This window comes from Paenibacillus sp. YPG26 (genome assembly GCF_023704175.1).
Taxonomy (GTDB): domain Bacteria; phylum Bacillota; class Bacilli; order Paenibacillales; family Paenibacillaceae; genus Fontibacillus.
On record NZ_CP084530.1, the window covers coordinates 790,172 to 847,842 of the forward strand.

Annotated in this window: 52 protein-coding genes (2 of these 52 running past the window's edge); 41 read left to right on the plus strand and 11 right to left on the minus strand. The window is 47.3% G+C overall.

The genetic code is table 11. From position 1 onward, the window contains the following. From LDO05_RS03535 to LDO05_RS03545, 3 genes are all read left to right on the plus strand, one after another. Positions 1–199, plus strand: partial view of a tRNA dihydrouridine synthase gene (locus tag LDO05_RS03535; protein WP_251377538.1) — the 3' portion only. The gene continues 791 nt to the left of window position 1, outside the view; the window shows 199 of its 990 coding nt (coding positions 792–990); its start codon lies off the left edge, out of view; it ends in the stop codon at positions 197–199. A 136-nt stretch (positions 200–335) separates the two neighbouring features. Further along, a complete protein-coding gene (locus LDO05_RS03540; protein WP_251377539.1) occupies positions 336–905 on the plus strand; it encodes an SF0329 family protein in 570 nt (189 codons plus the stop codon). Positions 906–994: 89 nt separating this feature from the next. Then, positions 995–1,378, plus strand: a complete 384-nt coding sequence (locus LDO05_RS03545; RefSeq protein WP_251378595.1) for a YkvA family protein — start codon at positions 995–997, stop codon at positions 1,376–1,378. A 133-nt stretch (positions 1,379–1,511) separates the two neighbouring features. Here LDO05_RS03545 and LDO05_RS03550 read toward each other — a convergent pair whose 3' ends face one another. Further along, the gene (locus LDO05_RS03550) at positions 1,512–2,072 is read right to left on the minus strand and encodes an O-acetyl-ADP-ribose deacetylase (protein ID WP_251377540.1); all 561 of its coding nucleotides are present in this window, start codon (positions 2,070–2,072) and stop codon (positions 1,512–1,514) included. A gap of 340 nt (positions 2,073–2,412) precedes the next feature. Between LDO05_RS03550 and arr the strand changes: the two genes are divergently transcribed. From arr to LDO05_RS03590, 7 genes are all read left to right on the plus strand, one after another. Next, positions 2,413–2,829: an NAD(+)--rifampin ADP-ribosyltransferase gene (gene arr, locus LDO05_RS03555; RefSeq protein WP_251377541.1), complete on the plus strand. Its 417-nt coding sequence runs from the start codon at positions 2,413–2,415 to the stop codon at positions 2,827–2,829. Between the two features lie 224 nt (positions 2,830–3,053). After that, positions 3,054–4,010 (plus strand): quinone oxidoreductase family protein, encoded by a 957-nt coding sequence (locus LDO05_RS03565; RefSeq protein WP_251377542.1) that lies wholly within the window; start codon positions 3,054–3,056, stop codon positions 4,008–4,010. 6 nt (positions 4,011–4,016) lie between these two features. Continuing rightward, positions 4,017–4,451, plus strand: coding sequence for a MarR family winged helix-turn-helix transcriptional regulator (locus tag LDO05_RS03570; RefSeq protein WP_251377543.1), 435 nt, complete (start codon positions 4,017–4,019; stop codon positions 4,449–4,451). 341 nt (positions 4,452–4,792) lie between these two features. Further along, the gene (locus LDO05_RS03575) at positions 4,793–5,278 is read left to right on the plus strand and encodes a DUF2975 domain-containing protein (RefSeq protein ID WP_251377544.1); all 486 of its coding nucleotides are present in this window, start codon (positions 4,793–4,795) and stop codon (positions 5,276–5,278) included. An 11-nt stretch (positions 5,279–5,289) separates the two neighbouring features. After that, positions 5,290–5,496, plus strand: coding sequence for a helix-turn-helix domain-containing protein (locus LDO05_RS03580; RefSeq protein ID WP_251377545.1), 207 nt, complete (start codon positions 5,290–5,292; stop codon positions 5,494–5,496). Further along, the gene (locus LDO05_RS03585) at positions 5,496–5,714 is read left to right on the plus strand and encodes a hypothetical protein (RefSeq protein ID WP_251377546.1); all 219 of its coding nucleotides are present in this window, start codon (positions 5,496–5,498) and stop codon (positions 5,712–5,714) included. Before LDO05_RS03580 ends, LDO05_RS03585 begins: the two co-directional genes overlap by 1 nt. 191 nt (positions 5,715–5,905) lie before the next feature. Continuing rightward, positions 5,906–6,490 carry a DUF4256 domain-containing protein gene (locus tag LDO05_RS03590; RefSeq protein ID WP_251377547.1) on the plus strand — a complete coding sequence of 195 codons (585 nt, stop codon included), beginning with the start codon at positions 5,906–5,908 and terminating at the stop codon, positions 6,488–6,490. A gap of 381 nt (positions 6,491–6,871) precedes the next feature. Here the strand turns inward: LDO05_RS03590 and LDO05_RS03595 are convergent, their stop codons facing one another. Beyond that, positions 6,872–7,246, minus strand: a complete 375-nt coding sequence (locus LDO05_RS03595; RefSeq protein WP_251377548.1) for a putative zinc-binding protein — start codon at positions 7,244–7,246, stop codon at positions 6,872–6,874. A gap of 283 nt (positions 7,247–7,529) precedes the next feature. Here LDO05_RS03595 and LDO05_RS03600 point away from each other — a divergent pair, with 283 nt between their 5' ends. Then, positions 7,530–7,973, plus strand: coding sequence for a GNAT family N-acetyltransferase (locus LDO05_RS03600; RefSeq protein WP_251377549.1), 444 nt, complete (start codon positions 7,530–7,532; stop codon positions 7,971–7,973). A gap of 25 nt (positions 7,974–7,998) precedes the next feature. Here the strand turns inward: LDO05_RS03600 and LDO05_RS03605 are convergent, their stop codons facing one another. Next, positions 7,999–8,475 carry a GNAT family N-acetyltransferase gene (locus LDO05_RS03605; protein WP_251377550.1) on the minus strand — a complete coding sequence of 159 codons (477 nt, stop codon included), beginning with the start codon at positions 8,473–8,475 and terminating at the stop codon, positions 7,999–8,001. Positions 8,476–8,555: 80 nt separating this feature from the next. Here LDO05_RS03605 and LDO05_RS03610 point away from each other — a divergent pair, with 80 nt between their 5' ends. The 5 genes from LDO05_RS03610 to LDO05_RS03630 all read left to right on the plus strand — a co-directional run bounded on the left by LDO05_RS03610 (position 8,556) and on the right by LDO05_RS03630 (position 11,699). Beyond that, positions 8,556–8,738 carry a hypothetical protein gene (locus tag LDO05_RS03610; RefSeq protein ID WP_251377551.1) on the plus strand — a complete coding sequence of 61 codons (183 nt, stop codon included), beginning with the start codon at positions 8,556–8,558 and terminating at the stop codon, positions 8,736–8,738. Continuing rightward, on the plus strand, positions 8,735–9,442 hold the full coding sequence (locus LDO05_RS03615) for a DNA alkylation repair protein (RefSeq protein ID WP_251377552.1): 708 nt from the start codon (positions 8,735–8,737) through the stop codon (positions 9,440–9,442). The genes LDO05_RS03610 and LDO05_RS03615 overlap by 4 nt, the downstream gene beginning before the upstream one ends. Positions 9,443–9,901: 459 nt before the next feature. Beyond that, a complete protein-coding gene (locus tag LDO05_RS03620) occupies positions 9,902–10,264 on the plus strand; it encodes a hypothetical protein (protein WP_251377553.1) in 363 nt (120 codons plus the stop codon). 164 nt (positions 10,265–10,428) lie between these two features. Continuing rightward, on the plus strand, positions 10,429–10,974 hold the full coding sequence (locus LDO05_RS03625; protein ID WP_251377554.1) for a PadR family transcriptional regulator: 546 nt from the start codon (positions 10,429–10,431) through the stop codon (positions 10,972–10,974). Between the two features lie 5 nt (positions 10,975–10,979). After that, entirely contained in the window at positions 10,980–11,699 is a 720-nt protein-coding gene (locus LDO05_RS03630) for a CPBP family intramembrane glutamic endopeptidase (protein WP_251377555.1), read from the plus strand. 77 nt (positions 11,700–11,776) lie between these two features. Here LDO05_RS03630 and LDO05_RS03635 read toward each other — a convergent pair whose 3' ends face one another. Beyond that, a complete protein-coding gene (locus LDO05_RS03635) occupies positions 11,777–12,670 on the minus strand; it encodes a DUF2268 domain-containing putative Zn-dependent protease (protein WP_251378596.1) in 894 nt (297 codons plus the stop codon). Positions 12,671–12,903: 233 nt separating this feature from the next. On the opposite strand from LDO05_RS03635, the gene LDO05_RS03640 reads away from it, so the two are divergent. Genes LDO05_RS03640 through LDO05_RS03650 form a run of 3 tightly spaced genes read left to right on the plus strand, consistent with a single transcriptional unit; the run spans position 12,904 to position 18,916 of the window. Further along, positions 12,904–14,373, plus strand: a complete 1,470-nt coding sequence (locus LDO05_RS03640) for a type I restriction-modification system subunit M (RefSeq protein ID WP_251377556.1) — start codon at positions 12,904–12,906, stop codon at positions 14,371–14,373. Further along, positions 14,366–15,532 carry a restriction endonuclease subunit S gene (locus tag LDO05_RS03645; RefSeq protein WP_251377557.1) on the plus strand — a complete coding sequence of 389 codons (1,167 nt, stop codon included), beginning with the start codon at positions 14,366–14,368 and terminating at the stop codon, positions 15,530–15,532. The genes LDO05_RS03640 and LDO05_RS03645 overlap by 8 nt, the downstream gene beginning before the upstream one ends. A 36-nt stretch (positions 15,533–15,568) precedes the next feature. Further along, a complete protein-coding gene (locus LDO05_RS03650) occupies positions 15,569–18,916 on the plus strand; it encodes a DEAD/DEAH box helicase family protein (RefSeq protein WP_251377558.1) in 3,348 nt (1,115 codons plus the stop codon). A 141-nt stretch (positions 18,917–19,057) separates the two neighbouring features. Here LDO05_RS03650 and LDO05_RS03655 read toward each other — a convergent pair whose 3' ends face one another. The 3 genes from LDO05_RS03655 to LDO05_RS03665 form a co-directional block, all read right to left on the minus strand. Then, complete coding sequence (locus tag LDO05_RS03655) at positions 19,058–19,519, minus strand: HEPN domain-containing protein (protein ID WP_251377559.1); 462 nt, start codon at positions 19,517–19,519, stop codon at positions 19,058–19,060. 2 nt (positions 19,520–19,521) lie between these two features. Further along, on the minus strand, positions 19,522–19,704 hold the full coding sequence (locus LDO05_RS03660) for a hypothetical protein (protein ID WP_251377560.1): 183 nt from the start codon (positions 19,702–19,704) through the stop codon (positions 19,522–19,524). A 118-nt stretch (positions 19,705–19,822) separates the two neighbouring features. After that, positions 19,823–20,599 (minus strand): DUF262 domain-containing protein, encoded by a 777-nt coding sequence (locus tag LDO05_RS03665; RefSeq protein WP_251377561.1) that lies wholly within the window; start codon positions 20,597–20,599, stop codon positions 19,823–19,825. A 283-nt stretch (positions 20,600–20,882) separates the two neighbouring features. Between LDO05_RS03665 and LDO05_RS03670 the strand changes: the two genes are divergently transcribed. The 4 genes from LDO05_RS03670 to LDO05_RS03685 are packed head-to-tail and all read left to right on the plus strand — an operon-like array spanning position 20,883 to position 26,170. Beyond that, positions 20,883–21,566, plus strand: coding sequence for a nuclease-related domain-containing protein (locus tag LDO05_RS03670; RefSeq protein WP_251377562.1), 684 nt, complete (start codon positions 20,883–20,885; stop codon positions 21,564–21,566). Then, positions 21,538–22,836, plus strand: a complete 1,299-nt coding sequence (locus tag LDO05_RS03675) for a DUF3578 domain-containing protein (protein WP_251377563.1) — start codon at positions 21,538–21,540, stop codon at positions 22,834–22,836. The genes LDO05_RS03670 and LDO05_RS03675 overlap by 29 nt, the downstream gene beginning before the upstream one ends. 6 nt (positions 22,837–22,842) lie before the next feature. Further along, on the plus strand, positions 22,843–23,787 hold the full coding sequence (locus LDO05_RS03680) for an McrB family protein (RefSeq protein WP_251377564.1): 945 nt from the start codon (positions 22,843–22,845) through the stop codon (positions 23,785–23,787). Continuing rightward, a complete protein-coding gene (locus LDO05_RS03685) occupies positions 23,759–26,170 on the plus strand; it encodes a restriction endonuclease-like protein (RefSeq protein WP_251377565.1) in 2,412 nt (803 codons plus the stop codon). The genes LDO05_RS03680 and LDO05_RS03685 overlap by 29 nt, the downstream gene beginning before the upstream one ends. 41 nt (positions 26,171–26,211) lie before the next feature. Here the strand turns inward: LDO05_RS03685 and LDO05_RS03690 are convergent, their stop codons facing one another. After that, positions 26,212–26,709: a VanZ family protein gene (locus tag LDO05_RS03690; RefSeq protein WP_251377566.1), complete on the minus strand. Its 498-nt coding sequence runs from the start codon at positions 26,707–26,709 to the stop codon at positions 26,212–26,214. Between the two features lie 319 nt (positions 26,710–27,028). Here LDO05_RS03690 and LDO05_RS03695 point away from each other — a divergent pair, with 319 nt between their 5' ends. Beyond that, a complete protein-coding gene (locus LDO05_RS03695; RefSeq protein ID WP_251377567.1) occupies positions 27,029–28,411 on the plus strand; it encodes an amino acid permease in 1,383 nt (460 codons plus the stop codon). Between the two features lie 182 nt (positions 28,412–28,593). Here LDO05_RS03695 and LDO05_RS03700 read toward each other — a convergent pair whose 3' ends face one another. Then, positions 28,594–28,704 (minus strand): YjcZ family sporulation protein, encoded by a 111-nt coding sequence (locus LDO05_RS03700; protein ID WP_481857017.1) that lies wholly within the window; start codon positions 28,702–28,704, stop codon positions 28,594–28,596. A 232-nt stretch (positions 28,705–28,936) separates the two neighbouring features. Here LDO05_RS03700 and htpG point away from each other — a divergent pair, with 232 nt between their 5' ends. From htpG to LDO05_RS03735, 7 genes are all read left to right on the plus strand, one after another. Beyond that, positions 28,937–30,817, plus strand: coding sequence for a molecular chaperone HtpG (htpG, locus tag LDO05_RS03705; protein ID WP_251377568.1), 1,881 nt, complete (start codon positions 28,937–28,939; stop codon positions 30,815–30,817). Between the two features lie 279 nt (positions 30,818–31,096). After that, complete coding sequence (locus tag LDO05_RS03710; protein ID WP_251377569.1) at positions 31,097–31,951, plus strand: manganese catalase; 855 nt, start codon at positions 31,097–31,099, stop codon at positions 31,949–31,951. A gap of 324 nt (positions 31,952–32,275) precedes the next feature. Continuing rightward, complete coding sequence (locus tag LDO05_RS03715; RefSeq protein WP_251377570.1) at positions 32,276–32,446, plus strand: DUF3934 family protein; 171 nt, start codon at positions 32,276–32,278, stop codon at positions 32,444–32,446. A gap of 43 nt (positions 32,447–32,489) precedes the next feature. Next, on the plus strand, positions 32,490–32,777 hold the full coding sequence (locus LDO05_RS03720) for a hypothetical protein (protein ID WP_251377571.1): 288 nt from the start codon (positions 32,490–32,492) through the stop codon (positions 32,775–32,777). Between the two features lie 264 nt (positions 32,778–33,041). Next, the gene (locus tag LDO05_RS03725) at positions 33,042–37,490 is read left to right on the plus strand and encodes an S-layer homology domain-containing protein (protein WP_251377572.1); all 4,449 of its coding nucleotides are present in this window, start codon (positions 33,042–33,044) and stop codon (positions 37,488–37,490) included. Positions 37,491–38,056: 566 nt separating this feature from the next. Then, positions 38,057–45,316, plus strand: a complete 7,260-nt coding sequence (locus tag LDO05_RS03730; protein WP_251377573.1) for a pullulanase — start codon at positions 38,057–38,059, stop codon at positions 45,314–45,316. A gap of 243 nt (positions 45,317–45,559) precedes the next feature. After that, on the plus strand, positions 45,560–46,747 hold the full coding sequence (locus tag LDO05_RS03735; RefSeq protein ID WP_251377574.1) for an MFS transporter: 1,188 nt from the start codon (positions 45,560–45,562) through the stop codon (positions 46,745–46,747). A 98-nt stretch (positions 46,748–46,845) separates the two neighbouring features. Here LDO05_RS03735 and LDO05_RS03740 read toward each other — a convergent pair whose 3' ends face one another. Beyond that, positions 46,846–47,760 carry an RNA polymerase sigma-70 factor gene (locus tag LDO05_RS03740; RefSeq protein WP_251377575.1) on the minus strand — a complete coding sequence of 305 codons (915 nt, stop codon included), beginning with the start codon at positions 47,758–47,760 and terminating at the stop codon, positions 46,846–46,848. A 5-nt stretch (positions 47,761–47,765) separates the two neighbouring features. Continuing rightward, positions 47,766–49,073, minus strand: coding sequence for a phytoene desaturase family protein (locus tag LDO05_RS03745; RefSeq protein WP_251377576.1), 1,308 nt, complete (start codon positions 49,071–49,073; stop codon positions 47,766–47,768). A 234-nt stretch (positions 49,074–49,307) separates the two neighbouring features. On the opposite strand from LDO05_RS03745, the gene LDO05_RS03750 reads away from it, so the two are divergent. From LDO05_RS03750 to LDO05_RS03795, 10 genes are all read left to right on the plus strand, one after another. Next, a complete protein-coding gene (locus LDO05_RS03750; RefSeq protein ID WP_251377577.1) occupies positions 49,308–51,539 on the plus strand; it encodes a sensor domain-containing protein in 2,232 nt (743 codons plus the stop codon). 222 nt (positions 51,540–51,761) lie between these two features. After that, the gene (locus LDO05_RS03755) at positions 51,762–52,565 is read left to right on the plus strand and encodes an AAC(3) family N-acetyltransferase (protein ID WP_251377578.1); all 804 of its coding nucleotides are present in this window, start codon (positions 51,762–51,764) and stop codon (positions 52,563–52,565) included. Between the two features lie 115 nt (positions 52,566–52,680). Further along, positions 52,681–53,133 carry a HEAT repeat domain-containing protein gene (locus LDO05_RS03760; protein WP_251377579.1) on the plus strand — a complete coding sequence of 151 codons (453 nt, stop codon included), beginning with the start codon at positions 52,681–52,683 and terminating at the stop codon, positions 53,131–53,133. 22 nt (positions 53,134–53,155) lie between these two features. Further along, positions 53,156–53,419: a NifU N-terminal domain-containing protein gene (locus tag LDO05_RS03765; protein ID WP_251377580.1), complete on the plus strand. Its 264-nt coding sequence runs from the start codon at positions 53,156–53,158 to the stop codon at positions 53,417–53,419. 92 nt (positions 53,420–53,511) lie between these two features. Continuing rightward, positions 53,512–54,300 carry a DUF4261 domain-containing protein gene (locus LDO05_RS03770; RefSeq protein ID WP_251377581.1) on the plus strand — a complete coding sequence of 263 codons (789 nt, stop codon included), beginning with the start codon at positions 53,512–53,514 and terminating at the stop codon, positions 54,298–54,300. 262 nt (positions 54,301–54,562) lie between these two features. Next, positions 54,563–54,856: a hypothetical protein gene (locus LDO05_RS03775; protein WP_251377582.1), complete on the plus strand. Its 294-nt coding sequence runs from the start codon at positions 54,563–54,565 to the stop codon at positions 54,854–54,856. A 153-nt stretch (positions 54,857–55,009) separates the two neighbouring features. Then, complete coding sequence (locus LDO05_RS03780; RefSeq protein WP_251377583.1) at positions 55,010–55,633, plus strand: restriction endonuclease; 624 nt, start codon at positions 55,010–55,012, stop codon at positions 55,631–55,633. 140 nt (positions 55,634–55,773) lie between these two features. Further along, positions 55,774–56,352 (plus strand): GNAT family N-acetyltransferase, encoded by a 579-nt coding sequence (locus LDO05_RS03785; protein ID WP_251377584.1) that lies wholly within the window; start codon positions 55,774–55,776, stop codon positions 56,350–56,352. Between the two features lie 136 nt (positions 56,353–56,488). Next, the gene (locus LDO05_RS03790) at positions 56,489–57,100 is read left to right on the plus strand and encodes a TetR/AcrR family transcriptional regulator (RefSeq protein WP_251377585.1); all 612 of its coding nucleotides are present in this window, start codon (positions 56,489–56,491) and stop codon (positions 57,098–57,100) included. Positions 57,101–57,277: 177 nt separating this feature from the next. Next, positions 57,278–57,671, plus strand: the 5' portion of a protein-coding gene (locus LDO05_RS03795; RefSeq protein WP_251377586.1) for a carboxypeptidase M32. 1,139 nt of this gene lie beyond the right edge of the window; 394 of the gene's 1,533 nt are visible here — the first part of the coding sequence; it begins with the start codon at positions 57,278–57,280; its stop codon lies off the right edge, out of view.

The window sequence follows — 57,671 nt, forward strand, 5'->3', positions numbered from 1 at the left end:
CCATGACCAGTACACCGAGGTGGAACCACGTTCGTTCCGCCCGCTGGCCCGATTCTTTAAGATATATGTCCGCGGCTTCCGGGGCGCAAGTGAACTCAGAAACAGCTTGATGAATGCCAAATCAACAGGTGAAGTGCGTGCGCTGCTTGATGAATTTGCTAACAGGGAGCCTGATGAGGCGGAGGAACACGGTAATTAAGCTGTCAGGATGGCCGAGTCCGTGTGTACAAGAGAATAATATATAACAGACTGAGGATTGGATGTATGGGGATGGGAATGGGAATGATCCCTTAGCCAGCAAGCTTTCCTCTGTTTTTCTATGGGAGGGGATGGACATGTCCTGGAGCAAATTAAAGCAGCAGCTGGAGGGCTTTCTCAGTCCCACGTTGGCTGGAAGGGTGGAATACCGGGCACCGGGGTACCGTTATTTACCTGACAAGTCAGGGATTTGTTATATTTCGGTCGATAAGAAGAACGTGCTCAATATGAGTGATAACAGTACCTCCATCAAGTGGTATCAGAGCGAGCTGGCGATCAAGAATGATCCGGATATCCGCATCCCTGTCACCAATGAAGATATTGAGGCGGTAAGAAGAGATACCAAGGGGCCGGTGCCGGAGGATCGCTTAGTCATCATGGCCAGAAGCCGAAAGGGCTCAGAGCATGCCAAAGCCCTATGGTCAGCTCAGGTTTCCTTGAGCAAATCGAATTTCAACGTTGCGGCGAATAAGTTCTTAACGACTTCTGTAGAGGATAGCCTGGAGAGTCAAGATATCTTGATGAACATACTGGCTTTGATGGACCGCAGAGTTGGGAAAAAGCGGCTGATGAACATGTCCGGGAAGATTGGGTTCAAGCATCCGGCTGTGCAGTATTTCTACGATCTGCGGCGTCAGACGTGGTGAAGTGGATTCACCGTAAATAAGACCCTTCCACTGTAAGAGGAGGGGTTATTATGGCGTCATCCTATGACGCTTGAGAGGAGGGCGCGGCCATTTTACAAAAGCTAAAACAAACCGCAAAGCGGCTTAAGTCTAATCTGATTGTACTGTATCTATCTTACAAGGACCCCAGAGTGAAATGGTATGCCAAGCTGTTCACCCTGTGTGTTGTAGCTTATGCGTTCAGTCCGATCGACCTGATTCCCGATTTCATTCCTGTTCTGGGCTATCTTGACGATATTATTCTTGTTCCACTGGGCATCCTGCTTGCCCTCAAAATGATACCCCGAGAGGTCATTGAAGAGAATACGGCGAAAGCCCGGGAGGTTCAGAGCAGGCCCAAGAACTGGTATACAGCTGCCTTGTTCATTATCGTATGGGTCCTGCTTGCAGGTTGGATGGCACTTTATGTCTATAAGGAGTTCATTCAACGTTGACGAACAGTCGTGATAATGAGAGACTATCCCTCAGTTCAGACGGTTACTGGCAATAATTAAGCGGCCTTAGATCCCCATAAAGGACTAAGGCCGCTTGAATTTATATCTGGATTAATGCTGTTAAATCGACGGGCTACTCGCTCGGAGCAAGCTTGTTACGGTATATCTCCAAATTCTCATCATCGTAGCAGACAAAGTATATCTGTTCCAATGTTCGCGCCCGGGCACTCACCGAATTCAAATAATCTATGACCGCTTCCAGTGCGATTTCCGCCGCGAGTGGTTTGGGATAACGGTAGATTCCCGTGCTAATGTTAGGAAAAGCAATGCTCTTGGCCTTATACTCGGACGCTAGATTAAGGGAGCTTCGATAGCAGCTTGCAAGTAACCGGGCTTCGCCTTGGTTACCCCCATTCCACACAGGGCCTACTGTATGTATGACATGACGCGCTGGCAGGTTACCGGCCGTTGTAATAACCGCCTCCCCAACTGCGCAGCCTCCCTGCCGTTCTCTAATCCGCAGGCATTCTTCGAGTATGCTTCGGCCCCCGGCCTGGTGAATAGCGCCGTCCACACCACCGCCCCCCAGCAAGCTGGAGTTCGCCGCATTGACGATGACATCAGCCGTTATTGTTGTAATGTCACCTTTGATCACAGAAATGTTCGTCTGGTTAATCTGCAGGGAATCGCTCATCGTACGCCTCCTTTATCCATATCAGAATCCGTTACGAGGTTAGCTCCTCATCTGCGGGAACAACCCCAAAGCGTTCGAAGGTCTTCATCGAAGATTCTAATACACGCCTTTTTAGATCATTACCCTGGATTGCTCTAAGCTGTATCCTCAGAAAACGGATTTTGGACAGTAAATGCTGGATGGGATGCTTACAATTACAAGGGAGGGAATGAGCGGAAGTCGCCAAATGGAGGGAATCTCTACTTTAATTATAACTGAATAAGCTAATCATTTACAGACTACCATTTTTGGATTTCATACCCTATATTGTTGTATATCACATTGAAAGAGGTGTAGCGGTATGAATTCCATAAAAGATGTTGTAGATCATGGCCCATTCTTTCATGGCACAAAAGCAGAACTGAAGATTGGAGAGTTGTTAGAACCCCAATACTTATCGAATTACCAAGATAAGAAATCTAATCACATCTACTTTACCGCAACATTGGAGGCTGCTAAGTGGGGCGCTGAATTAGCCAAGTCCGGCTCGAAGGAAAGAATATATATTGTAGAACCACTGGGTGACTTTGAAAATGACCCGAATGTTACCGACAAGAAGTTTCCAGGCAATCCAACACGCTCATACAGGTCTAAATCCCCGCTCAAAATTGTAGCTGAACTAGGTTCATGGGAGAGACACTCCGATGAACAGATCAATCATATGATTACATCGATCAATAAGCTGCATGAAGAAGGGAAATTTGTGATATATGATTGATTTTGCCTGTTATGAGGTTTTGAGCGGGCATATTGATCCAGGCGATAATCTAATAGGTCCGCTTTGAAGACATTAACATGAACGTCGGTTTTTTCAGCAAGACTGCTTGTTTTCTCAACTCCTGCGTCCAAGACAGCTAAGAAATGTGCAATTTGCACATAACATGTGCTATATTAATTTATGTGCATGATGCACATAAATTAATTCGAAAGAAGGCGCAATCCATGAAGGCAGCACTTGTGAAGGAAAAGGGCGTTATTCCGGTCATCGGTCAATTCGAAACTCCAGCCGGGGTAGATGGGAAAGTGGTGGTTCATGTGTCGGCGGCAGCGTTGAGCCGGGTTAGTAAAGGCCGTTCGATGGGGATGCACTACTCGTCAGATGCCGATTTCCCTATTGTAGCGGGGATGGATGGAGTTGGAACCCTGGAGGATGGGTCCCGCGTCTACTTCGCTATGTCGGCTGCACCCTATGGCAGCTTGGCTGAGCAGACTCTTGTTCATGAGAAGCTCATTGTCCGCTTACCCGAGGGGCTTGATGATCTTACGGCGGCCGCCATCGCCAACCCGGGTATGTCTTCATGGGCTGCCTTGGCATTTCGGGCGGGCTTCACAGCCGGTCAGACGGTGTTGATCAACGGTGCAACCGGATCATCGGGCAGTTTGGCGGTTCAGATTGCCAAGAGCCTGGGTGCCAAGAAGATTATTGTCACGGGGCGCAATGAATCGAAGCTGCAAGCACTTGAAGCCGATGAAGCCATCGCATTTGACCTGACCGCGGATAATGGAGTGAAGATATTTGAGCAGGCTCTGCTGCCTATCATGGCTGAAGGGGTGGATGTGGTACTGGATTACCTATGGGGCGACAGCGCGCTCGCGATCATGTCAGCTGTGGCCAGAACCCAACCGGTTCGGGCAGTCCGATTTGTAAGCATTGGCACCTCATCGGGCCAAGAGAACATAGAGCTGCCTTCATCGATTCTACGCTCGTCCTCAATTGAACTCTTGGGGAGCGGTGGTGACAGTGTCTCCAAAGCCGATTTGTTAACCTCGGTAAAAGGTGTTTTTGAAATGGCCGCGGAGGGAAGGCTCACCATAGCTGTCAAAGAGTTCGCTCTGAAAGATATCGAAGAGGCCTGGAATGCCCCGCTTACGCCGCGGCCTGTTGTGAAAGTGAAGTGATGACTAGTGGAGAAAGAGATTTTTAAAGCGCTGATTGATATCATTGGCATGATGAACCGGCCGGATCGGGACAAGAAAATGATCCAGGACGCCGGGGTTAATTTGGAAGAGGCGGCTTTTCGCGTCTTTGTTGGGATCGGGCATATCCAGCCGACCAGTGTGGGTGATCTGGCGGACATGATGGGTAAGAATTACTCGAGCGTCAGCCGGCAGATCGATAAGCTGGAGGCGGCCGGGCTTGTGCATTCCTATCCATCCAGCTCGGATTCCCGCATTCGTGTGTCTGAATTAACGAAGAGCGGGGAGGAGATCAATGCTATGATCAGCGCTACCCGTGAACGGTACCTGCGTGAAGGATTAGCTGATTGGACCCCGGAGGAGAAAAGCGGATTACTCAACAACCTGAGACGCTTATTTGAATCGCTGCAAAAGTTCGATTAGCTGCTCCCTTAAGGGGTGGGCTGTATCGTCGAATATTATAGGAGTCGAAGGGACGGAAGCCTATTTCCGTCCCTTTTTGGCGTAGAGAATTTGTCGGTGTGCCGGAAGCGGGTGGATAGGATGTCTAGTCTAATGATGCGGTGTTTTTGCTCATTAAATATTTACTGCAATCACACAAGTTCTAATGCCTGTTGACGGTTGGATTATCAAGGAATGATACGTGAAACGATTTAAATTAATCAAAACAATCTAAATTAATCATAATACAATCTAAATTTATTGCAAAACAATAAATGTTGTGCTAAATTCAAAATGAAATTAACAAAGAGGGGTGCATGTAAGTGCGTGTGTTAGAGAGAGGAACAACACTTTTTTTGCGGGCGACGGTCTACTTAATTGGATTATTGATTCTTGCCTTGTGTATATTTGGCTTGCCTGTGATTGCGAGAGAAGCCGCAGAGGCTTTTCCCGATCATTGGGTATATCCCGTTGTTATCCTCATGTATGCCTCGGTGATCCCGTTATACCTGGCTTTGTATCAGGCACTGAAGCTATTAGGTTACATTGACAAGAACACTGCATTCTCGGAGCTGTCCGTGGCCGCTTTGAAGACGATTAAATTGTGTGCAATTACCATAAGCCTGCTGCATGCGGCTTGCCTGCCGTTCTTGTTTCTTATCGCGGATTTAGACGATGCCCCGGGTCTTATTCTCTTCGGGATGGTCGTTCCCGCCGCTTCCATGGTGATTGCGGTCTTTGCCGCCGTTCTTCAAAGGCTGCTGCAAAATGCTATCGATATCAAATCAGAGAATGATCTGACGGTCTGAGGTGAACTAACATGGGGATTATAATTAATATTGACGTGATGCTGGCTAAGCGTAAAATGAGTGTGACGGAACTTTCGGAGAAGGTCGGAATCACGATGTCCAATCTGTCCATATTGAAGAATGGTAAGGCGAAGGCAATTCGGATATCGACGTTAGAGGCGATCTGCAAAGCGTTGGACTGCCAACCTGGAGATATTCTCGAATACCGAGCGGACTAGTGAAGGAGATAGATGACTCAGCGGATAAGGTGAAGGAGGTTAACTATGAAGAAATTCAAGCTGCTCCTTACTATCTTAGCGGTAATTACCGCGATACTGGCTGTATATTTCTTAATCTACCCCCCACGGTTATATGGCTCGGAGTGGCTTCCCGGCTTCATGACCATCCTTATTGGCGCAATCATCAGCTTAGCGGGTCCATTTCAGTTGAGACATGAATCCAAGCTGTATCTCATAACTGCTTGGGCAAATTTTCTGATATTCTTAGTGTATATCCTTTCCGTATCTCCACTAGCAACTATAGTATTTGGCCCGTAATAGCCCAACAAGGGATAGCGTATTTACGGTTCCAGGTGTAGCTTCAACTACAGGATGGGAACAACGTGAATAAAAGAATGTGGAGGAGAACATGAACAAGAAAAGTGAGATCAGCAGTACTATAGAGCTGTCATCCGAGCAAAGCGAAAAGCTGCTCAAAATATTGCAGGCCCGATTTGAGAAGAACCTGAATCTTCATCCAGGTATGGAGTGGGCTCAGGTACAAGCGAGGCTTGAAGAAGCGGGCAGGGATAAGCTGTGGTCGCTCAGTGAAATGGAGAGAACCGGAGGCGAACCGGACGTGACCGGTCATGATCCGAAGACGGGCGAATATATATTCACCGACTGCTCAGCAGAAAGTCCTAAAGGCCGCCGCAGTGTATGTTATGACCGTGAAGCCCTGGAGTCCAGGAAGGAACACAAACCCCAGAACAGCGCAGTGGATATGGCTGCCGACATGGGCATTGAGCTTCTCACGGAGGAGCAATACCGGAAGTTGCAGGAACTAGGGAATTTCGACCGAAAGACATCGAGCTGGGTGAAGACACCTGCTCGTATCCGGGAGCTCGGAGGAGCAATCTTCTGCGACCGCCGCTACGACACGGTTTTTGTGTATCACAACGGTGCTGAGTCTTACTATGCCGCAAGGGGATTCCGCGGCTCGCTGAGGGTCTGATTAGACTGTGGCATCAGGATGAGGAGGGCAACAGTGTGAAGTAGGCATCAGTATGCCTATACAACATGCTATAGAACATGCCAACATCAAAGTGAAAATACAAATTGCCAGCACAACATGCAAGTAACAGCATCCCTATACAACATTCCAGTTATCCCTACCTAGTCGGCGAACTCAAGTAAGGTCGTGAAATGACTGGGATGCCGGGCAACCCGGGCAAGCTGCTGAGACCCTTCCATGTGGAAGGGTCTTTTGGTGTATAACGGGCGTGGTTAAGGCTTGCTTCAAGCAGCGATCACGGAACTGTTGTATAAGTTATATTTAAGAATTATCCACAGGCAGTAATATGAGATGATTCTGGAATATTTCATAAGGCTGTCTTTAGTGTAATTCAACGCCCCGGCTAACTCGTTCAAGAACCTTATGATAAGCGCTCATGAATTGCTCTGGGTCGGGATCCTCTCCTAATCGCTTGGGTACGTCAAAGTTCGATAAGTCGAAGTGGTGCTCAGGTTCAATGTCATGTCTGGCCAGACAGCTCTTGCAGCAGGACAAAGGACAGCCGTCAATGGCGATGATGCTGCGTCCCGACTTGGCCGTTCGTACTAGCGGTTTGACATCTCCACCGACCCCTGCGATACATGACATTTCAGCAATATTGTCCCGGTCCAGCTTGATGGCAATCATGTTGGCGGTCTGCGCGGCCGAGGAACATCCGGAACATGAATAGACAAGAGGCAGATCTTTTCTTTTCATTTACACTTCTCCTCACTTTCAGGTATTGATCCGCTGTATAGCAGGGAACAAATTTCTAGGTATCATAACCTGAGTTGGCCGGATGGACTGTGAGGGCGGTCACTTTGGGGGTGAATAAGGGTGTCTCTTTTCCAGCTGTGGTCATGAATCTGATTCGAGCTAGGGGCACAACCTGCGGCAGCTTAATATTGAACTCTCCATCATAAGCCGGGGTATAATTGCAGAAGTTGTATACTTAAAAAGAGCAAGCTTTCAGAGGTTAACCGCTAAAGGAGGATTTTCAGTGAATGAGATCATAATACCTTTTACGAAGGATAGATTGAAGCCGTGCTCCGAGCTGTATATCCGCGTGTTCAACAGCGAACCGTGGAATGAGACCTGGACAGATCACACGGCTGTAGAGAGACTTACCGATTTACTGGATACGCCTAAATCACTTGGTTTTCTATTGTATGATCAGGATAACCTGATAGGATTTGTGGCGGGAAATAGTAAGAAATCGTATGCAGGACTAACCTTTTACCTTGCTGAACTCTGTATAAGTAATCAAATCCATGGCAAGGGATATGGTTCAAAGCTGATCCGCCATTTAGAGACTGAATTGCAGAAGAGAGGCATTCAAAGCATATACCTGTTAACTTCAAACGGAGGGCTTGCCGAAAAGTTCTATCTAAAAAACGGCTACACCATCAATGAGCACAGGATCATTATGAACAAGAAGTTATAAGTCTTCCCCACGTATGGCCCGCTGCTCAGAGTTCCTTCATATACCACGCGTCGCAAGCGTTATGCTCGGACTCCTCTAGTCCTTGTTCAAGCTGGCGGAAGCCGAACTTTAAATAGAGGGAATTCGCGGCTTGCAGCTTCTTGAAGGTCTCCAGGTAGCAGAATTTATAATGCTTGGCGGCATAGTCCAAGGCTACCCTCATCAGCTCTTTAGACAGACCTTGACCTTGAACAGCGGGTGACAGGTACAGCTTCTGCAGCTCGCAAATATCCGGGTTCTGCCCAAAACGGCCAACACCCACGCCGCCCACAACCTCAGCTTGATCTGTGACGACTACCCAATACTTGGAGTTAATCTGCTGCTTGTAGAACTCTGCCAGGCTGCCCAGCTGAGGGTCGAAATAAGCGGTTCCGGGTATGTTCAATTCAAAAGATTCCAGCGAGCGTCTGATGATCTGCTCGATGGCTTGGTTGTCCTGCTCTGTAATTTCACGTATTTGCATGCGTTCATCCCCGTATCTAGATGTAATTTGAGGTTGTAGAAGTTGATTTTAAGCGATAATTGTAAGGCGGTGTACTTCAAATGTCAATTACATTCCTGGTCTATGGCAGCCCTCCAGGCTGGGCGGGGACAAGTACTGGAAGGGCAAGGGCCATGGTCACGGAGACAACGTACGGTATGCATGAGGGGCTTGGATATTTCACCTGTGTTCATCTATACTCAAAGCATCAGTTATACTCCCAGAAAGAAGTGATTAAGCAATGAATCTAGAAGCGGTCATGCAGGAGCTCGAAGCTCTGGGCAAGGAACGAACCAAGAAGATCTACATCTCTAATGGCGCGCGGGAACCATTGTTCGGTGTGGCTACAGGGCATATGAAGCCGATGTCCAAAATTATCAAGAAAAATCAGCCTTTGGCTGAGCAGCTGTACGCTACAGGGAATTATGACGCGATGTATTTTGCCGGCGTTATTGCCGACCCCGATGTGATGACAGAAGCGGATTTTGATCGCTGGATAGACGGCGCTTATTTCTATATGCTGTCCGATTACGTCGTTGCAGTCACTTTGTCCGAGACGGATATCGCTGAGAAAGTGGCCGATAAATGGATCGCAAGCGGCGAGGAGCTTAGAATGTCAGCGGGCTGGAGCTGCTACTGCTGGCTGCTTGGAAATCGGCCGGATGCCGAATTTGATGAGAGCAAGATCGCGGGTATGCTAAAGCTGGTGGAAGCGGAGATTCATAATGCTCCCGAGCGGACAAAGTACGCGATGAATAATTTCATTTACACGGTGGCCACGTCCTACTCGCCTCTTCATGGTCTTGCAGTTCAGACCGCTGAGGCAGTCGGGCCGGTAGAAGTGAACAATGACAAGGGGAAAAGCAAGCTCTTGAACGCATCCGTCAATATTCAGAAGGCGGTTGACAAAGGGCAGCTTGGTTTCAAACGCAGGCATGTAAGGTGTTAGAAGCAGCTCGCGGCAGGGTAGTTCGGCATCTCATGGTAAGATATTGAGGAAGGTTAGATTCTAAGCGTTACTGTCAATTCTAATTGTAGAAGTTGAGCGTAAGAAATACAGACTTCTACCCTCAACAGTTCAATTAAGAAGTCTAAAATGATTCTGGAGAAGCGCAGCGGTCGGCTTTGTGAGGAGACTTCTACCCTCGAAGGAACAAATTAAGAAGTCTGAAGCACCAGCCATCGTAAGGAACAATGCATACGGCCGACTAGCATGTCAATCATTAGTTCAACCTATATAAGAAGTAACACATGCCAGGCCCTCCTTAACTAAGGAAGGGCTTTTTGTATTTTCCTTTTTTTGTATTCGCCATTTCTGCGAAATCAACCAATGAACCGGAGGTTCTGTCCATACCAAATCCTCTAGTCTTTCATTAACTATAGTAGACCAACTAAGGAGTTGATTTCTTTGAGAAAAGCAACCTTAATGAGAATCAAGAAAGCGGAAGCCAAGCTTGGGCGCAAGTTCAAGAAAGAAAGTCATGTGGTCAAGAGTGTCAGAAAAGCCATTCGTATCACACAGCTGGGTGATGGCTTCGCAAGATTCACTTTTGCCCCGGTTACACTCCCTCCAAACAGCTTCCGGAGCACAACGATTAATGGCAATGACTTCAATCTGATCAGCGGTTCCTGGATTTTCTCCAGAAATGATCAAGGCTTTCTTCTTGACAATTTCTCCGCAGCCGAAGACAGATGGTTCTTCACTGCCTGGAATCCAACTGGATTCACAAGAACAGTAACTTATGCGGTAATCGGCAAACGGAAGCCTTAATTCGAACAGCACGCCCGGCAGGGAAAAGGGAGTCAAGGAGCTTTAAGCTCCTTTTCTTCTTTTCCTATAACGATTGAAGTCTGCGCCAGCATGTTGTATGATTTGAATTAATAATATATCTTAAAGATATATATGATAGCGGCTAGGAGGTGTCAACGAAAATTATGAAAAGGATCAACACATCGCATTTTGCCATTCTAGGTCTGCTTCGGATCAAACCGATGAGTGCGTATGAACTGGTGAAGTTCTCGAAGGAGAGCATTGGACTATTTTGGAATGAGTCCTATGGGCACATCCATAAGAGCATCAGGCAGCTGGAGCTGGAGGGAGCAGTGGAGATTGTAGAGGAGGCCACGACCGGCAGGCACAAGAAGGTGTACGGCATAACGCAGCAAGGATGCGGGCAGCTGGATTCCTGGCTGGCGCAGGCACCGGCAGAGCATGTCATGAGAAATGAACTGCTGATGAAGGTCTTCGTCTCGGATGAACGTCAAGCTCCTCAGCTGATCAGCTACATAGAGGAGGAGTTAGAGGGGGGGAGAAGGCTGTTGGAAGTGCTGGCGGGGATCAAGGCAGGAATGGAACAGGTGGAAGAGAAGCGGGCGAAGCTCTGGCTGCTCACACTTGACTATGGAGAAAGATACATACAAATGACGATTGAATGGTGCGAGCATGCGCTGGATATTTTACGCGGGAAAGGCAGGGAATAATGGGGATGGAGACAAGACGACTAAGAGCGTGGCCTATCATATTCATCACGATCCTCGTGATCGCATTGGCGCCGGCCTTGTTATGGATCAGAAGCAATCAGCCGTTAGCTCTGGAGCTATTTGAAAGAGAAATATACAACCGGGAAATCAGCTACCAGCTCACAGTGTTAGTACTGGTCGTTGCCCTGATCGGAATCGTCTATGCGCTGACAGGCAGAGAGGGACTTGCGTATCTAAGCCTCAGGAGGCGGGATGGACAGATCCGTCCTGAACCATGGATCGGCATCAAGCCGAAACCGGCGGAGACGTGGAAGAACCTAGGCCTGAACTTTGCGGTAGTCATTACACTGGTTACGGCTATCGTGATCTATTTCCAGGTGATCCATGGCCGAAGTGTGCAGCTGGAGCTGTTCCCGGGAATGGGACTGGTGATCCTCTTTGCCCTCATTAATGCATTCTCCGAAGAAATCATATTTCGGTTCTCATTTGTTGCTGTTGTTAATAAGTTCGGCTACTCCCCATATCTCGCGCAAGGCTTAGCCGCAGTTACCTTCGGCGGAATTCATTACTTTGGAACTCCGAGCGGAATTCCAGGTGTACTGATGGCCGCATTCATCGGCTGGCTATTGGCCAAATCGATGAACGAGACGAGAGGGTTCTTCTGGGCGCTAGTGATACATTTCCTGCAGGACGTGGTGATCTTCACGGCTTTGTTTATGGGGTAGGTTGATTGAATAGAGTGGTGAGAGCGGTGCCCCGGGATTCTCGGGGCTTTGTTTGTGTTAGGGGGGGATATTCTTATCTAAAACAGTCCGCAGTTACGGATGATCTCATCTGTACCAAGTAATGTGGCTTCACTAATCCCGAGGTTATTTATGCTCATGAAAGATTGTACTGCCTTGTATCCTACCGCATAACCGGCAAACGGAGATAGGCCTAAAGGTTGGTAGCCCTGCTCTACGGCAATGGTATCCCCGAACATATAGCTGCTGACCTCTGCGAAACCTTTGATGTTTAGTGAGTCCTTAATGATCTCCGTAGAGTATTGCAGATCCTCTTCATCAAAAGAAGTGACCCAAGGGCCTAGCAATTCCTCTCCAAACAATTCTTTGGCGTACGATTCAGCCAGTCCCTCAATGATAATATAGTCACCCACCGTAACGTTGCCGTGATCCCAATTGAAATAGGAAAAGCGGATATTATGATGAAATTCGTGAGCAATGACAGCGGGGATCTTAGGGATATTATAGGCATTCGGATGGATGATGACCTGGATGAAGCCTGGGATTCCTCCAAATCCTGTGTACCCTTTCTGTAGCTCCAGCTTTTGTGGATCAGCGATATACATGCCGAAAATTAATTCTTCAGCATTAATGCGCAGCTCGTTATTTTTGATGTGGTCAATACACTTGTTTAAGGTATCTTCCGCCAATCTTAAGGCATTTATTTCTTTTAATTGTTGCAGGGTGCTTAATCCCGTTTCAGTGGCATTCAAGTCCAAGTATCCGAGCATTTTACTGGCCATGAGCACATCGTAACCACCGGGTTGTTTGGTTTGTAGAGGAACATTGATGGTGTTCCACATCCTTTCGAATGGGGTCATCATGGTGTAACGGAAATAGCGGGCCCTTTGTGTGCCGTCTAAAGAGAAAAGTTGTTCGTATTGCTCAATTGTGTCTTGGATGATTAGTTTCAGTATGATCACCTCTTTGAATGGAATTATTGGGGAGTGAATCCTATAACTATATGGTAAGGAATGACGCTGCGTTAAGGTCAAGATCATTAGTAGTCATAATTAAGAAACTATTTCCCTCTTTGTCTTTGAAAATATCTACTTTTGTCAGATACTGTCTCTACAATGTTGTATAATAATAAAGAACTAGAATTAGATCAAATGGACTGTTTTCAGGAAAATGGAGGATGTAATTAATGCTTACAGGAGAAGTCCGCAACAAGGTTGATAAAATATGGTCAGATATTTGGGCGGGTGGGATTACCAACCCATTAACAGTTATAGAGCAGCTTACCTACTTGATGTTCATTCGTTCCCTCGATGAGAAGGAATTGGAGACAGAGAGCTTTGAAGCCATAAGCGGCGATGTGATGCCGAAGATTTTCCCGCAGGATGAAGATGGACAGGATATGCGTTGGAGCAAGTTTAAAACCAAAGATTCCCGCATCATCTATGATATTGTCAGTACGAAGGTGTTCCCTTTTATTAAAACCATGAATGGAGCCAATACGACTGCCTTCTCACGCTATATGCAGGATGCCATGTTCCTGGTTCCGACCCCACAAGTGTTACAAAAAATGATTACTGGTCTGGACGAGTTGTATGAACACGATATCAAAAACTTGGACATGCAGGGCGATCTCTACGAGTATATGCTTGGTAAATTGGCTTCGGCAGGACAGAACGGCCAGTTCCGAACTCCAAAGCATATCCGTGATATGATGGTGCGCCTACTTGCCCCTACGCCTAATGATAAGATTTGTGACCCTGCCTGCGGTACAGCGGGATTCCTTGTATCTTCAGCTGAATTTATCAGAGAAAACTATGAGTCAGACATGACCAGCGAGCAGTGGGAGCATTTTGCAGGGGACATGTTCGCAGGGTTTGATACCGATAGAACCATGCTGCGTCTTTCGGCCATGAACCTGATGCTTCACTCGATTAACCAGCCTCACATCGACTATGTGGATAGTGTCTCTAAGCAGAACAATACGGCTTCTGCCTATGATATTGTGCTTGCGAATCCTCCTTTTACGGGTACTGTGGATGCTGAAAGTATTCACGATAACCTGAAGACTGTCACAGATACCAAGAAGACAGAGCTTCTGTTCGTGGCACTCTTCTTGCGGATTCTTCGTAAAGGCGGACGTTGCGCATGTATCGTTCCGGATGGCGTGTTGTTCGGTTCCACCAAAGCACATAAAGCTTTGCGTAGAGAACTCGTAGAGAACCACCAGCTTCAGGCCGTTATTTCCATGCCAAGCGGGGTGTTCAAGCCTTATGCGGGCGTCAGCACAGCGGTGCTTATTTTTACAAAGACGGATGCCGGAGGTACAAATAAAGTATGGTTCTATGATATGAAAGCTGATGGATATTCCTTGGATGACAAGCGTTCCCCTATTTCGGCTAACGATATTTCAGATATACTTGCCAGATTCCACAACCTTGAAGGGGAGGCTGATCGCCAGCCTACTGAACAGAGCTTCCTGGTAGATAAGTCTGTAATTGAAGCGAAAGATTATGATCTGTCGATTAATCGGTATAAGGAAGTTGTATATGAGAAGGTGGAGTATGATACGCCTACGGTGATTATGGACAGGCTGGATCAATTGAACCTTGATATTGCTGCCAAGATGGGAGAATTGAGGGGGCTTCTTGGTGAGTAAGTGGGAAATGGTTACTTTAAATACAGTTTGTTCACTTATAACTGATGGAACACATCAAACACCACAATATGCCGAGAAAGGATACATGTTTCTATCTTCTAAAAATGTTACAACAGGTAAAATTAATTGGGAGGATATAAAATATATACCGGAAGATCTTCACAATCAACTTTACACTAGAATAGCACCACAAATTGGAGATGTATTATTAGCTAAGAATGGTACTACGGGTATTGCGGCAGTTGTAGATAAAGATTATGTGTTTGATATTTATGTTAGTTTAGCCTTGTTAAGACCCAAAGACTTTATATTATCAGAGTTCTTGTTACATGCTATTAACAATCCATTTACTAAACGTAAATTCAATAGAGAGTTAAAAGGAATTGGCGTACCTAATCTACATTTGAGAAATATTAGGGAAACAACTATTCCTCTCCCCCCTATTGAAACACAAAAGCATATTGCTAAAACGTTAGACACCGCCGCAGAACTGCTAGCCATGCGCAAACAGCAGCTTGCAGAGCTGGACAACCTTATCAAATCCACCTTTTACGATATGTTCGGTGATCCAGTTGTAAATACGCAAGGTTGGGAGAAAATCTTACTAGGTGATTTAATTAAAGAGATTAAATACGGGACAAGCACACCACCAGTTTTTACGGATAGTGGTTACTGTTTTATACGTGCAACCAATATTAAACGGGGTCGAATTACCGAAAACGATATGAAGTATATATCTGAAGGTGAGGCGACAAAAATTAGCAAGTGTAAGCTTAAACTTGGAGACTTAATAATTGTTAGAAGTGGAGTTAATACAGGGGATACTTGTGTAATAACAGAAAAGTATCTTGGACAATATGCTGGGTACGATTTGATAATCACTCCTAATCAAGAATTATTAGACTCATACTATCTTAATGAATTAATCAACACTACCTACATGGAAAGAGTTGTTAAACCCTTAACTCGCAGGGCTGCTCAACCGCATTTAAATGCAGAGCAGACAAAAAACTTACCTATTATTGTTCCGCCAATCGAACTCCAAACCCAATTCGCCACCATTGTCACTCAAATCGAAGAGCAAAAAGCCCTCGTCAAGAAGGCGATCGACGAAACTCAGCACCTGTTCGACAGTTTAATGAGCGAGTATTTTGAATAACAATCGAGCAATTATTTTAACCTTGAGGTGAATCTAATGACTGCAAACTTTGAATTCTTACAGGGACAATCAGAATATGCGTTGTTTGCTAATGCTTGTATTGAAGCTGAGCGGGTGCTTGCTACAGCTCCCGCCATGGCGGCGGTGGGAAGCCGGAAGGCCTTTGAGCTTTCGGTTAAATGGGTTTACGCTGCTGACAACACGATCACCATGCCCTACAAGAATAATTTGCAGTCATTAATTCACGAACCTACCTTTAAATTCGCAATGGAGAACCAGACTTGGGGCAAGCTGCCTTATATTATCAAGCTGGGGAACCTTGCAGTACATACGGACAAAGCAATCAGCCGCAGTGATGCTGTTCTATCAATTGCTGCTCTATTTGAATTCGTGCAGTGGATTGATTATTGCTATGGTACTAACTATGAAGAGCGACATTTTGCTGAAGCCAATATTCCCGCCGAGAAAGTGATTCTCGACGAAGCCAAGATCAAGGAGAAGGATAGCTTAATCGAGCAGAAGGATTCCGAAATTGAGGCTCTGCGTGCCAAAATCGCAGCCATGAGCGATCGGCTTACTGCTGAGAAAACGCAGCATCAGGAAGAGCGCCATTTTACCCCTGAGGATATCTCAGAGTTCCGCACCCGCAAAAAGTATATTGATGTAGACTTGAAGCTGCTTGGCTGGACATTCGGCGATGATGTAAGGGAAGAAGTAGAGCTGTACGGCATGCCTAATCCTGAGGGCAAAGGTTATGCGGATTACGTGCTTTATGGCAAAGACGGACTCCCGCTTGCGATCATTGAAGCCAAACGAACCTCCAAAGATCCGAAGGTCGGAAGCCATCAGGCCAAGCTGTATGCCGATTGCTTAGAGAGAATGACTGGCAGAAGACCGATGATGTTCACCACCAATGGCTTTGAAACCAATCTGTGGGATGATGTAACCTCTCCTCAGCGGGGGGTCAGTGGTATTTTCTCCAAGGCGGATCTGGAGAAACTTATGAACCGCCGGAATGAACGGAAAGCTTTGGACGAGGTAGTCATAGATGACAATATCACAGACCGTTACTACCAGAAGGAAGCCATCCGAGCGGTATGCGACAATATTACAACCGGTCATAGACGATCACTGCTCGTTATGGCAACAGGTACGGGGAAGACAAGAACAGCATCGAGTTTAACCGATGTACTATCCCGTGGAGGTTATGTAACGAACACCTTATTTCTGGCTGATAGAACGGCACTAGTCAAACAGGCCAAAGACGATTTCAAGAATTATTTGCCGGATATGTCTCTATGTAACTTGCTAAGCAATAAGGATGATAAGACGGGCCGAATTGTCTTCTCGACCTATCCGACGATGCTTAATGCCATTGATCAGGCGAAGAGCGATGATGGCAAGCGCCTATTTACTCCTGCTCACTTTGATCTGATTGTAGTGGATGAAGCGCATCGAAGTATTTTCAAGAAATATCGTACGATATTTGAGTATTTTGACGGCATCATTGTGGGTTTGACAGCGACTCCCAAGACGGAGGTTGACCGCAATACATATGATTTCTTCGAGATGGAGAGTGGTGTGCCCACCTATGCCTATCCCTATGAAACGGCCGTGGAGATTGACAAGGTGCTGGTACCTTATCATAACATCGAGATCACAACGAAGTTCCTGGAGCAGGGGATTACCTATGATGATCTGTCCTCAGAGGATAAAGCGCGTTATGAGGAAGATTTTACAGATGAAGACGGGGCAATGCCAGATTTCATTCCATCTCCAGCGGTGAATGAATTTATCTTCAACCAAGCAACCGTGGATGGGGTGCTGGAAGATTTAATGACCAAGGGGATTAAGGTCGCAGGTGGAGATCGGCTCGGAAAGACAATTATTTTTGCTCAAAATAAAAAACACGCTCAGTACATCGTTGAGCGGTTCAATAAGCTGTATCCCCAGTACAAGGGCAGCTTTGCGAAACGAATCATTTCAGAAGACAGTTATGCTCAGAGTATCATTGACGACTTCAAAGTTGCTGGCAAAGTGCCGCATATTGCAGTCTCGGTGGATATGCTGGATACGGGTATTGATGTGCCGGATATCGTGAATTTGGTGTTCTTCAAGCGTATTCGCTCGAAGACGAAGTTCTGGCAGATGATAGGCCGGGGAACCAGGCTGTCCAAGAACTTGTTCGGAGAGGGAGAGGATAAGACGGGCTTTGTGATTTTCGATTACCTTGGAAACTTCGAGTTCTTCCGCCAGCACAAGGAAGGCTTGCCCGGCAACGAAGCTCAAAGTCTATCTGAAGCGATCTTCGCCAAGCGAGTCCGATTGATTCATCACATGCAGCAGTCCGCTTTTATTGATGAACCCTATCAAATGATTCGTACAGAGATGAATGAAACCGTCGTACAGCAGATCAAAGCACTTAATACAGAGCTGGTCTCTGTGAAGATGCAGCTGAAATACATTGAGAAGTATATCCATACAAGTGCGTTTATTTGTTTGTCAGATGAAGATAAGCACAACCTGATCAAATACCTCGCACCCATTGTCTATATGGATGATACAGACGAGCATGCCAAGCGATTTGATAACTTCATGTATGGGCTGATGATCGCCCAGATTGAGGGATCAGCTCAATTCAATAAAGGCAGAAAACAACTGATAGATGTTACTACTAAGCTATTACAGCGTGCTACCATGCCTCAAATTAAAGAAAAAGTGGCCTTTATCAGCACGATCGGAACGGACGAGTTCTGGAAGAACTCGGATGTATTGAATTTTGAGAAGGTACGTACGGAACTTCGTGGTCTAGTGAAGTTAATTGTAGATGTGGGTGAACGGAGCCCGATCTATACGAACCTGGCCGATGAAGTGCTCACGGTTAATGAAGGGAAGGCCATGTACCAGGCCTATGAGTTTGAGGATTACAAGCTGAAGGTCAATCGCTATATTGAGAAGAACCGCGACTCTCTTGTTATTCACAAGCTTCGCAATAACATTCCTCTTACTGCTCTTGATTATGAGAGCTTGGAGGCAATCTTCACAGGGGAGCTTGGCACAGCAGAAGATTATCAGCGAGAATTCCAGGATACGCCGTTCGGTTTGCTTGTACGCAAAATTGCCAAGCTGGAATACGAAGCCGCGATGGTTGCATTCTCTGAATTTATCAACGATCAGTCGCTCAGCCAGTCCCAAATCGTCTTTGTGAAGAAGGTTATTGATTATATCGTGCAGAACGGCTATATCGATAATGTATCTGAATTGATCAAGCCGCCATTTGACAAGCCTCAGAGCTTTGTTAAGTTGTTCGATGGGACGAAACAAAGAAGGCTTGTGGAGATGGTTACGCAGATTAAGGAGAATGCGGTTAGGGTGTTAGGGTAGGGTTTTTATATTCTTGGCAATCAAGCCGAACATAGTGAATAAGGATAGCCTGGCAGCCATAAATTAGGTAGCCAGGCTATTCGTATGTCTTTATAACGGCTGTTAGATTGTTAAAGACACCTCGTTTTATAAATTTGTTAATTAGATAACAATGCAATTGAAGCATATTTTTTCTACAGCGCTAACTACTTTTTCATAGTGTATTTTTAAAGCAGTTAAAGTTAATCCGACATCTTTCCCATGAGCAATAATATGCCTGTTGGCGACAATTGTGTTAATTGCATCTCTTTCTTCTTCTGAAGTACAGGTTATAAATGTCTTTTTCCATTCTTCATTGAAAGAACTTAACAAGTTACTAATTTTGTTTGTGTTTAAATTAGTAACCCGTTGTATATTGGTATTAATATACTGTGAAATATTGGGATGTGATTTATCTTGAACATACTCAGTAATACTTATCCGAAGAGAATTTTCAATGAAACCTGAAATCAATACACAAAGGTATTTAGCCCAATGTGCATGTATTTCCTCATCTTCTATGTCCCTAATTAATAAAAATAGATTATCAATCTTTTGTTTTTGGATACTCATAGCGGTATTCATCTTTAAACCTCTTTAAAGTATTCATATGACATTCTAAGCCTTTTTTCTACTGTTGCCTCATCTGAAGTTCCTGCTTTACAAGTGCTAACAAATTCTTCATCTTTCAATAAACTTTCATAAGCAAGGACATATCCAACGGTATTTTCTATTTTTCCTAACTCTAACCGTTTTGCAGTAGCAACCATTACTGCATCAAAAAGAGCGGCTACAATAACTTGATTTAATCGAAAGGCACTTTTCCCTAGAGTAGTTGCTATAAATTTAATAGTTGGCTCAAAGGCTTGCTTAATGCTCTCTGAACTGTTAACAGTTCAGAGAGCGATTTTTAGCCATGTACTTGTTTAAGAATTCTTTAAGAGGCTTTTTATAATTATCTAAGTCAAAATATAAAGCTATAATACGCAAAATGAGTTCTTGATCCTTTAGCCTATTACTTGGGTTGCCGTAAAGATTAAGCCAATCTACATTATTTCTTAATTCCTCAAGAAGTTCATTAAATACTCCATGATATATACATGCCCTAATCTCCTGTGAATGTAATGGTGTTCCTCCAGTATTAAGTCTTTCGAATATATGATAAATGCTACTCTCATCATCAGAGGGTTCATCTTGTTTGATTACAGTAGCATGAATTATAGAATCATCCAGTCTTATTTTGTCCTCAGGATTTAATGTTTTATATGTTTTACCCTCTAGGGAAGGCTGAACTCCTTTTAAAGTGAATTCTTTGTCTCCGCTAAATTTGCCAGAGTAGAACATTTGCAAAGATTTGAGCCTTTGTTGTCCATCAATTACGAGTAATTTTTGTGACTCGGACTCTTTGGAGAAAAAGACACCTGGTACAGGGAGCCCTAATAGCAATGATTCAATAAATCTAGATGCCTGAGTTAATGTCCAGACATAGCTCCTTTGAAAATTTGGAATAAACACTGCATTTGATTCAATGCGTTTTACCAAACTATCAACAGGGTAGTCAGCCCCATAACTTGTAATTGAATATTTATACTCTAAAGCTTCATCAACTGATTCATCTATAATCATTTCTGCTTCATTAATAATAAACTCTATTTGATCGGACATCTTCTAGCCCCTTTGCCTTTTTGTAAGTATGCCCTGCTCTGGGCTTATAAGGAAATTATACTACTATAAAGATTAATTGTAATAAAATTTTTATTCTATTATAGAAAAATAGCGACTCAAGATGTTATTTTAGTTTTGAAAGTTTTCTACTTTTTAAGTAGAGAGCTTCTAGGTGTAAGTTAAGCTTTGCCCATATGTAGCATTTTCTTTATAAAACCGATAAACATAGAATAGAGGACTTAATATTATTAATCCCAATCTTATTCCTTAGGAGCCCTACATAATGATAAAGAAACTACTAGCCATGTTTAAGTCAAGTAATACACCTAATAAGCAAGCACCTCAGAAGAAAACCACCCCGCGCAAAAAGATTGAGCCAACTCGTATAGGCGAGCTAGGTGAGCACAAGATTAATATCCAATTGGATCAACTACCCAAGGAATGCAAATATTTAAGTGATTTATTAATTACTAATCCTAAATCGCGTTCTGGTTATTCCCAGATTGATCATCTTATTGTTTCTCCTTATGCTCTGTTCGTTATTGAAACAAAGAACTACAATGGGGAGATAAAAGGTAAGAAAACCGAGAAGTACTGGAGCGTTAGTAACCGATTCAAAATGTATAATCCCTTCATGCAAAATTATGGACATATTAAAGCCATTGAAGCTCAGATAGGCGAGTTTAAGAACTTAAGATATATCTCTATGATTTCTTTTACCATGAGATGTAGATTTAGTGTTGATCCTGAGCTTAGAAAAATTAACTCTGATGAATTAATTGTTTATGATGTTGAACTATCTGAATTTATTCAGAGGAAAATTACTAGAATAAAGGCAGAGCAGCCCGCTAATTTTTTGACAGATACTGGGATTGTCCAGATCTATGAGAAGCTTAAAAAAGCTAATATTACAGATCCAAAAGTCAGAGCCGAACACATTGAAAAAGCAAAAAAGCCTAAAGCTTAATCCGGAGGACGCACCAATGTTACCAAACGAACTTTCAACAATATTCCGAAACAAACAAAAGTCTTACAAAATGGTACTGATTCTCTCCCTGATCGACGAATATGAAGAGAGTCATAATCTAACCTTCCCGCTGAGCAAGATTGCTGAGCGGTTTTTAGCTTATTATCGACATAGCAGCAGTGAAGGAATGAAAGTCGATGGACCGCCTAAATCTGAGGCTGCCAACTGGAATAGCTACACGTTAAGCCAGACTAAGTCGTTACTTAGAACACCGATAGATGCATTAGCATCCATACTGGAATTTAACAATGAACAACAAATCATCTCGTTCAAGCCGTCCGTAATAAGTCTGTTAAATGACGCCGTAATACGTGAACTAAGGGAATATGCTCTCACCGAATTGGACAGCTACAATAACCAGTTAGCCTCTAAAGAGGGGGGATCTAATTTCTCTCTTCAGGATACTTTAACTGAAATCTTAAATAGTTACCTGGAAGCTAAAACCCAGTCTTTTGCAGCTCATTCCATGGGCGGTTTATTTAGACAATCTATACCGGAACAAATAAGGAAGCTACCCTTTATTGATGATAACTACAAGATCCAAGGCTCTATTGGTCAGGGTAACTGGGCCAACATTCCTTGGATAGCCATTATGGATAAGCGGGTTACTGAGACTACTCAGCACGGGGAATATATCGTGTATTTGTTTTCCGAGGATATGCAATCGGTCTACCTAACCTTGCTTCAGGGAGTTACCCTTCCTCTAAGAGAACGCGGCAAAAAAGATGGCTATCTATATCTTGAGCAAAAGGTCAACGAGATGCGGGAACTGCTGCCACTCGAGAACATGCACAAGGATGATCACATTCATCTGACAACAAGTGGCCTGGGGCGGGATTATCAGGTATCCACGGTGGCTTATGTACGTTATGACCGAGATCATATCCCTGACGATGAGCATTTATTGGCAGATCTTGAGAATGTGATAGACAATTATAAGATTTATGTTAACAACGTGCTCGAGAAGGCTACATCTGAACCTGAGGAGAAGGAACAAGTGGATTCATTTACCATTGCTCAGCGAATTGAACATATCAAGGCCTATATACAACAGAAAGGGTTTCACTATCCGGATGGGTTAATTGAGAACCTATATTTATCCTTGAAGACCAAGCCTTTTGTTATACTGGCTGGTGTCTCCGGCACAGGGAAAACGAAGCTAGTTAAGCTGTTTGCCGAAGCACTTGGTGCAAAGGGAGATAACCATTAGTTCACATTGATTCCAGTAAGACCGGATTGGAGTGACCCCTCAGATCTACTCGGATACAAGGATCTCTCAGGAGCCTATCGTCCAGGACGTTTGTCAGAAGTATTGGTTGAAGCCTCTGATCCGGCTAATCAGCACAAGCCTTATTTTATATGTCTCGATGAAATGAATCTGGCGCGAGTTGAGTACTATTTTAGCGATGTTCTTAGCATTATTGAGACCCAGGAGTGGCAGGATGAACGGATTATCACTTCAAGTCTCATTAACAAGGATTCTCTAAGACTGGAGGATCAACTAACTTATGGAGATCTGCATCTACCGGATAACGTGTACTTAATTGGTACGGTTAATATGGATGAGACTACCCATCCTTTTAGTAAAAAGGTATTGGACCGTGCGAACACCATTGAATTTAATTACATTAATCTGGAGCAATATCCTACTTATACACAGCTTGCTAACGAAGAAGTTTTAAAGGTCAATAATTCTTTCTTGCGAAGTGAATATCTGCAATTGGTAGACGTGTATCGGGACTATCAGGATTTGATTCATAAGACAACAGAGAAGTTGGTTAAAATTAATAATATCTTGGAGGAAATTCACTCCCACGTTGGTTTCCGGATCAGAGACTCGATTTGTTTCTATATGGTATACAATCAACGGTTCAAGCTGCGGACAGATGATGAGGCATTTGATACACAGCTTCTACAGAAAATACTACCTCGTGTGCAGGGCAGTAGCTCATCAGTCAAGCGAGTGTTGCTTCAATTAATGCAAGGTGCTTTAGGTAAGTCTCTGTCTGTTACTGAGCTTATGGAGGATGCCTCTGAGCTGTATCTTCGATGGAATTCCATGGGAGAGGCAGATGCGAAGCACCCCCAAAGTGCTAGGAAAATTGCCTTCATGTTACGGAGGTTAGAAGAAGATGGCTTTACCTCATACTGGCTCTCTTAGACAAAGTGCTGAATTACTTCGTATAGAGACAAATTGGTTTAATCTATATATTCAGGGTAAGCCGTATCATCCGGCAGTAGAATCTTTGCAGCTGCATAGAACCGAGGAAGGAACTTGGGTAGATACTGCCTTTCAGGTGACTTCGCTATCTAAGGAGCTATATATAGAGAAGGTATCAGTTTTCACACCAGGCTCCGAAGATTTATCGCCCTGGCAGACAGGTGACCAGAGTTATCCTGTTTTCTTCGAGACTCAATCTTATGAACTGGTTATTGAGAAGAAGCAGGATATAGCATTAACTTTTCACCACGAGAATGTATATGTACGTCAAGCCATTAAGCCTTTAGGAAAAACGATACTTTCTGGCATTTTGAACTTTCAAAATGAAGTTGGACTGACAGATTTAGAGCTAAGATTAAATGGGCAGTCTATTTTCCAGCTTCAGCTTGAGATCTTTCCATCCAAAATGGATTATAAGCGAGATTACCAGATGATACTTAACGATGTGAATCAGCAGATCTATAATCTCTCTTTTGATTTTCTGCGAAAGACTTATAATCTTACAGGCTTAAAAGAGACTCGTAATCAGAGTCTTACGGAGTTTTTCACGATTTTACAGCATGTATTTGAGCAGCTAGTTCAAGCGGTAGAGCGGATAAAGTCTGCCCCTCATTCTAAGTTAGAGAAAGAGAATCGGATTGTCGAAGCAGCTAGAGCTAAGAGGATGGGTAAAGAGAATATATCCTTTTTAACGAAACGTCCTCACCTGCTGGTTTCAGACGAGAAGCTTGGCTTCATTTCTTTGAACAATCAGAGTTATTACCCTAGTCACGCGCTGGAATCCAAGAGACAAATCAACTACGATACTGCCGAGAATCGCTTTGTTCGGTGGGTGCTGATCCGTATTTCCAAAAAGCTCTTAACTCTGAAAGTAAGATTAATGGAAAAGGGACGTCTGCAAGACCCTTTGCTAGCAAAGCGACTAGAATCTATGCAGGCACAATTACGGCGCCTACTGCAGCACGACTTTCTAAACGTTGGAGAAATGAAGCAGCTCTCGATCTCTTTGGTCTTACAAATGGCGCCAGGTTACCGGGAAGTGTACCGGAGTTATCTGATGCTCATGAAGGGCCTGTCCATCCAAAGTGAGTTATTCCGCCTGTCTATGAAGGATTTGGCTCAGCTATATGAGTATTGGTGTTTCCTCAAGATTCATGATCTTCTTAGTCGTAAATATGAGCTTCTTAAACAAGATATTATTAAGGTCAATCGCACTGGGGTCTTTGTGACCTTGGATAAATCGCAAAAGGCGAAGATGGTATATCGTAATCCCAGAAATGGTGAGGTATTTACGCTCTACTACAACTCGTTACCTAAAGGCGATCATAGTCAGACGCTCGGTCAAAAGCCTGACAATGTGCTTACTCTGAAGAAAAATGAATCCCAGGTGGAATATAAATATATTTTTGATGCCAAGTATCGCTTGAACCCGGCCTATGAAGGAACATCTTACTTCGAGAAATACAAGCTGCCCGGTCCCGAGGAAGAGGATATTAACACTATGCATCGTTACAGAGATGCAATTGTATATGGTGAGGCCACGAGTGGAGAGATTGAGAGAAGCATGTTCGGCGCCTATGTATTGTTCCCTTACCATGATGAGGCACAGTACAAAGATCACCGATTCTATAAGAGTATTGAATTAATCAATGTAGGGGCTTTTCCATTCTTACCTAACTCAACGGAATTGATGGAATCTTTCTTGGATGAAATAGTTATGGATAGTCCTGAGAAGGCTTATGAGCGCTCTACTAGGCCACGTGGAACCCAGAATTATTATGAGAATAAAATACTAGGGAAAAACGTTCTTGTAGGTTCGCTTAGAGAAGTTGCCCAGTTAGAGTCAGCTTTGAGGGACGGATTCTACCATATGCCTCTAGAGAATATCTCTGATCATACCATTCTGACACAGTTAGAATATGTAGCTCTCTATCAATCTAGAGGTCAATTCTCATCTACAGGGGAAATGGGTATTAACTGGTACGGAAGAATTGCGGACTGGAAAGTGCTCAGACGTAGAGAAATTACAGAAAGACCAGCAAGGCGAGGGACTGAAGAGAAGCTATATGTGAAATTCACTATTGAGAAATGGATGAAGCGGGACAAACCGATTGTTTCCGGTGGACGAGGGATATACAAGGTTCTGTATACGTCTAAGTATATGTTTGATCGAGCTCTGGAAATTGCTGAGCTAAGGCTTGAGACAGACGAGGACTTAGCGCAGTGGCGTGAGCAAAGGCGTTTGGGAACAGTGAAAGTGAAATTGGATCACGACCAAGTGGACTTGGCTAGTCGAGTATTGGGAGTGAATTTGAAAGAGTAGAGCACCCAACTAATTGAATAGATGGTTGCTCATACCTAACCCTAATGGCTAGAGGATACCCTCTTACTCCCCAGCAAAAACACCCCATACCCCAGCACACCTCCAAAGGTGTTCAGAATCAGATCGTCCACATCGAAAGTGCCTATGGCCAAGATAAGCTGGGCTGTCTCCAGTCCGAGGCTGAAGGTGAAAGACAGAAGCAGCACCCTGGACAGGGGATTTGACATTCTCCTAAATACCAGCGGCAGCAGCATTCCGAAAGGGATGAAGATTACGATGTTGCCCATAAAGTTAACTAAGGCGTGGAAGCTCGCTTTCTCCCAATAGAGCATAATCTCATGAAAAGGGATGAAATTAGCCCTAACGGTCAATTGGTCCAGGATTAAACCCGGGCTCTGCAGGTGCTTCCATAACTGCTGAGTTATGAATTCCATATCAATGCTGTGGAACTTGAACAGAATAACTCTTACTACGATATAAAGGTATGCGGCGAACATCGCCGTGATCAGCATGCTGAAGCTCATGCGCTTAAGTCTCATTACAATTCCCCGTTTCTGATGCGTGTTGTCCTTGCAGTACTTAACATAACGGATAATATTTAAGAAATAATGGGGAAAAGATAACGTTTTTCTTAAGGTTATGTCCAAATGGGGTTAAATTATATAAGAACATGCCTTTTGGTTCTCGGTAACAAGGTTCTGACTCTAGATGGAGATGGCGTTATTTGCCCAATAAATGCCTTCGTTCCGTCATTGAATTTATGCAGGTTTTGTCATAAAATTTCTGTAAAGCTATGGAGGGACGTTTTCCGGATCATTAACGCAGGAGAATGGACACTTACGAAGGGGAGCGTTCGGTTTGGAATCAAAACAACAGTTAAACAGAGGCCTGAAGCCTAGGCATATCGAGCTGATCGCGCTTGGGGGCACGATTGGTGTGGGCTTGTTCATGGGGTCGGCTAGTACGATCAAATGGGCGGGGCCGTCCGTGCTGCTGGCCTATCTTCTGGTCGGCATTATTATGTTTTTTGTGATGCGGATCATGGGGGAAATGCTGATACTTGAACCGCTGACGGGTTCATTTGCTACATTTGCCCATAAGTATATCAGCCCAATGGCTGGCTTCTTGACCGCATGGAGCTACTGGTTCTTCTGGGTTACGGTAGGTATGGCGGAAGTGACCGCAATCGGAGTATATGTGGGCTATTGGTTCCCGGATGTTCCACAGTGGATTCCAGCCTTGATCGGCGTGGGCATTATTGCGGCAGCCAATCTGGCCGCGGTGAAATTCTATGGGGAATTTGAATTCTGGTTCGCGCTTATCAAGGTGGTTGCGATCGTCTTTATGCTCGTGATTGGAACGGGAATGATCTTTTTTGGTCTTGGAAATGGCGGCCAACCGATTGGATTGTCGAATCTTTACAGCCATGGTGGCTTTTTTGCCGGAGGGCTTCAAGGGTTCCTGTTCGCGCTCTGTATTGTCACGGCGGCCTATCAGGGGGTTGAACTGGTAGGAATTACAGCGGGTGAAGCGGAGAATCCGAAGCAGACTCTTCGCAAAGCAATCAAGAATATCATCTGGCGTATTCTGATCTTTTATGTGGGCGCGATCTTCATCATCGTGACGCTCTATCCGTGGAATCAGGTTGGTGAGATTGGCAGCCCGTTCGTGCTGACTTTTGCCAAGGTGGGGATTGTGGCGGCTGCAGGAATCATTAACTTCGTGGTGCTGACCGCCGCGATGTCCGGATGTAACAGCGGGATCTACAGTGCGGGAAGAATGCTGTATACGTTGGCCAAGAACGGACAAGCTCCGAAGTTCTTCGGCAAATTGTCCAAGAGCGGAGTGCCTAGAAACAGTATTATCACGACCATTTCCATGCTGCTGCTCGGTGTACTGTTCAATTACCTGATGCCGAACTCGAAGCTGTTCTTGTATATTTACAGTGCGAGCGTGCTTCCGGGCATGGTACCGTGGTTCGCTCTCGCATTCAGTCAATTCAAGTTCAGGAAGAAATGGAAGAACGAGATGGGGGCCCATCCATTCAAGTCCCGGTTCTTCCCGGTCAGCAATTACATCACCATTATCTTCTTGTGCCTCGTCATCATCGGGATGTGGTTCAATCCGGATACCCGGACGTCCCTGATCGTCGGCATCGTGTTCATTACGATCGTGATTGCCGGATACTATGTATTCCGCATGGGTAAGCGGGAGAGAGTGGAAGAAACGGACGAAGCTTAAGACAGAAGGTACAAGAATAATCAGACATCGCACACGGTAAAATAATGCAAAGCGACAAGCCCGGACATGGCGTCCCGGGCTTGTCGCTTTTTGCAGAACACAAGAACACAAGAAGCCCCCTTTTAACAAAGGAGGCTCTTCCTGCTTAATGCGTATAAGTTAACAGGAAAGGGGGAAGTGCATTACAGGACGAAAGAACGAGTAATGATAACCAGCAAAATGAACAGAACCAAGATTGCTCCTGTAGAAGTGAACATATTTCCAACGCCACCTACGCCGCCAACTCCACTCATGTATGTCTCCTCCTTTCGCTAAATACAATGGGTGAACAATATAAGTTATGTCAGGGGTCATGTATGCGTATGGGCAAATAAGCATTTACTTCTATTGACACATTTTTGGGCTCATGATATATAAAAATAAGAATTAGCACTCTTTGTGTTCGAGTGCTAAAATATACAGGGACGAACCCTGTTCCCATCCATTACCCATCCTTACTTCTACATAGAAAGGAAGAATACAATTATGGCAAAAAAGCAATTTCAAGCTGAATCCAAACGGCTCCTGGACATGATGATCCACTCCATCTATACCCAGAAGGAGATATTCCTCAGAGAGCTTATTTCCAATGCAAGTGATGCTATTGATAAGATGTACTACCGTGCGCTAAGCGATGACACGCTGGTGTTCAATAAGGAAGATTACTTCGTCAAGATTACGGCGGACAAGGCGAACCGGACGCTCACGATCACCGATACAGGCATCGGGATGACGCCGGAGGAGCTGGAGAACAACCTGGGCGTAATCGCGAAGAGCGGTTCACTTGCGTTCAAGAACGAGAATGAGCTGAAGGACGGGCATAACATCATCGGCCAGTTCGGGGTTGGGTTCTATTCGGCCTTCATGGTAGCTGATGTAGTCACCGTAACAAGCCGTGCTTTTGGCAGCGATGAAGCTTTCCAGTGGAAGTCCGAAGGGGCGGACGGATATACGATTGAGCCGGCCCATAAGGATGCGCCGGGAACCGAAATCGTGCTGAAGATCAAGGAGAACACCGAGGACGATCAGTATGATGAATATTTGGACGAGTACCGCCTAAGAAGCATCATCAAGAAGTATTCCGACTTCATCCGGTATCCGATCAAGATGGATGTGACTTCCCGCCAGCCTAAGGAAGGCAGTGACAACGAGTTCGAGGAGACGGTGGAGGAACAGACCATTAACAGCATGGTTCCGATCTGGCGCAAAAATAAGAGCGAGCTGACGAACGAGGATTACGAGAATTTCTACAATGAGAAGCGGTATGGCTTCGACAAGCCGCTGTCTCATATTCATATCAAGGCAGACGGGGCTGTAGTCTATAACGCCATCCTCTTCATTCCGGAGAATACGCCATTCGATTACTATACGAAGGAATATGAGAAGGGCCTGGAGCTGTACTCGAACGGCGTACTCATTATGAACAAATGCGGGGATCTGCTGCCGGACTACTTCAGCTTCGTAAAAGGAATGGTCGATTCTGAAGACCTGTCTCTCAACATATCCCGGGAAATGCTGCAGCATGACCGTCAGCTAAAGCTGATTGCGAAGAACATTCAAAGCAAGATCAAGAGCCAGCTGGTCAGCCTGCTTAAGGATGAGCGCGAGAAATATGAGAAGTTCTATACTTCTTTTGGCCGTCAGCTGAAGTTCGGGGTCTATAACGATTATGGCATGAATAAGGAAGTGCTGCAGGACCTGCTCCTGTTCTACTCTTCCAAGGAGAAGAAGCTGGTCACTCTGGATGAATACGTCTCCAGAATGCCTGAGGATCAGAAATATATCTACTATGCCGCCGGGGAGTCTATTGAGCGGATTGAGAAGCTTCCGCAGATTGAAGTGGTCTCCGACAAGGGATATGAGATCCTGTATTTGACTGACGATATCGATGAGTTCGCGCTCAAGGTGATTATGGCGTATAAGGAGAAGGAATTTAAATCAGTCTCCAGCGGCGACCTGGGAATTGAGCCCGAAGCGGATAAGGAGCAGTCTGAATCCGATGAGAGTGTGAACAAGGAGCTGTTTGACTCCATGCAGGGCTTCCTGACCGGTAAAGTAACCAAGGTCAAGGCCTCCAAGCGGCTCAAGACCCATCCGGTATGCTTGTCTACCGAAGGGGAGTTGACCATCGAGATGGAGAAAATCCTGAAATCCATGCCAAATGGCCAGGATGTGAAGGCGGACAAGATCCTCGAGATTAACGTGAATCACGAGGTGTTCCAGTCTCTGAAGGACGCCAAGGCCAGCAGTCCGGAGAAGCTCGAGCTGTACACGAACCTGCTGTACAATCAGGCCCTTCTAATCGAAGGACTGCCGGTTAGCGATCCAGTTGAATTCACGAATAACATCTGCAAGATTATGGTGTAAATCTAAGCTGATCTGTAGATGCAAGCTGACTTAGGTCACCTATGCAGATGCTGATATGGCAGCACAATCCCCTGCTTCCGGATTAACGGAGCGGGGGATTGTGCTGTTTTTGTATATTAAGCCGGGTAGAATTTAACTGGAGATTGAAGACCTTCCGGGAGAGTGCCGTCCCACCGGGAGAGAATTCGGTTGATTGGATGTCCCTGGTACAGGGTAAGAATACTGCGACAAGACGCGACAAACCACGCATAACTTACAACCGAAGGAGGAAGTCAATTTATGTTTTTTCACATTAAAGAACTTCAATTTCGTGCAAAACCCGAGAAACCGGATCCCGTATATGCGAGAAAGCTTCAAGAGGTGCTGGGTGGTCAGTTTGGTGAGATGTCCGTAATGATGCAGTATCTGTTCCAAGGCTTCAACTGCCGTGCAGACCGCAAGTACCGGGATATGCTGCTTGATATCGGTACGGAGGAGATCGGGCATGTCGAAATGCTGTGTACGATGATCTCGCAGCTGCTTGATGGAGCGCCGGCGGATCAGGTGGAAGAGATGGCCAAAGATCCACTCATTGCCGCAGCACTGGGCGGGATGAACCCGCAGCATACGATTGTGTCGGGAATGGGAGCTATGCCTAGCGACAGCAACGGCTATCCTTGGAATGCTAAATATATCGTATCGAGCGGGAACCTGCTCGCTGATTTCCGGGCCAACCTGAATGCGGAGTCCCAAGGTCTGCTGCAGGTGGTGCGTCTCTATGAACAGACGACAGACCCGGGTATCCGGGACATGCTGAGCTTCATGATCTCCCGCGATATCATGCACCAGAATCAGTGGCTTGCCGCGATTGAAGAGATTGAGCAGATAGACGGGCCGATTGCGCCGGCTTCCTTCCCGCGTGAGCAGACGGTAGAGGAGGCAACACGCCAATTCCTGAACTTCTCCGAGGGGGAAGAGAGCAGCGCGGGCCGCTGGGCCAACGGGCCGCTGCCGGATGGAACGGGCAACTTCGAGTATGTGGCGACCCCGCCAGCTCAAGGCGGAGAGCCGGTACTGATGCCGCCTGCGGATCATCAGCATTCAACGCCGGGAACCGGTCCTTATATCGTGAACAAAGGACTGCTGGGCAAATAATCGGGCTTAATTATATAATAGGGAGGCTGCCTGCCGGGCGGTCTCCCTGTTTTTTGCTCATATAAGAACATATGCGGAAGTGCCGCCAAGGCAAAGAACTTTAACTCATTCCCCATATGCGGAAGTACCTTAAAGGCATAAAACTTTAGCTCATTCCACATATGCGGAAGTGCCTTAAAGACATAAAACTTTAACTCATTCCACATAGGAAATGAAAAAATGTGTTAAACTGGTTATAAAGTGAAAGTGGTAAGTCACCCGTACGGTGCATGTGGAGCGGCGTGTGGTTAGATTGCGGTAAGATCAACATAACGGAGTGATTATTTGAGCAAAGCTAAAGGCAAGGGCGGAACAGGCAGAGGCACAGGCAAGAAAGGGTGGAACCGGTGGCAGGCAAGTGCCAATAAAGCCAAGAGCGCACCCAAACCCTACAAGAGTAAAGGGACGAAGAACCGGGATAGCGAGCAGCCTCCCGTTAATTCTAGAGATGAATAACCATATATTATAGGAGTGATGCTTTCTGAGAAGACAAAAACCAATGTCATTTGATGATCTGCTGGTAGAATTACAAGGACAAAAAACAGCACAGGAAGACCCGAACAACGTATCCCTGGACAAATTGTTCAATAAATCGTTCATGAGCAAGTATTCCGGGCATGACAGCTTTGCAGCGTTCTTGGAGAAGGGGAACTTCCAGGTTCACACTCAAGAGGACGTCAATAACATACCGGATGAATTGTTCGACCGCCATGTGGCGCGGGAGACGAGCTTCCCGGATTGGAAATCCATGCTGGAGACAGCGAACAAGGAATACGCGGGTTCTTAGAACAGATTGTAGCTGAAGCACTAAGCTTGAGTTATTTCATATCAACAGGTCAGCCAGGAGCTTCTGGCTGACCTGTTTTTGCGTTTCGACCACGAATTTGGCGCTTCTGCTTCACCGGATACGGCTATCATAGAAGGAGGGAGTGTCGATTTTTGGCGTATATTAGCAGAAAACTGTACCCGAATAGATGTCAGAAAGTGTATAATGCTAGAGCAGCTTAACAAGCTTAATGAGAGGGATTGATAGATTAACATGCGCCGGCAAATGAAAAAATTGAAAGTTCTCCTTATTCTTACCCTGGTAGTCTCAGCGTTCTCCAATAATACGCCGCGGGCAGCGGCTGATGCCGAAGCACCGGTATTGTGGAGGTCCGTTGTTCATGTGGGGGATACGGTGAAATACGGCAATAAAACCTGGGTTGTTCTTGACCCGAATACCGGATACTTAATTGCTTCGGATCTTGATGGAGCGAGACCCTTTGATACCAACAATAATCAGCTGTTCAATCCCGGCGATGGAAGCAATATTGCTTCATGGCTCAACGGGTCGTACTATAATAACCTCTCCGACCGTCTCTGGATTCAGGACTTCAGCTGGAAGATAGGTAATGAGTTGGATGAATCAGGCATGAGTGTGAATGCGAAGGTTGGACTTCTGAGTTACTATGAATCCAGATTATACCGGCCTTATCTCGGTACCCCGGCTGAACGGTACTGGTTAATTACACCTCAACAGAGGAGCCCCTTCTACGTATGGTTTCTGAATACGACTGGTTCCACATCCGCGATTACGGCCAACAACTCCAGAGCTGTCCGGCCAGCAATTCACTTGAAATCGGCTCTCTCTATATCATCAGGTACAGGGCAATCCTCGGATCCCTATGTCATCATGAATCATACTCCGGTAATCGAATTGTCTGGTGCGGCAGGCGGCCCGACTCTATCTACGAAGAGCGGCAGCGAATCGTTCTCTATCTCGGGTAAAGTATCGGACGCCGACGGAGGGGATGTGACGGTCAGTGCCACCCTGGGCGAGGTTACCAAGACAGCTACGGTTGCGGCTGCGCCGATCTCGATACCGGCAGCGGACAACTTTACATTGACCTGGAATACATCAGTGGATGCTCTGGGAAATGGCGTGAGCGACAGTGTTGTATTCAAGGCCGATGATGGTAACGGGGCTGTAGGTTCATCTTCGTATAATGGGACTATTACTATCGATACGATTGCTCCCAATAAGCCAACATTCCAGTTCACCTCTCCTGCCGGATATGCTTCAGGAGGAGCTTCTAAGGAGGATGTTGCTTATACCATCCTGAGCGGCACAGACATGGGAACGGGCGTCTTGAAATCCCAATACCGGACACGTATCAATGGCGGGACATGGGGGGAATGGACCGATTACAGCGTCCCTCTTGAAGTCTCACAAGCGGGGAGAACAGATATGGAGGCTGTGACCCTGGATGTGGCAGGCAACCTCTCCCAGACTGCACAAGCTCAGATTCTGATTGATAAGACGGCGCCAACCGAGCCAACCGTGAATTTTGTTGCGCCTCCGGGTTATATCTCGGGGACAGACTCCTATCAGGATATAATGTTCACCGTAAGTGATGGTACGGATTCGGAAGCAGGCGTACTGAAATCCCAGTACCGGACAAGTGAAGACAACGGCTTAACCTGGAGCAGCTGGACAGATTATGAGAGCGCAGTATCCCTCTCTAAAGCCGGAAGAACAGACATTGAAGCCAGGACCCTTGATAAGGCAGGCAATGAGTCGGATTCTGTATCCGCCCATGTTCAGATTATCAAGGCTGCTCCAACAGCCTCCAATGCAGCCGTGACTGGAACGCCAACAGAAGGACAGACCTTAACCGGGAGCTACAGCTATGCGGATATGAACGGGGATGCGGAGAATGGAACCACCTATCAGTGGTACCGCTCCGATGATGCGGCTCTAACCACGAATCGTACGCCGATTCCGGGCGCTGTAACGAACACCTATACCCTGCAGGCAGCGGATGTGGGCAAATATATCTCGTTCGAAGTGACTCCGCGCAGTGCGCGGGAGCCGGTAACAGGAGTCCCAGCAGAAAGTCATCCTGTCAAGATTGCCGCGGCGCCAGCAGCACCAGTGGCAGCAAGTGTCACGGTCTCGGGCCTGGCTGCTGTGGGACAGACCTTAACTGGTGATTTCTCCTATTCCGATGTGAACGGGGATGTGGAGAGCGGCAGCACATACCAATGGTATCGCTCCGATGACTCTGCCAGAACGGTGAACCACACGCCAATCGCAGGGGCTGTAACGAAGACCTACGTCCTGCAGGCAGCGGATGTGGACAAGTATATTTCATTCGAAGTGACTCCGAAGACGGAGGCGGAGCCAGCGACAGGAACCGCGGCTGAGAGCGCCGCAACCGGAAGAGTTGTCCTGGCTCCAACTGAACCGGCGGCAGCAGGTGTCACGGTCTCGGGCCTAGCTGCTGAGGGACAGACTTTGACAGGAGAGTACTCCTATTCGGACTTGAATGGAGATGCGGAGAGCGGCAGCACATACCAATGGTACCGCTCGGATGATCCGGCCCGTCTGATTAACCGTACCGCAATTCCACATGCAACAAGCAAGGAATATCTTTTGCAGGCTGAGGATATTGGTAAATATATTTCTTTCGAGGTGGTCCCTCGGAATAAGACTGCGCCTACTACAGGATTCGCGGTAGAAAGTGCTGCTACAGACCGGGTGATCGCTGGCCCGAAGGCTCCTACTGCAACTCCGGTTACGATAACGGGAGACCCGGTTGTAGGAGAGAGCCTGAGCGGCAGCTACACTTATGGGGACGTGAACGGAGATGTAGAGAACGGGACCACATATCAGTGGTACCGTTCGGATAATGCGGCATTAACTGTGAACCATAAGGCCATTGAACAGGCCACAAGCAGCACATATATTTTGCAGGCAGATGACGAAGGCAAGTACATCTCGTTCGAGGTGACACCGAAGAATGGGGCAGTTCCAACAACAGGCATAGCGGCCGAGAGTGCTGCAACAGACAAGGTTATACCTGCCGCGGCAGCGCCAACTGTATCGGGCGTAACTGTCACTGGCACGGCGGTTGCCGGGCAGACCCTAACCGGCAGCTACTCTTATCAGGATGTGAATAGTGATGAAGAGAACGGGACCACGTATCAGTGGTATCGTTCGGATGACTCCGCCATGACCATGAACCATACGCCGATCGCTGGGGCCGTGAATCGGACATATACCCTGCAAGCTGACGATGTAGGCAAGTACATCTCGTTTGAGGTGACTCCGCGTAATGCTGAGCTGCCAACGACCGGTACAGCATTAGAGAGTGCAGTTCTATTGATTAAGGCAGCTCCGGTGGTTCAGCCTGATCCGGATCCGGCAACTCCGGGTACATCCGGACCTGGACCCGTAGGACCTGACAAGGAGTTCGTAAATATCGATGTGGAGGCTGCGGACGGAAGTAACGGGAATGTCATCTCCACACTTGTGATCGAACGGATCCTGAAATCTGATGGTTCCAAGAAGGATGTTATTCAGCTTACATCGGACCAGATAGCCAAGGTTATAGACGTTGCAAAAGCTGGATTGCCAGCGCTAACCCTGTTAGTTCCAGATCTTAAGGATGAGGTGTCTGAGACAACGGTAACCCTGCCCTCGGCAGTTGTTAAGCTATTGGATGGGGCCAAGGTTGGGTTAAGGCTTGTAACGAGGAACGCCCAAATGCAGATACCTGCGGCATCCCTGCAGAATATTTTGGGTGGTCTTGAGATCAGCCTGATCCCGGCCAAGACAGATGCGGCGAAGCAGATTATTCAAGACCGTATACGTAAAGATTCTTTGGTTACCAAGCATACAGGCAGCAGAGAGGTGAAGGTTCTAGCCCGGCCGATGTCCATCGACACGAACCTTCAGGGACGCGAGGTTACGTTAATTCTTCCTTTGCCTTCGCTTATTAAGTTGAGCGAGAGTGAACTGAAGGATTTGGCGGTATATATTGAACACAGTGATGGGTCCAAGCAGTTGATAAGGGGTACAGTTGTACCGTACAGCAGCAAAGGGGACCTGGGTCTGAAATTTACGGTTGATAAATTTAGCACGTTTACGATCATCAGTGCGGAGGGTCTGGCAGGAGCCAACCTGCAGGCAGCATACATGAAGGGTTATTCTGATGGCACCTTCAAGCCGGACGCCAGAATTACACGCGCGGAGATCGCATCGATCTTGGCAAGAGTCATATCCAATCCCGATCAGACTGGAAGCATGGCATATAGTGACGTGAAGTCTGCTCATTGGGCTAAGGATGCGATTGCAAAAGTAACCAGCATGGGACTCATGCAAGGTTATACAAATAGTACGTTTGGCCCGGATCGATCCATAACCCGTGCTGAAATGGCGAAGATTGTATCTTTGCTCATCCGTAGTGAGGATAAGACCAGTCCAGGATTCAAGGATACCACCGGACATTGGGCGGAATCAGCTATTCTGAAAGTACAGGCAGCCGGCATAATTAGAGGTTACAGTGATCAGTCATTCCGGCCTGAACAATCCCTAACCCGTGCGGAAGCGGTGGTTATCATGAACAAGGTGCTTCAACTCGCTCCTGTTAGCGGGGAAGTGCATTCGGAATGGTCAGACGTGCCGGATAGTCACTGGGCGCTGCGCGATATCACGGTAGCAGCCGCCAGGTAAGCCGGACACGGACAGATCAGCACGGTAGATTGGCACAGAAAACATAGATGTAACTAGCTATAAGCAGACAGCCTGGATGTCGAATTCGGGCTGTCATTTTTTTCACCAGTGAAGGAGAACACGCAGAAGGTTATCTAGGACTTAATAACCTGGTTAGATGCTAAGAGAATGCTTCATATTCGGGCAAAAATGTACGAATAATGCAAACGTTGGCGTAAAATGTAGATGGGCACAATTAGGTAATAAGTCTCCCTCAAATCAACTGAAAAGTGCATTGACAACTGTCTAAGTAGAAAGTTAGTATAGTAATCAGAAACATGGTAAACGTTTTCACTACTCCTTATTGTGCAAACAAGTTGCACAACCTGAGAAGAGTGCGGCGTTTACATTTCTTATTTTTCTTATGCAACCGTTTGCACGAAGGATCGAATTATCTAATCCACATCCAGGAGGTGAAAGGGTTACTTCGATTGGATAAGCCGGAAGGAAATAGCAGGAGAGAACACAAGTTTAAGTTTTTTGGAACCGCTTACTTCAAAGAAGAATCGTTAGGGAGGTTTGAAGGAATGAATTTGGCTTTACGTGGAAAAAAGGTATTTGCTATCAGCCTGATTATCGCGATGGTATGTTCATGCTTTGGTATGAATCCGGCAGTTCTAAATGCTGCCGCCAAACAGGTAACTCTGGTAGGAGATCTGCAGTCTGAGTTAACTCCTGCGGATGCAGCACCGGGCAAGGACTGGGATCCGGCATCCACAGCAACCCAGATGGTGGATCAGGGCGATGGCTTGTATGTATTTACAGGCACACTGCCAGCGGGAACTTATCAGTATAAGATTGCCCTTAACGGAACTTGGGATGAGAGCTATGGGTTCGATAAATATACGAATCCGCAAGGAACCGATCAGGACGGCAACATCAAGATTACGCTGCCTGATGCAGCTAAGGTTACATTCTATTACAACGACATCACCAAGAAAATCGCAGACTCCACCTACTACACTCCTATAGCGGGTGATCAGCTTCCCCGTGTCGTGGGAACCGTGCAGACAGCACTAGGTGATGTCAAGGATTCTTCTCCTGCTGATGCGAAGACTCTGTTAACTGACCCTGACTTTGACAATATCTACTCCAAGGTCGTGGAAATTCCGAAAGGGAACTATAACTATCAGGTGTATGTGCCTGGGGCAGCCGAAGCAGACTCTCATGCTTACCCTGACACCGCAGAGAACTTAAGTCTCGAATCCAGCGCAGCGGTTACCTTCACGTACAATGCCAAGGATCATGCTGTTAAGGCCACGGCTGCGGCTTCTGAAGATCCAGGTACGCCAGACGGACAGGTAGGTTCGGTGCCGGCGGGAAATATTCGGATTCACTATGCACGCAAAGATAACGACTATACCGGTCAAAGTCTATGGATTTTTGACGATGTGAAAACGCCCTCCAGCGGCGACTTTCCTGCAGGAGCGACTCCATTCCCTGAAGGACAGACAGACTCCTATGGAGCTTATATTGATATCCCTGTAAAGGATGGAGCTAAGAAAGTCTCATTTGTTGTTGTGAATCGCTCCACTAACATCAAGGATGGAGGTAACAAGACTTTCACGATCCTCTCTCCTGAGTTCAATGAAGCTTGGATCAAGCAAGGCGATGACAACGTCTACTTGTCTCCGACCGGAAAGGTGCCAAATGTATTTATGTCTGCGGGATTAGCAGGCACAACCAAGCTAGCTCTGACTTTCTCGATAACAGACGGGCTGAAGGTAGATGAACTGAAGACAGGAGTCAAGGTGAAAGACAAGGACGACAATGAGCTTGCGGTGAAGAATGTAGTCATTGCTAGCAAGCATATAGTTGAGGTGGAGACAGATGCCTATAACTTGGATCAAGCTCCGCTGACTGTTCAATACCTGGATAAGACATTAACCACTACAAGTGACTGGAGATACCTCGATGCGGAGTACAATTACACCGGCGATGATCTCGGGGCCACTTACCATGCTGACAAGAAGACGGCTACGTTGAAGTTGTGGGCTCCGAAAGCCAGCACGGTCACCGTGGATGTCTATGACAAAAGTGATGCTGACGTTCTGGTCAAGAACCTGGAATTGACGAAAGGCGAGCAGGGAGTCTGGTCGATTGAGCTGACACCTGAGAGTCTTGGTGGAACGGTAACCGATGTTCGTGGATACTTCTACCAATATCAGGTTACTAACAAAGACGTAACCAGCAAGGTGCTCGATCCTTATGCGAAATCCATGGCTGTATTCACCGTGGATACCAAGGGCGATGCGGGTGCTGGTGGGGATACCGTAGGTAAGGCCGCTATTGTGGACCTCAGCCAGACGAATCCCGAATCCTTCGACTACGCTAATATCGAAGGTTACAAGAAGCGCGAAGATGCGGTTGTCTACGAAGTGCACATTCGCGATTTCACCTCAGACCCTACGATTGTAGACAGTCTTTCGGGTGAGAAGTGGGGCTCTTATAATGCGTTTGAGAAGAAGCTTGATTACCTCAAGTCGCTCGGTGTAACCCATATTCAGCTACTTCCTGTAATGGCTTGGTATTACGGGGACGAGACGAAGATGAATGAAAGGGACCTCAATTACTCCAACAAGGGCAGTGAATATAACTGGGGGTATGATCCTCATAACTATTTCTCCCCGGATGGAGCATACTCTGTGGATCCTAAAGATCCTGAACTGAGAATCAAGGAACTGAAAGGCTTGATTGATGCGGTACACAACGCTGGCATGGGTGTTGTTCTGGACGTGGTGTATACGCATATGGCTCAGAAAGAAGCCTTGAACGACATCGTGCCTAATTACTATCATTACATTGATCCAACAGGGAAGTTCATTGGCGGGTTCTCCAACAACCTGGCCACCAACCACAAGATGGCTGAGAAGCTGATGGTGGATTCCGTCAAGTACTGGTTCAAGGAGTACAAAATCGACGGAATGCGCTGGGATATGATGGGTGATGGAACCGCAGAGGCCGTGCAGAACGCTCTTGACGCTGCCAAAGAGATTAATCCTAACGCGCTCTTCATCGGTGAAGGATGGAGAACGTTTGGCGGTCACGATGCGGAGCCGGATCTTAAGGGCAAAGCGGCAGACCAAGATTGGATGGATAAGACGGATGATCTAGGCGTATTCTCGGACGAATTCCGGAATGAGCTGAAATCCGGTTATGGTTCGGAAGGTCAGCCAAGATTCATTACGGGTGGTGCGCGGTCGATCAGCTCCATTCTTAACAATATCAAAGGGCAGCCTTCCAACGTTAAATTCGATGATCCGGGCGACATCGTTCCTTATATCGAAGCCCATGATAACTTGACCCTGCACGATGTCATCGCGCAGTCAATCAAGAAGGACCCTTCCATACCGGAGAACGATCTTGAGATCCATAAGCGGATCCGGCTTGGAAATATGCTGGTATTCACTTCCCAAGGTACCGCCTTCCTACATGCGGGTCAGGAGTATGGCCGGACCAAGCAGTGGAAGGGATCGGTAGACCCTGCGGATAAGGATAGAGCTACACTTCTAAAAGATGAAGAAGGTAATTCTTTCGGCTATTTCATCCATGACTCCTATGACTCTTCGGATGCGGTTAATATGTTCGACTGGACGAAAGCGACCGATAAAGCGAAATTCCCGGTTGAGACGACAACCCGGAAATACACTTCAGGCCTGATTGAACTTAGAAAATCAACGAACGCCTTCAGACTGGGCGACCAATCTCTGGTCAATTCGAATGTGACACTGGTTCCTTCAATAGACAGCAAGTCTTCTGATCTTATTATCGGTTATAAGAATAAATCCACAGATGGCACAGGCAACTACTATGTGTTCATGAATGGAGACAGCACATCAAGAACCATTACGCTGAACGAGGATCTGACCAGCGGCAGCGTGCTTGTGGATGACGATCAAGCTGGAGTCACTGCGATCCAGAAGGATGATCAGTCGGGATTCACCCTTAAAGCCGATTCCATTACACTTGAGCCGCTTACAGCGGTAATTATCAAGCAGGAAGCAGCTGCGGCAAAGCTCACTTCTCTTGTACCTGACAGCCGATATTATTCACTGCAAGTTAACGGCACGCATCAGACAACGGTTGTGGCGAAATACGATGATGGCAGCAAAGCTTCGGTAACGGGAACAGCAACTTATGTATCCAGCAATCCAGAAGTTGCTACTGTTAACGATAAAGGCTTGGTTAAAGCCATCGGCCTAGGTACAGCAACAATTACGATCTCCTATGGTGGGAAATCGAAGACTGTTACTGTGTCCGTTAATCCAAAACGGTTTGTAGAGCTTACCTATACTCGTAAAGACGGAGACTACAGAGAGTGGAATCTCTGGGTATGGAATACGGGTGTTAAGAACGACCAGATCAATTTCTCTACAATCAAGGACGGTAAGGCCAGTGTTCTGATTGAAGTGGCGTCTAATGCAACGAACGTTGGATTTGTGCTTCGCAAAGGAACAGATTGGGCCACAGCGAAGCAGGACTTCCCGGATGACCGCTATATCCAGCTTACGCCTGGTGAAATGTTCACCAAAGTGAATGTTATAAGCAAAGTTGAAAAACTCGATATCAAGCCAGCCAATACAGGACCTGTGATGAAAGACGGCAATATCACTTTCATTTACCGGGATGATGAGCTGTTCGAGAAAGGCGCTATGAAGAACATCTCAGATGTTAAAGTGAAAGTGAATGGCAATGAGTATCCGATGGAATATGAAGAAGGCAAGGAATGGTTCAGCTACAAGCTGACTGAAGTGAGAGATGGAGATAACAACTATTCCTTCCTCGTGACTAAGGACGGTAATACAACTGAGATTACTGACCCTAAGAATACCGTGAATAACAAATCTGTGCTCGTCTATCACAAGCCTACCGTCAAGATATCCGCTGCGGTGAAGCCTGGAGCAGTAACAGCGAACCAGAATGCGGTTCTAACGGTGCAAGCTAAGGCAGATCTCGAAGGCGTAAGCTACCGTGAAGGTACGCTGGATCTGTCCGCGCTCGGCGGACCAGCCGAAGTGAAATTCGATACGGCGCTGATGAAGCAGACGATCTCGGTGAAGGATAACGTGCCGGCTGGAATCAAGACGATTCCGATTACGATTGTGGACCAGTACGGCAACGCTCATCACCATAGCACGACAGTCGAGGTGAAGGCCAGAACTTACACCGGCGGCAAGCTGGACTTTGACTGGGATGAGGCGCGCATCTACTTCGCGCTGACAGACCGCTTCAAAGACGGAGATGCAACGAACAATTTCAACGTGGACAAATCTCACCCTGAGGCTTACCACGGTGGAGATTTCAGGGGCATGATCGATAATCTGGATTACATCAAGGAGCTTGGTATCAATACTCTGTGGATCACCCCAATTGTCGATAATATCGATTTCAACAAAGGGGCCGACTTTGATGCTAAGCAGTATGGTTACCATGGATATTGGGCCAAAGACTTCACTCAGCTCGATGAGCATCTTGGTGATATGGCCACATTCAAAGAGCTGATTAATAAGGCGCATGACAGAGGCATCAAGGTGATGGTTGACGTTGTGCTTAACCATACGGGGTATGGTCTAAAGCCAGACGATGATGATTATCCAACCATTACGGCCGAGGATAAGGCTCGGTTCAACGGAATGCTCCGTACGGATAATGCACCATCAGATGTTGATCAAGTCAAAGGCGAGCTGGCTTTCCTGCCGGACCTCATCACCGAAGATCCTGCAGTGCGGAAGCAGGTCATCGACTGGCAGACGGGCTGGCTGAACAACGCGCGGACGGAGCGCGGAGATACAGTTGACTATTTCCGTGTAGATACAGTGAAGCACGTGGAAGGCACAACCTGGAAAGCGTTCAAGAATGCGTTGACTTCGATCGATCCGAACTTCAAGCTGGTTGGTGAATACTTCGGAGGTACGATTGAGAATAACGGAGATATGCTCCAGACAGGACAGATGGACGGATTGCTTGATTTCGGATTCAAGGATGCAGCCAAGAACTTTACAGATGGCAAGATTAATGATACCGATGCGTATTTGCAGGACCGCGAGTCCAAGCTCGATAACACCAAGACTATGGCTCAGTTCCTGAGCAGCCATGATGAGAATGGCTTCCTGACCGAGTACGTAGACGGGGACAAAGGCAAGCTGAAGATTGCGGCTGCGCTCCAGATTACAGCCAAAGGACAGCCGGTCATCTACTATGGTGAAGAACTTGGGAACTCCGGTAAGAAGGAAGGCGACATGTCCAAAGGCCAGTTCAGCGAGAACCGCAGCGACATGCCTTGGGATAAGCTGACAACAGAGAAGGCGCTTCACGATCATTATCAGAAGCTGCTGAACATTCGTGCGAAGTACTCCAAGGTGTTCTCCAAAGGGACGCGCACGAAGCTTGCAGGAACCGATGATCTCGGATATCTGGCATTCAGCAAGCATTACGGCAGTGAAGACGTTGTAACGGTAATCAACACGAAGACCACGCAGGTATCAGCAACTTTCGCAGTACCATTTGCGGCTAATGCTTTGGTCAAAGATGAGTACAGCGGCAAGACGTATACCGTCTCCGCGGATCGCAAAGTTACAGTTAATGTTCCTGGCAAGGATGACGGCGGCACGGTGATTCTGGCAACAGCTCAGGTGTCAACACCGGGTAACCCAACCGGCCCGACTACTCCGTCTGTACCATCAGACTCTCAGGTCGTTAACGAGTCCAGTCTGAAGAACGGCAAAGATGGCAAGGTCGAAGTGGAAATTGCACAAGGCAAGAAGTCTGTACTTCTGCCAATCCAAGCGGCCAAGGCTCTTGGAACGAACGATCTGACTATCAAATCGGGCAGCTTGAACGTAACCCTTCCAAGTGAAGTATTGAGCACGATTCAAGGCATGGTGTCTGGAGCGGAAGCCGATGGGGCTCAAATTGCTTTTGAGGCGAATCCATTGAATACCAGCTCGGCCAATACTACGGTGGATGGATTACAGAAGAAAGGGGCTAAGGTATCACTTGCCTCCGACGTCTATGAATTCAAACTGAACATTATCAAGAAAGACGGAACTAACATGCCGGTAACCACATTCAAGGAGCCAATTACAGTAGCTATCAAGGTCAAAGGCAACCCGAACAAGGATCTGTTGGGTGTGCACTACTTGGCGGATAACGGTATTCATGAATATGTGGGCGGTGTTTTGAACGGAGATGTTCTGACCGCACAGGTTAAGCATTTCAGCAAATACGCGGCGCTTGAGATCGATAAATCCTTCGCCGATGTTCCGGCATCCCACTGGGCATCCGCTGCGGTTAAATCGTTGACCGCAAAGCAGGTTGTAACGGGAGTTACAGATACAAAGTATCAGCCTAACAGCAATGTCAGCCGGGCTGAATTCACAGCGCTGTTGACGCGGGCTCTGGGTCTTCAGACAGAAGAGCATGCGGCCTTCGCCGATGTGAAGCCAGGAGCCTGGTATGCAGCTTATGTGAATGCAGCGGTTAAGGCAGGTATTGTTAACGGCCGCAGTAAAGATACATTTGCGCCAAATGCGACGATCAGCCGTGAAGAAATGGCCGTTATGCTCATTCGCGCACTGGAAGTGAAGCAAGGCAAGAAGGTGGATGCCGCTGCAAGCGCGCAAGCCTTCACTGACGCGTCCAAGATCAGTTCATGGGCGGCTTCCTATGTGGATACCGCTGCGAACCTTGAATTGGTACAGGGCAAGGGAAGCAACCAGTTTGACCCGCAGGGCTTCATGACCCGTGCTGAAAGTGCACAGGTGATTTATAAGCTGCTTGCGAAATAAAATATTCAAGGAACCGGCACTCTTCTCAGGAAGGGTGCCGGTTTTTTTGAATTACGACACTTACGCTGGATTTGGAATATGCTTCGATCTGAACGGTCACATTTATTCACATTAAAGCGTTCCAGCAGTGCGCTTTACGGCTAAATAACACAGCGGGTACACTAAGGGATGGTACAGGCTTATTATGGGCTTATTACCTTGCTGAAGTTAACTTACACACATTGCTGTAAAGGAGTTCTTACCTTGTTGTCTTCCATCTTTGCCCCAAAATCGGTGTCAGCGAAGTACCGGTTAGTTATTCTGCTGCTTGTTGTGATCGTCTCAGGCGCAAGTCAGGGCCTGCTGCTGCCCTTGCTCTCCATCCTGCTGGAGCGGCACGGTGTATCCTCCGATTTGAACGGGATGAACGCCGCGGCGTTATATATCGGAATATTTTGCACGATGTTCTTTGTTGAGAAGCCGGTTATGAGATTTGGTTACAGAAGTGTGATTGTGGTGGGTCTGATTCTGGTAACCGGCTGCTCGCTGCTGTTCCCGGTCAACTCCTCCTTGTATTTCTGGTTCGTCCTGCGTCTCTTGGTCGGTGTGGGGGACAGCTCGCTTCACTTCGCAACCCAGCAGTGGATTCTGAGCAGCAGTCCTGCGGACAAGCGCGGACGATTCTTCTCGCTCTATGGCATGGCTTACGGCATCGGCTTCAGTATCGGGCCGCTCGGCATTAACCTGCTGCCCTTCGGTGAGGCTGTGCCTTTCCTGGTCTCGGGTGCCCTGTATGCGGTAATCCTGCTTCTGATGCTGAGGATTCCGGGTGAGATGCCAGAGCAGGCGGAGGCTGGTGCAGCGGCACAGAACCGGTTCGTCCGCTCCTATCGGCTCGCCTGGTTCGCGCTGATTCCGCCTCTGCTCTATGGCGTCATGGAAGCCTCCATGAACAGCAGCTTCCCGCTGTACGGGCTCCGCATCGACCTTGGGAAGCAGTGGATCTCCCTGCTGCTGCTGACATTCGGACTCGGCAGCATTATCCTGCAGCTTCCGCTCGGGGTATGGAGCGACCGGATTGGGCGTAAGCCGGTGCTAATGACCTGTGCATTTGTTGGAGCCGGGTTGTTCCTCCTGATCCCCGCCGCTGGCGGCCACACGCCGCTTCTGTTCGTGCTGTTCGCTCTGGCGGGCGGGATTGTGGGTTCTTTTTACTCACTCGGAATGTCTTATGCGGCCGATATCGTACCCAAAGCGATTCTGCCGGCAGCAGGGGTCATCGCTTCGGTGCACTACAGCCTGGGAAGCGTGCTTGGTCCTGTGCTCGGGGGTTATGGGATGAGATACATCTCGGTGAACAGTGTATTTATCTTCCTCGGAGCCGTATTCCTGATCTTCGCCGTTCTCGGAATCTGGTTCAAGCGGGAACCCAAGATTGACGTAGGGACCTAGCCGGATTCCTTCGGTATATATCAAAAACGGGGACTATCCGTGAGTCATCTCAGGATGACGACAGGATAGTCCCCTCTTTTTCTAATCAAACGAACGGCTCAGATGGCTGGAATATGCCTTAATTTGTCTGGATTAACGACCAGATAAATGCTGGCAATTTGCCCCTCCTGGACTTGGAACGTAACCACATTCAGCGGCTGGCCATGCGTGTAGGTTACAATGCCAATATCCCCGTTCACGCTGGTGACGGAATAGCTGAAGCCTTCGGGGGCTTTGGCCAGCAGACTGGAGAAGAACATCGCAATCCGCTCCACGCCGTGTATCGGACGAACAGCTGCATTGACCTTGCCGCCTCCATCCGAGTACAGAACGGCATCGCTCTTGATGATGTTAAGCAATGCGTTAACATCTCCAGAGAGCAGGGCCTGAACGAATTGCTCCACAGCGCCCGACGCCTGCTCTAACAAGGCAGGCTTAACTGGAGCTGCTGTCTTCTCCTGGTCGGTATCCGCCATGGGAATACGGGTAAGGGCACTCTTGGCCCTGCGAAATATTTGACGGCAGTTCGCGCTGCTCTTCCCGACAATTTCGGCGATTTCGTTGTATTCATATTGCAGCACTTCCCTGAGCAGAAATACGGCTCTCTCTGTCCAGGACAACTGCTGCAGCAGGAGAAGGTAGGCAGTCGAGATCGACTCCTTGTGGGTATAGAGCTCATCGGGTCCTTTTGGCGTCTCATCGTTCATTACGAGAGGTTCGGGCAGCCAGGGACCCACGTAGACCTCACGCTGTTTGCTGGCAGAGCGCAGATGGTCGATACAGCGGTGGGTGACTATTTTGCATAGATACGCTTTCGGATTAAGAATGTGATCGGGCTTCGTCTCATTGACGTACAGAAATGCTTCCTGAACGATATCCTCCGCTTCCGTCACACTCCCGAGCATCCGGTAGGCAAGAGAGAACAGCAGCGGCTTGTAAGAGCCGTATTGTTCCGCAGTTCCGGTCAATTCCATAGAGCTCACCTCCTGGCTGAAACTTCTATTAAGTTTCGCTTTGATCTTTGACTAATGTACTGGGCGGCACGCAGTGCGCTTGCGGCGGACGCATCTGCAAGCATCTCGCCCTGGCTTACCCAATCACCTGCGACGTACAGACCTTCAATACCTCGGACAGAAGGTCCTGCCAGGCTGTCAGGCTGGCCCACATGCAGATAGTTATGGGTAACTGTCATTCTCGGCAGGTACCTCTGGGTAACCACTTCCTGTTCCCAGCCGGGTTGAATGAGACTCATGGCCGCGGTCAGCATTTCATAGTCCGCGTCTGGATCACTTTCTCCTTGCCCGAGATACTTCACCAGATGCACGACCCGTGTTCCGTCATCACTTAATTTGGCGTGGGCGGTATGGTGAGAGAAGAAGATCGGCTGATCCAGTCCGATGGCGAACTCTCTTGCCGCAACCGGGAGCCGCTTGAGACCGACATCAAGGCAAGCAGCTGCCGAGGGCCGGGTGTTCTCCTTCCAGCGCTTCAATTCGGTATGTTCCGCGCCGCGCACAAGCTTATAAATCTCCGCAGGGGAAGCGGTGCTGATTACATGATGAGCTTCCAGCGAAGCTCCTCCTTCAAGAGCAACGCTCTGAACCCTGCCTTGGTCATGAACGATCTCTATTACAGATTGGCCACTGACAAGGTGAACTCCTGCTTGCTCGGCTATGACTTTAAGCTGATCGATCACAGTCTGCCAACCATGATTTAAGTAGAGGACACCTTGCAACGAACGCTGGACCTGCGCCAAGGCTGGACCAGCGAGCTGATCATCCGGCGCGTGGGAATACGTGGAAGTCCGGCATAAAGCATAGAATATATGCCTAACCATTGGATCATGGATCTCATGCTCTGCCCATGCTCTTAAGCTGCCAGCCTTCATTTGATCCGGTTTAAGCTGCTTGAGCTTCATCATAAGCCGCATAAGATTCATTTTGTTAGGCCAGGTGAGAAGCTTGGAGGATAAGAGACTGGCCGGGCCTGCAAGAAGCGGGATGCTCTGATTGTTCCAGACCGCATGAATATGGGAAGCCGGCTTGCCTCCCTCCAGACGCACCCCAAGCTCCTTCAGGATGGAATAAGCCCGCCCGGCTTGATATAGCGCATGCCCGCCCAGATTGAGGTACGCTTGATTCTTCTTGTTAGTTATGGCACGCCCACCCCAGCGTCCCGACTTCTCGACCAACGCTACAGAATGTCCTCCCTTGGCCAAATAAATAGCGGCGATAAATCCTGCCAATCCTCCACCAATAACAACGGTATCGTACTTGTTCATCAACATTGTTAATCCCCCTCTGTTATCTTGATTACCTTTAAGGCGAAACAGAGTATCGTTTTGTGACAGATTCCATTTTTATCTTTATACTTAATAATGACAGACATAACTACCCAGGTCTTGGATTGCACTGAGAAGGAAGGGGACTATGCCATATTTTATGGATAAAAAGAAAATTCCCCTCGACCGATATATCATCTAACGAATGATTTGCGCCACCAGCTGGGAGTGAACACAAGAATGAAATTAATTAACGGTATGTTCAAGAATAAATGGGTTATGATCCTTGTCTTTCTCATTATTACGGGTTCTTTATTTGATATCTTATTGAATTCGCGGAATGAGACCGTGTATATGTCTCTGCACATTATAATTCTGCTGGTCACGTTGTATGGGTTCTTCTCCATACTTAAGGAAGTAAGTATGACCAAGGAAGAATTGACGATGAATAATCGAAGATTGAATAACATGTTCGAGACTCTGGATGCAGCCATCTGGTATCACGATATGAAGACGGATACAGTGCATGTCACGCCGGGAATCGAGAAGCTGTATGGTTATCCCCGCAGTTCCTTTTATGAGGATAAGACCTTTTGGATGCAGGTTATTGTTCCTGAAGACATGGACGTGATTAGAGACCGGTTATCCAGGACAGCGAAGGGGGAGACGGTTACCAGCAAGTACAGGATCGTCCGCCCAGATGGAGAAGTACGCTGGCTTCAGGACCGGGGAATTCCGAAGATGGATGAGAAGGGCAGCCTCGTGGACTTTACAAGTGTCATTCTCGACATCACCGATCTTATGGAAAGTGAACACCGGTACCAGAGTCTGGTGGAAATGTCGCCGGATCTTATCGCCGTAATTACCCGCGGGCGGATTGATTACATCAATAAGGCGGGCTCTGCGCTTATCGGAGAATCCTCACCCGCGGAGCTGATCGGCCAGCCGATCGAGCGGTTCTTCCCGGACAGGGTCCTGGACGAGATCAATATGAAGGAAGAGGGCGAAGGCAGCGGCCCCAAGAGGAAGACGGTTGAATTCAAAGTGAACCGTGTAGACGGGAAGAGCACGCATGTCGAGCTGTCGGCAAGCCCGATTCTTTTTGAAGGAAGATCTGCGATCCAGGTTATAGGCAGTGATATTTCAATCCGCAAGGAATCGGAGAAAATGGTGGAGTTCATGGCTTATTATGATGCTCTCACCGAGCTTCCCAATCGCTATAAGCTCAGGGAGCATCTGAATCATATCTTGAATCAGGCCAAGAATGAGATGCTGGCGCTCCTCTTCCTGGATCTGGACAGATTCAAGATCATTAATGATACCAAAGGACATATGGTAGGAGACCTTCTGCTGCAGAAGGTGGCTAAGAGGCTGGAGAAGGCCGTTCAAGGAGAAGGTCTGGTCTCCAGGCAGGGCGGAGATGAGTTCATTATTCTGCTGGAGAACTGCAGCAAAGATGAGGTAACCCGGACGGCCAAGCAGCTGCTCATCGAATGCTCAAGACCTATCGAGATCAACCGGCAGGAATACTTCGTCACGGCCAGTATCGGAATCAGTATGTATCCGGCGGACGGGGCGGATGAGGAGACTCTGATCAAGCATGCCGACACTGCCATGTACCTGGCCAAGGAACGGGGGAAGAACAATTACCAGTTCTACTCCTCTGACCTTAACGGGCTGTCGACCCGCAAGATGGAGCTGGAGAATGGGCTCCGGCGGGCGATAGAGCAGGATGAGATGGTGATCTACTATCAGCCGCAGGTAGAGCTCACTACTGGAGAACTCGTCGGGATTGAAGCCCTGCTGCGCTGGAGGCATCCGCAGTATGGGATGATCTCTCCGCTTGAGTTCATTCCACTGGCTGAAGAGACAGGTCTGATCGTTCCCTTGGGGAAATGGGTAATGCGAACGGCCTGCATGCAGAATAAGGCCTGGCAGGATCAGGGACACCCTGCTATTCCTGTAGCTGTGAATATTTCGGTCCGGCAGATGGGAGAGGAGAACTTCGTGGATTCCATCACGGAAGTGCTGAATGAGACTGGCCTGGACCCTCAGTATCTGGAGCTGGAGATTACGGAAAGTATGGTGCAGAATATCGAGAAATCAACCTTGATCCTCAGATTGCTTAGACTGATCGGGGTCAGGATTTCGATCGATGACTTTGGCACAGGCTACTCCTCCCTAAGTATTCTGAAGCATCTTCCGATTGACAAGATCAAGATTGATAAATCCTTCATTGATGATATTATTCATCATTCCAATCAAGGGGCCATGGTGAAGACCATTATCGATATGGGCATCAATCTGAATTTCAAGGTCATTGCGGAAGGGATCGAGAAGAAGGAGCAGATCGACTTCCTGATTCACAATGCCTGCAATCTTGGACAAGGCTATTATTACAGCCCCCCTCTACCTGTAGAGAAGATGGAAGTCTATTTGCGCCAAGGAGCTTCGGGACCAGATGTTCACTAAGCTGGGCTTGCCGATTATGTTTTACACACATGGCCATTATGTATTGAATTTAAATGGCAATCTTTGTATGATGTTATTATACGGATTCCTGAATTCTACCGGCATAAGATTAACTAATTTATTAATTCAAGGGCAATGGATTGTCATTTGAAGTTCGAAGGACAACAACCCCGCAGCTGCTGCGGGGTTGTTTTATTTTTGACCACAATAGGGGGATGAAACATGACCAAGTCTAATGACACCAGAGTTATATTAACCAAGGAAGACCTGATCCAGCAGTTCAAGCAATGCGGAGTGGCGCCCGGGCAGACGATCTTTGTGCACACGTCTCTGAAGAGTCTTGGGTTCGTTGTAGGTGGCGCCGAAACTTTAATCAGAGCTCTGCTCGAAATCGTTGGGGAAGAAGGAACCCTGATGATGCCTTCCCAGACATGGAAGAACCTTGACCCGTCCACAGGCGTGCACTGGGAAGAGCCCCAGGAGTGGTGGCCGATTCTGCGGGAGCACTGGCCTGCCTATGACAAGGAAGTCACTCCGGCCATCGGCATGGGGGTTGTCGCTGAAATGTTCCGGAAATGGCCGGGAGCCAAGAGAACGGATCATCCGGCCCGGTCCATTGCCGCGGTAGGGAAGTATGCGGAGTATATTACGGAGGAGCATGATCTGAGCAATATTTTTGGCGAGAACTCGCCTGTAGATAAATTGTATAAGCTGGATGGATACGTGCTGCTGATCGGGGTGGGATACGACAAGAACACCTCCTTGCATCTCGCTGAGACGAGGGCGGACTTCCCTACCAAGAAATTCACGGATGAGAGCAGTGCGATCATGATAGATGGGAAGCGGCAGTGGGTAACCTACAACACCCAGGCCGTGGATGATGTGGATTTCGTGAGAATCGGGAAGGAGTATGACGAGGCGCATCAGGTTCAGGTCCATAAGGTGGGCAATGCCGAGGTCCGGTTAATCAAGCAGAGAACGCTTGTGGACTGGGCCACGGAATGGATGGAGAAGAATCGGGCCTGACGCATGTTTTTATGGGCAGAATGAAGGCAATGCTGAAGTTGAAGTATCCAGGGACCCCCAAGTAGTTATATAATAGAGACTTACAGATCACAGTATACAAAGGAGTTAGGTCCGTGTGAATAACGAAGAACTGCATAGCGAATTGCCTGAGAATTACGATGAGCTCAAGAAGGCTGCCAACCGTACCTCTGACTGGAGAGCACGTCTGGAAGCGGTTGAGGAACTGGGCAAGCTGAATCATCAACAAGCGATCGGTGTCCTTAAAGGCATCTTGAAGAATGACCCTGTACTTAAGGTGCAGGAAGCCGCGCAGCGCCAGCTCAAAGGGCTCGGGGAGAACGTGGCAATTCCGAAGCGTGAGCCAGGGGATCTGGTTCCGGGAATTACGAAGCTGCTGCTTAGAATCAAGAAGAGTCTGCCGAAAGAGCATTCCTATGAAGAATTCAAAGAAAAGCTTAAGAAGATGAGAATTGATGTGTATGATGTCTATGAAGGCAACAAAGGCGATGAGTTTGATGCATGGCTAGAGGAGAAGTGGGCTTCCCTTCGGACAAGCAAGTACTCTTAATTGACAGGAGTGACTGAGATCCATGGAGATTGATGTTCAATATACACCTAATCCTAATTCGATCAAGATCAGTACGGGCAAGCAGTTATTTGAAGGGCCGCGGAGCACTTCCCTCAAGAGCGGGGATGCGACAGATCATCCGCTGGCCAAGGCTTTGCTAAGCATTGAGGGGATTGATAACTTGTTCGCGGTTAACGACTTTGTCACCATTACCAAGACACCGGATGCGGACTGGGATGCCATCCTTACCCATGTGGAGCAAGCTTTCAACGAAATATACGGCTAAGCGAATTCAGAAGCGAAGCGAGGGACACCTCTGGCAGCCGTGAAGACGGAACCAGGGGTGTTTTTTTGCGAGTACAGAGGAGGAACCGGATTATGGGTTTGTTCGATAAGCTGCGCGGCAGGCAAGGAGAGTCATCAGCTCCTTCAGCTGAGGAGAAGTCAGGTCCTATTGTAGGGTTTGTGCTGCTGGATAGACAGCAATATGATTTTGATGCTTTTAGCCGGAATCTGCAGGAGCAATGGGGAATTCAGACGGGAGAGCAGACGGAGCGGGAAAGTCTCGTGTTCGAGGTGGACGGCATGAAGGTCGCCTGCGGATATATGCCGGCTGTGATTCCCAATCGCGAGGTAGAGGAGAACTGCAAGTATAACTTCCTGTGGAGGGAAGCGGAGCAGGTCGTATCGACTCACCAGGCCCATATTATTGTATCGGTGCTGGGAGCTGAGGATGCGGTAGAGGGGCACAAGCTCTTCACTAAGGTCGCAAGCTCGCTGCTGCAGACGGAGCCCGCAATTGCGATCTATACAACCCCTCTCGTTATGGAAGCGGGGCAGTATGTGGATTTGGCACAATCGCTGAAGGAAGATACTCTACCTGTCGTTCTCTGGGTATTTATCGGGATGTATCAGAATGACCATGGAGTGGGCTCTTATACGGTAGGACTCCGCAGCTTCGGCAAAGACGAGGTCGAGATTGTGAATTCCAGCCAGGGAGCGGGCGATGTCTTTGAATTCGTCTCTGTAATTGTCAGCTTCATTATTGAGAACGATGTAACGCTCAGAGATGGGGAGACAATCGGGTTCTCTGCGGAGCAGAAGCTCTCTCTTACCCGGTCCCCGGGTGTAGCGGCCGAAGGGGATAGCATTAAGATCGCATTCTAGGTCAGTGTGAACCTGAGAATGCCGTTACCCGTGTTCCGTTCACCGGAATGCGGGTCTTTCTTATCTGCTTTGTACGAACTTGTCTCCTGGGTTTCAGATCGGAGCGTTAAGAACCTGTCCCGTCTCTTGGCGTTAATGATATGCTTGTGAAAGAAAGCCAGACGCAAGTATAGATTTCACAGCTTGGTGAATTCGCAAGGTAACCCGGCTTCGCAGAAGACTGACGGATATCATAGTAATTGAACGAAATGAGGTGGGAAGGTTGTCATCAGGTTATTCCCGAATTGTACCCACAGGTGTAACTTTTAAATATCCAGTCATTGATCTGGCAAATAAGCGGGTAATCGCACATGTACTGTTCAATGATATGGTGAAGATGAAAGTTACCATCGACTTGAAGAGTAATACAGTACAGAAAGAAGGAAGTATTGATGATTTTGCTTCCATGACGGGAATTAGCAGAATAATTTTAAACGAGGAACAAATTGTTGAAAGCTTGCGAAGTACGGCAGCGTTCTATATCGAGAACAATATTTCAGATCCTGCCCCTTTATGAAATTTGATCTGCTAATTTCGATATAGCTTTCAGTCCTTTTAATTAGCCTGTGGCAAGATTTTTCTTAGGTTGTAATCTCAATTCTATAGTTTAATATAACTCGCATCTAATATCAGTATTTTTTGATGGGTTAAAGGTAAGGGAGAAAAGGTTATGTTCGGTTCGATAGAGTTATATGCAGGTGTCCTTATAGCATTATTCCTTGCTGGATTCGTTATCCGCATACTGCTGAGGAGAAGAAGCATATATACCCGCAAAGGGATTATCGATCCCTTGAAGGTTAGTATTAAAGATATTGACAAGATGGAGGACGGTAAGGAGTTCGAGGAGTATTTGTACCGTCTGTTCCTTGCTCTTGGATATGAGGATACTTACAAGACGGTCAGCAGCCGTGACTTTGGCGCCGACTTGGTCTTCACCGACAGGGATGGGGAACGGAATGTGATTCAAGCCAAGCGTTATGCGGAGTCGAATCCGGTCGGGCTCAGTGCCGTTCAGGAGATCTACAGCTCTATGCGGTACTATGGAGCCAGTAAATCTATCGTTATTGCTTCCAGCCGGTATACGGAGGCCTGTGAGATTCTGGCTGGTTACAACGGGGTGAAATTGATAGACCGGTCCGGGCTTGTTGAGATCATCCAACTATTTAAGTCCAACCAGATCACGTCCGTTATGGAAATGATCGAGGACGAACCGGAGTTCATTCTGGATCTCGAAGAGAGGCCCCCGGTCGGGAGTAGGAAGGTCAGACTATCCAGCAGGGAAAGGGACGGATAGTCACGCTTGCGGAAGTAGTCTGGAAGCAGGTACAGACACAGGCACAGACACAGGCACAGACACAGGCACAGGCATTGGAAAAGGCTCCAGAAGCGTGATCTGGAGATCAAGAAGAATAGGATACGAAAGAGGGGATAAAGATGAACTTGGACACCCTGTTTGGAGCGCTCCCGCAGCTTCAGTCGGATCGTGTGCGGTTAGCCAAGGTGGAAGAGAAGCACCTGGAAGAACTATTCGGGATATACAGCAATGAGAGGGTGTTTGATTACTGCGGAATCATTCCGAAGCATAACAAGGACACGGTAAGGAAGATGATTCCGCATTTCGAGAGAGACTATTTGAAGAGGTCAGTGATCAAATGGGGTATCTTCAATCGTCAGAACCAGCAAGAAGACAGACTGATTGGCATTGCGGAAGCTTTTAATTTCAATCAGAAGGTGAACATGGTTACGATCGGTTACTTCCTGGCAGAGCCCTGCTGGGGACAAGGGCTTGCTACGGAGACCGTTGGCCTGCTGACGCGATTCCTCTTCGAGGACGCGGAAGTGAACCGGATCCAGGCGGAGGTGATGCCGGCCAACGAAGCGTCCAAGAAGGTGCTGCTGAAGAACGGTTATGTGCACGAGGGAACCCTGCGGCAGGCATCGTTGTGGGCCGGTAAAGGGATCGTTGATCTGGAGATGTACAGCCAGCTTAGGGCCGAATACGCGGGAAAATAGGGAATGGATCGGCTAACGCGGAATATAACCCGGCCAAGCCTGCAATCCCGTTTGTACACACAGACGATCTATGCTAAATTGAACTCGGACGCAGGAACGGCTCAAGAATAGACCAGACCAGAAGGAGGTTACTGCAGTGCCGCCAGTAGTGTCGGAGGATTATAAAATGCAGAAGAAGCAGGATATTCTGTCCAGTGCGCTGATCTGCTTCGCCAGGAAGGGCTACCAGCAGGCTACAATGGATGATATCGTAGAGCAGTCGGGACTCAGCAAGGGTGCTATCTATAATTATTTCAAATCCAAGGATGAGATTTATTTCGAGGCCGTCAATGAGAATACATCAAGCCTTCAACATGCTGTACAAGAGCAGCTGCAGCAGCTGCCTGCCTCCATAGATAAAGTGTCTTTCCTATTCGATACTTACCTCAGCAATACTCACCAGGATCAGGCCGAGATGGCGCTGTTTCAGGTGTACTATGAATTTCGGCTCCAGTCCTGCCGGGATGAGAAGATTGCCAGCTTTCTGAAGAAGCGAAGACAGGATCTGTTCATTAACCTGATCCGGGATATAATTACGGACGGACAGGGCCGAGGGGAGATCCGGACTGAGCTCGATGCCACAGTTCTGGCTCATACGTTCTGGGGGCTGATTGACGGGGCATCCATCTGTGTGGTGACAGACCCGGACTATCCTTATGAGGCCGCCCTGTCCCAAATGAAACAAATGTTTCTTGCTTATATCAGCTGAGAACCTAAGAGAACGTCGTTAGACCTATTTCCGGGTACCTGGAATTAGGTTTTTTTGTGCACAGAGAGGCTGGAGGTCATTTGAATTCAAGAAATAAATATGATTTAATTAAATAGACTAATCAGTCTATTTTGGCGAACAGGTATGAAAAATATATACTCATGGGAGGCTTATCGTATGGAATCTCGAACACTTGACCCCAAGATTCAACTGGCTGTAGAACAGTATAAAGCTTTGGAAGAGAAGATTGCCCATTTTGTCATGATCGGGGGCTTGCTTGAGTGGGATCAGAAGGTAACTGCTCCCAAGAAGGGCCGTAGCCTATTTGCCAAAGCCATAGGCACTTTCCGAACGGAAGAATTCAAGTTATCCATCTCAGAGGAGATGGGAGAGCTTCTACATACTTTATCCGCGGATGACGTGTATGGGCAGCTGGATGAGATTACCCAGGCACAGATTCGGGAACGCTTAGAAGAATACAGCCGCTCACGGAAGATTCCAGAGGAGATGTACCGCGAATATGTCGTTCTTACCGCCCAAGCGAACGATGCCTGGGAAGAGGCGAGGAAGA

Coding starts and splice junctions, on each gene's coding strand:
- LDO05_RS03540 (WP_251377539.1), top strand. CDS start 336: ATGTCCTGGAGCAAATTAAAGCAGCAGCTGGAGGGCTTTCTCAGTCCC.
- LDO05_RS03550 (WP_251377540.1), bottom strand. CDS start 2,072: ATGAGCGATTCCCTGCAGATTAACCAGACGAACATTTCTGTGATCAAA.
- arr (WP_251377541.1), top strand. CDS start 2,413: ATGAATTCCATAAAAGATGTTGTAGATCATGGCCCATTCTTTCATGGC.
- LDO05_RS03565 (WP_251377542.1), top strand. CDS start 3,054: ATGAAGGCAGCACTTGTGAAGGAAAAGGGCGTTATTCCGGTCATCGGT.
- LDO05_RS03580 (WP_251377545.1), top strand. CDS start 5,290: ATGGGGATTATAATTAATATTGACGTGATGCTGGCTAAGCGTAAAATG.
- LDO05_RS03590 (WP_251377547.1), top strand. CDS start 5,906: ATGAACAAGAAAAGTGAGATCAGCAGTACTATAGAGCTGTCATCCGAG.
- LDO05_RS03595 (WP_251377548.1), bottom strand. CDS start 7,246: ATGAAAAGAAAAGATCTGCCTCTTGTCTATTCATGTTCCGGATGTTCC.
- LDO05_RS03605 (WP_251377550.1), bottom strand. CDS start 8,475: ATGCAAATACGTGAAATTACAGAGCAGGACAACCAAGCCATCGAGCAG.
- LDO05_RS03610 (WP_251377551.1), top strand. CDS start 8,556: ATGTCAATTACATTCCTGGTCTATGGCAGCCCTCCAGGCTGGGCGGGG.
- LDO05_RS03615 (WP_251377552.1), top strand. CDS start 8,735: ATGAATCTAGAAGCGGTCATGCAGGAGCTCGAAGCTCTGGGCAAGGAA.
- LDO05_RS03625 (WP_251377554.1), top strand. CDS start 10,429: ATGAAAAGGATCAACACATCGCATTTTGCCATTCTAGGTCTGCTTCGG.
- LDO05_RS03630 (WP_251377555.1), top strand. CDS start 10,980: ATGGAGACAAGACGACTAAGAGCGTGGCCTATCATATTCATCACGATC.
- LDO05_RS03640 (WP_251377556.1), top strand. CDS start 12,904: ATGCTTACAGGAGAAGTCCGCAACAAGGTTGATAAAATATGGTCAGAT.
- LDO05_RS03650 (WP_251377558.1), top strand. CDS start 15,569: ATGACTGCAAACTTTGAATTCTTACAGGGACAATCAGAATATGCGTTG.
- LDO05_RS03655 (WP_251377559.1), bottom strand. CDS start 19,519: ATGAATACCGCTATGAGTATCCAAAAACAAAAGATTGATAATCTATTT.
- LDO05_RS03660 (WP_251377560.1), bottom strand. CDS start 19,704: ATGGTTGCTACTGCAAAACGGTTAGAGTTAGGAAAAATAGAAAATACC.
- LDO05_RS03665 (WP_251377561.1), bottom strand. CDS start 20,599: ATGTCCGATCAAATAGAGTTTATTATTAATGAAGCAGAAATGATTATA.
- LDO05_RS03670 (WP_251377562.1), top strand. CDS start 20,883: ATGATAAAGAAACTACTAGCCATGTTTAAGTCAAGTAATACACCTAAT.
- LDO05_RS03685 (WP_251377565.1), top strand. CDS start 23,759: ATGGCTTTACCTCATACTGGCTCTCTTAGACAAAGTGCTGAATTACTT.
- LDO05_RS03690 (WP_251377566.1), bottom strand. CDS start 26,709: ATGAGACTTAAGCGCATGAGCTTCAGCATGCTGATCACGGCGATGTTC.
- LDO05_RS03700 (WP_481857017.1), bottom strand. CDS start 28,704: ATGAGTGGAGTTGGCGGCGTAGGTGGCGTTGGAAATATGTTCACTTCT.
- htpG (WP_251377568.1), top strand. CDS start 28,937: ATGGCAAAAAAGCAATTTCAAGCTGAATCCAAACGGCTCCTGGACATG.
- LDO05_RS03710 (WP_251377569.1), top strand. CDS start 31,097: ATGTTTTTTCACATTAAAGAACTTCAATTTCGTGCAAAACCCGAGAAA.
- LDO05_RS03720 (WP_251377571.1), top strand. CDS start 32,490: ATGTCATTTGATGATCTGCTGGTAGAATTACAAGGACAAAAAACAGCA.
- LDO05_RS03725 (WP_251377572.1), top strand. CDS start 33,042: ATGAAAAAATTGAAAGTTCTCCTTATTCTTACCCTGGTAGTCTCAGCG.
- LDO05_RS03730 (WP_251377573.1), top strand. CDS start 38,057: ATGAATTTGGCTTTACGTGGAAAAAAGGTATTTGCTATCAGCCTGATT.
- LDO05_RS03740 (WP_251377575.1), bottom strand. CDS start 47,760: ATGGAATTGACCGGAACTGCGGAACAATACGGCTCTTACAAGCCGCTG.
- LDO05_RS03745 (WP_251377576.1), bottom strand. CDS start 49,073: ATGTTGATGAACAAGTACGATACCGTTGTTATTGGTGGAGGATTGGCA.
- LDO05_RS03750 (WP_251377577.1), top strand. CDS start 49,308: ATGAAATTAATTAACGGTATGTTCAAGAATAAATGGGTTATGATCCTT.
- LDO05_RS03755 (WP_251377578.1), top strand. CDS start 51,762: ATGACCAAGTCTAATGACACCAGAGTTATATTAACCAAGGAAGACCTG.
- LDO05_RS03765 (WP_251377580.1), top strand. CDS start 53,156: ATGGAGATTGATGTTCAATATACACCTAATCCTAATTCGATCAAGATC.
- LDO05_RS03770 (WP_251377581.1), top strand. CDS start 53,512: ATGGGTTTGTTCGATAAGCTGCGCGGCAGGCAAGGAGAGTCATCAGCT.
- LDO05_RS03780 (WP_251377583.1), top strand. CDS start 55,010: ATGTTCGGTTCGATAGAGTTATATGCAGGTGTCCTTATAGCATTATTC.
- LDO05_RS03785 (WP_251377584.1), top strand. CDS start 55,774: ATGAACTTGGACACCCTGTTTGGAGCGCTCCCGCAGCTTCAGTCGGAT.